Annotated in this window: 47 protein-coding genes (2 of these 47 only partly in view); 26 read left to right on the plus strand and 21 right to left on the minus strand. The window is 70.3% G+C overall.

The window, feature by feature from the left end; translation table 11 throughout:
* On the minus strand, positions 1–175 hold the 5' end (the start) of the coding sequence (locus tag AB0E90_RS37430; protein ID WP_360416493.1) for an NTP transferase domain-containing protein. 425 nt of this gene lie to the left of the window's left edge; the window shows 175 of its 600 coding nt (coding positions 1–175); the start codon lies at positions 173–175; the stop codon falls past the left edge of the window.
* Between the two features lie 124 nt (positions 176–299).
* Here AB0E90_RS37430 and fdhD point away from each other — a divergent pair, with 124 nt between their 5' ends.
* Together fdhD and AB0E90_RS37440 are read left to right on the plus strand one after the other, a co-directional pair.
* A complete protein-coding gene (gene fdhD / locus AB0E90_RS37435) occupies positions 300–1,127 on the plus strand; it encodes a formate dehydrogenase accessory sulfurtransferase FdhD (RefSeq protein WP_360416496.1) in 828 nt (275 codons plus the stop codon).
* Between the two features lie 70 nt (positions 1,128–1,197).
* Positions 1,198–2,859, plus strand: coding sequence for an alkaline phosphatase D family protein (locus AB0E90_RS37440; RefSeq protein ID WP_360416498.1), 1,662 nt, complete (start codon positions 1,198–1,200; stop codon positions 2,857–2,859).
* A 20-nt stretch (positions 2,860–2,879) separates the two neighbouring features.
* Here the strand turns inward: AB0E90_RS37440 and AB0E90_RS37445 are convergent, their stop codons facing one another.
* Entirely contained in the window at positions 2,880–3,920 is a 1,041-nt protein-coding gene (locus tag AB0E90_RS37445; protein WP_360416500.1) for a DUF4192 domain-containing protein, read from the minus strand.
* Between the two features lie 100 nt (positions 3,921–4,020).
* A complete protein-coding gene (locus AB0E90_RS37450) occupies positions 4,021–4,524 on the minus strand; it encodes a GNAT family N-acetyltransferase (protein WP_360416502.1) in 504 nt (167 codons plus the stop codon).
* Between the two features lie 56 nt (positions 4,525–4,580).
* Here AB0E90_RS37450 and AB0E90_RS37455 point away from each other — a divergent pair, with 56 nt between their 5' ends.
* Positions 4,581–5,462 carry a fructosamine kinase family protein gene (locus AB0E90_RS37455; RefSeq protein ID WP_360416504.1) on the plus strand — a complete coding sequence of 294 codons (882 nt, stop codon included), beginning with the start codon at positions 4,581–4,583 and terminating at the stop codon, positions 5,460–5,462.
* Between the two features lie 85 nt (positions 5,463–5,547).
* Here the strand turns inward: AB0E90_RS37455 and AB0E90_RS37460 are convergent, their stop codons facing one another.
* Positions 5,548–6,300 carry a class I SAM-dependent methyltransferase gene (locus AB0E90_RS37460; RefSeq protein WP_360416506.1) on the minus strand — a complete coding sequence of 251 codons (753 nt, stop codon included), beginning with the start codon at positions 6,298–6,300 and terminating at the stop codon, positions 5,548–5,550.
* Positions 6,301–6,456: 156 nt separating this feature from the next.
* Between AB0E90_RS37460 and moaA the strand changes: the two genes are divergently transcribed.
* The 4 genes from moaA (at position 6,457) to AB0E90_RS37480 (ending at position 13,374) form a co-directional block, all read left to right on the plus strand.
* Positions 6,457–7,464: a GTP 3',8-cyclase MoaA gene (gene moaA / locus AB0E90_RS37465; protein ID WP_360416508.1), complete on the plus strand. Its 1,008-nt coding sequence runs from the start codon at positions 6,457–6,459 to the stop codon at positions 7,462–7,464.
* Positions 7,465–7,466: 2 nt separating this feature from the next.
* On the plus strand, positions 7,467–7,718 hold the full coding sequence (locus AB0E90_RS37470) for a MoaD/ThiS family protein (protein WP_360416510.1): 252 nt from the start codon (positions 7,467–7,469) through the stop codon (positions 7,716–7,718).
* A gap of 1,130 nt (positions 7,719–8,848) precedes the next feature.
* Entirely contained in the window at positions 8,849–10,129 is a 1,281-nt protein-coding gene (locus AB0E90_RS37475; protein WP_360416615.1) for a metallophosphoesterase, read from the plus strand.
* A gap of 74 nt (positions 10,130–10,203) precedes the next feature.
* A complete protein-coding gene (locus AB0E90_RS37480; RefSeq protein WP_360416512.1) occupies positions 10,204–13,374 on the plus strand; it encodes a UvrD-helicase domain-containing protein in 3,171 nt (1,056 codons plus the stop codon).
* On the opposite strand, the gene AB0E90_RS37485 is transcribed toward AB0E90_RS37480, so the two are convergent.
* Complete coding sequence (locus AB0E90_RS37485) at positions 13,360–14,037, minus strand: A24 family peptidase (RefSeq protein ID WP_360416514.1); 678 nt, start codon at positions 14,035–14,037, stop codon at positions 13,360–13,362. The two genes, AB0E90_RS37480 and AB0E90_RS37485, sit on opposite strands and share 15 nt — an antisense overlap.
* 157 nt (positions 14,038–14,194) lie before the next feature.
* Between AB0E90_RS37485 and AB0E90_RS37490 the strand changes: the two genes are divergently transcribed.
* The 4 genes from AB0E90_RS37490 (at position 14,195) to AB0E90_RS37505 (ending at position 18,148) form a co-directional block, all read left to right on the plus strand.
* On the plus strand, positions 14,195–14,848 hold the full coding sequence (locus AB0E90_RS37490) for a hypothetical protein (RefSeq protein ID WP_360416516.1): 654 nt from the start codon (positions 14,195–14,197) through the stop codon (positions 14,846–14,848).
* A gap of 100 nt (positions 14,849–14,948) precedes the next feature.
* Positions 14,949–16,154 (plus strand): ATP-binding protein, encoded by a 1,206-nt coding sequence (locus tag AB0E90_RS37495; RefSeq protein WP_360416518.1) that lies wholly within the window; start codon positions 14,949–14,951, stop codon positions 16,152–16,154.
* 28 nt (positions 16,155–16,182) lie between these two features.
* The gene (locus AB0E90_RS37500; protein ID WP_360416520.1) at positions 16,183–16,728 is read left to right on the plus strand and encodes a DoxX family protein; all 546 of its coding nucleotides are present in this window, start codon (positions 16,183–16,185) and stop codon (positions 16,726–16,728) included.
* 133 nt (positions 16,729–16,861) lie between these two features.
* Positions 16,862–18,148, plus strand: a complete 1,287-nt coding sequence (locus AB0E90_RS37505; protein WP_360416522.1) for a glycosyltransferase 87 family protein — start codon at positions 16,862–16,864, stop codon at positions 18,146–18,148.
* Here AB0E90_RS37505 and AB0E90_RS37510 read toward each other — a convergent pair.
* Genes AB0E90_RS37510 through moaC form a run of 4 tightly spaced genes read right to left on the minus strand, consistent with a single transcriptional unit; the run spans position 18,135 to position 20,727 of the window.
* Positions 18,135–18,560, minus strand: a complete 426-nt coding sequence (locus AB0E90_RS37510) for a molybdenum cofactor biosynthesis protein MoaE (protein WP_360416524.1) — start codon at positions 18,558–18,560, stop codon at positions 18,135–18,137. The two genes, AB0E90_RS37505 and AB0E90_RS37510, sit on opposite strands and share 14 nt — an antisense overlap.
* The gene (locus AB0E90_RS37515; RefSeq protein ID WP_360416526.1) at positions 18,557–19,768 is read right to left on the minus strand and encodes a molybdopterin molybdotransferase MoeA; all 1,212 of its coding nucleotides are present in this window, start codon (positions 19,766–19,768) and stop codon (positions 18,557–18,559) included. Before AB0E90_RS37515 ends, AB0E90_RS37510 begins: the two co-directional genes overlap by 4 nt.
* A 9-nt stretch (positions 19,769–19,777) precedes the next feature.
* The gene (locus AB0E90_RS37520; protein WP_360416528.1) at positions 19,778–20,251 is read right to left on the minus strand and encodes a MogA/MoaB family molybdenum cofactor biosynthesis protein; all 474 of its coding nucleotides are present in this window, start codon (positions 20,249–20,251) and stop codon (positions 19,778–19,780) included.
* Positions 20,248–20,727: a cyclic pyranopterin monophosphate synthase MoaC gene (gene moaC, locus AB0E90_RS37525; protein ID WP_360416530.1), complete on the minus strand. Its 480-nt coding sequence runs from the start codon at positions 20,725–20,727 to the stop codon at positions 20,248–20,250. Before moaC ends, AB0E90_RS37520 begins: the two co-directional genes overlap by 4 nt.
* 504 nt (positions 20,728–21,231) lie before the next feature.
* Between moaC and AB0E90_RS37530 the strand changes: the two genes are divergently transcribed.
* Genes AB0E90_RS37530 through AB0E90_RS37540 form a run of 3 tightly spaced genes read left to right on the plus strand, consistent with a single transcriptional unit; the run spans position 21,232 to position 25,415 of the window.
* Positions 21,232–23,745, plus strand: a complete 2,514-nt coding sequence (locus AB0E90_RS37530; RefSeq protein WP_360416532.1) for a bifunctional diguanylate cyclase/phosphodiesterase — start codon at positions 21,232–21,234, stop codon at positions 23,743–23,745.
* A gap of 27 nt (positions 23,746–23,772) precedes the next feature.
* Positions 23,773–24,978: a glycosyltransferase 87 family protein gene (locus tag AB0E90_RS37535; RefSeq protein WP_360416534.1), complete on the plus strand. Its 1,206-nt coding sequence runs from the start codon at positions 23,773–23,775 to the stop codon at positions 24,976–24,978.
* Between the two features lie 29 nt (positions 24,979–25,007).
* A complete protein-coding gene (locus tag AB0E90_RS37540) occupies positions 25,008–25,415 on the plus strand; it encodes a zf-TFIIB domain-containing protein (RefSeq protein ID WP_360416617.1) in 408 nt (135 codons plus the stop codon).
* A gap of 60 nt (positions 25,416–25,475) precedes the next feature.
* On the opposite strand, the gene AB0E90_RS37545 is transcribed toward AB0E90_RS37540, so the two are convergent.
* The gene (locus AB0E90_RS37545) at positions 25,476–26,630 is read right to left on the minus strand and encodes an SUKH-3 domain-containing protein (protein ID WP_360416536.1); all 1,155 of its coding nucleotides are present in this window, start codon (positions 26,628–26,630) and stop codon (positions 25,476–25,478) included.
* Positions 26,631–26,902: 272 nt separating this feature from the next.
* On the opposite strand from AB0E90_RS37545, the gene AB0E90_RS37550 reads away from it, so the two are divergent.
* Together AB0E90_RS37550 and AB0E90_RS37555 are read left to right on the plus strand one after the other, a co-directional pair.
* A complete protein-coding gene (locus tag AB0E90_RS37550; RefSeq protein ID WP_360416538.1) occupies positions 26,903–27,205 on the plus strand; it encodes a hypothetical protein in 303 nt (100 codons plus the stop codon).
* A complete protein-coding gene (locus AB0E90_RS37555) occupies positions 27,202–29,397 on the plus strand; it encodes a toxin glutamine deamidase domain-containing protein (RefSeq protein WP_360416540.1) in 2,196 nt (731 codons plus the stop codon). The genes AB0E90_RS37550 and AB0E90_RS37555 overlap by 4 nt, the downstream gene beginning before the upstream one ends.
* Here AB0E90_RS37555 and dnaB read toward each other — a convergent pair.
* A complete protein-coding gene (gene dnaB / locus AB0E90_RS37560; protein WP_360416542.1) occupies positions 29,394–30,821 on the minus strand; it encodes a replicative DNA helicase in 1,428 nt (475 codons plus the stop codon). The two genes, AB0E90_RS37555 and dnaB, sit on opposite strands and share 4 nt — an antisense overlap.
* Positions 30,822–31,327: 506 nt before the next feature.
* On the opposite strand from dnaB, the gene AB0E90_RS37565 reads away from it, so the two are divergent.
* Positions 31,328–36,061 (plus strand): hypothetical protein, encoded by a 4,734-nt coding sequence (locus AB0E90_RS37565; protein WP_360416544.1) that lies wholly within the window; start codon positions 31,328–31,330, stop codon positions 36,059–36,061.
* Positions 36,062–36,145: 84 nt separating this feature from the next.
* Here the strand turns inward: AB0E90_RS37565 and rplI are convergent, their stop codons facing one another.
* The 5 genes from rplI to AB0E90_RS37590 form a co-directional block, all read right to left on the minus strand.
* Positions 36,146–36,595 carry a 50S ribosomal protein L9 gene (gene rplI, locus AB0E90_RS37570; protein ID WP_360416546.1) on the minus strand — a complete coding sequence of 150 codons (450 nt, stop codon included), beginning with the start codon at positions 36,593–36,595 and terminating at the stop codon, positions 36,146–36,148.
* Between the two features lie 14 nt (positions 36,596–36,609).
* Positions 36,610–36,849: a 30S ribosomal protein S18 gene (gene rpsR / locus AB0E90_RS37575; RefSeq protein WP_007073789.1), complete on the minus strand. Its 240-nt coding sequence runs from the start codon at positions 36,847–36,849 to the stop codon at positions 36,610–36,612.
* Between the two features lie 35 nt (positions 36,850–36,884).
* Positions 36,885–37,448, minus strand: coding sequence for a single-stranded DNA-binding protein (locus AB0E90_RS37580; RefSeq protein ID WP_360416548.1), 564 nt, complete (start codon positions 37,446–37,448; stop codon positions 36,885–36,887).
* A gap of 66 nt (positions 37,449–37,514) precedes the next feature.
* Complete coding sequence (gene rpsF / locus AB0E90_RS37585) at positions 37,515–37,805, minus strand: 30S ribosomal protein S6 (RefSeq protein ID WP_203732963.1); 291 nt, start codon at positions 37,803–37,805, stop codon at positions 37,515–37,517.
* Positions 37,806–38,110: 305 nt separating this feature from the next.
* Positions 38,111–39,088, minus strand: coding sequence for a hypothetical protein (locus tag AB0E90_RS37590; RefSeq protein ID WP_360416551.1), 978 nt, complete (start codon positions 39,086–39,088; stop codon positions 38,111–38,113).
* A gap of 105 nt (positions 39,089–39,193) precedes the next feature.
* Between AB0E90_RS37590 and AB0E90_RS37595 the strand changes: the two genes are divergently transcribed.
* Both AB0E90_RS37595 and AB0E90_RS37600 read left to right on the plus strand, forming a co-directional pair.
* Positions 39,194–39,970 (plus strand): deoxyribonuclease IV, encoded by a 777-nt coding sequence (locus AB0E90_RS37595; RefSeq protein ID WP_360416552.1) that lies wholly within the window; start codon positions 39,194–39,196, stop codon positions 39,968–39,970.
* A 763-nt stretch (positions 39,971–40,733) separates the two neighbouring features.
* Entirely contained in the window at positions 40,734–42,653 is a 1,920-nt protein-coding gene (locus AB0E90_RS37600) for a hypothetical protein (RefSeq protein WP_360416619.1), read from the plus strand.
* Here the strand turns inward: AB0E90_RS37600 and AB0E90_RS37605 are convergent.
* From AB0E90_RS37605 to AB0E90_RS37615, 3 genes are all read right to left on the minus strand, one after another.
* Positions 42,650–44,179 (minus strand): glycosyltransferase 87 family protein, encoded by a 1,530-nt coding sequence (locus AB0E90_RS37605; protein ID WP_360416554.1) that lies wholly within the window; start codon positions 44,177–44,179, stop codon positions 42,650–42,652. The two genes, AB0E90_RS37600 and AB0E90_RS37605, sit on opposite strands and share 4 nt — an antisense overlap.
* 132 nt (positions 44,180–44,311) lie before the next feature.
* The gene (locus AB0E90_RS37610; protein ID WP_360416556.1) at positions 44,312–46,783 is read right to left on the minus strand and encodes a transglycosylase domain-containing protein; all 2,472 of its coding nucleotides are present in this window, start codon (positions 46,781–46,783) and stop codon (positions 44,312–44,314) included.
* A gap of 429 nt (positions 46,784–47,212) precedes the next feature.
* On the minus strand, positions 47,213–47,659 hold the full coding sequence (locus tag AB0E90_RS37615) for a DUF5318 domain-containing protein (protein ID WP_360416558.1): 447 nt from the start codon (positions 47,657–47,659) through the stop codon (positions 47,213–47,215).
* A 169-nt stretch (positions 47,660–47,828) separates the two neighbouring features.
* On the opposite strand from AB0E90_RS37615, the gene AB0E90_RS37620 reads away from it, so the two are divergent.
* Both AB0E90_RS37620 and AB0E90_RS37625 read left to right on the plus strand, forming a co-directional pair.
* Positions 47,829–48,458 (plus strand): PadR family transcriptional regulator, encoded by a 630-nt coding sequence (locus tag AB0E90_RS37620; protein ID WP_360416560.1) that lies wholly within the window; start codon positions 47,829–47,831, stop codon positions 48,456–48,458.
* A gap of 20 nt (positions 48,459–48,478) precedes the next feature.
* Positions 48,479–49,558: an inositol-3-phosphate synthase gene (locus tag AB0E90_RS37625; RefSeq protein ID WP_360416562.1), complete on the plus strand. Its 1,080-nt coding sequence runs from the start codon at positions 48,479–48,481 to the stop codon at positions 49,556–49,558.
* An 87-nt stretch (positions 49,559–49,645) separates the two neighbouring features.
* Here AB0E90_RS37625 and AB0E90_RS37630 read toward each other — a convergent pair whose 3' ends face one another.
* Positions 49,646–50,101 (minus strand): methylated-DNA--[protein]-cysteine S-methyltransferase, encoded by a 456-nt coding sequence (locus AB0E90_RS37630; RefSeq protein ID WP_360416564.1) that lies wholly within the window; start codon positions 50,099–50,101, stop codon positions 49,646–49,648.
* 107 nt (positions 50,102–50,208) lie between these two features.
* Positions 50,209–51,639 (minus strand): CCA tRNA nucleotidyltransferase, encoded by a 1,431-nt coding sequence (locus AB0E90_RS37635; protein ID WP_360416566.1) that lies wholly within the window; start codon positions 51,637–51,639, stop codon positions 50,209–50,211.
* Positions 51,640–51,730: 91 nt separating this feature from the next.
* Here AB0E90_RS37635 and AB0E90_RS37640 point away from each other — a divergent pair, with 91 nt between their 5' ends.
* The 5 genes from AB0E90_RS37640 to AB0E90_RS37660 all read left to right on the plus strand — a co-directional run.
* The gene (locus tag AB0E90_RS37640; protein ID WP_360416568.1) at positions 51,731–52,603 is read left to right on the plus strand and encodes a hypothetical protein; all 873 of its coding nucleotides are present in this window, start codon (positions 51,731–51,733) and stop codon (positions 52,601–52,603) included.
* 49 nt (positions 52,604–52,652) lie between these two features.
* A complete protein-coding gene (murJ, locus tag AB0E90_RS37645) occupies positions 52,653–54,401 on the plus strand; it encodes a murein biosynthesis integral membrane protein MurJ (protein ID WP_360416570.1) in 1,749 nt (582 codons plus the stop codon).
* Between the two features lie 190 nt (positions 54,402–54,591).
* A complete protein-coding gene (locus tag AB0E90_RS37650; RefSeq protein ID WP_360416572.1) occupies positions 54,592–56,124 on the plus strand; it encodes a protein kinase family protein in 1,533 nt (510 codons plus the stop codon).
* A 23-nt stretch (positions 56,125–56,147) separates the two neighbouring features.
* Positions 56,148–56,801: an RNA polymerase sigma factor SigM gene (sigM, locus tag AB0E90_RS37655; protein WP_360416574.1), complete on the plus strand. Its 654-nt coding sequence runs from the start codon at positions 56,148–56,150 to the stop codon at positions 56,799–56,801.
* Positions 56,798–57,671 carry the 5' portion of a hypothetical protein gene (locus AB0E90_RS37660; RefSeq protein WP_360416576.1) on the plus strand. It continues 53 nt past the right edge of the window, so only the first 874 of its 927 coding nucleotides appear in the window; its start codon is at positions 56,798–56,800; the stop codon falls past the right edge of the window. The genes sigM and AB0E90_RS37660 overlap by 4 nt, the downstream gene beginning before the upstream one ends.

Genomic DNA, 57,671 nt, shown 5'->3' on the forward strand with positions numbered 1-57,671 from the left:
GAACGGGCAGGTTGGGCGGCACCGGGCCGACGACGATCCGCGGATCGGCGTCATGCACCGCGGCCAGGACACGGGTCAGCATGGACTGACCGCCGACAGGCACCATCGGCTTGTCCGCGCCGCCCATCCGCCGTGCCGCACCACCGGCCAGCACCACCGCCGCAAACCCTCCCACGTACGTACCGTATCCCGAGCGCGTGTCGAGCGTGACCGCGCGCTCACTTCGCGGTCGTGGATCACTATCGGTCGGTCGCATTCTCGCCCCTCTTATTCGGCCTTTCCGGGCATAGGCTCGGCGGATGGCGCGCACGTCGACCCGGCGACCGGTCCTCAAAATCAACCTCGACACCACCGGCGCACCCCGACGCGGTCCCGATGACCTCGCCGCCGAGGAGCCGCTCGAGATCCGCCTGCGCAAGCAGCCGCTCGCGGTGACGATGCGCACTCCCGGACAGGACATCGATCTCACCATCGGCTTTCTGCTCACCGAGGGGATCATCAGCTCCGCCGGCGATGTGGTGACCGCCCAGCTGTGCGCGGGAACTGACACCCCGAACACCTACAACGTGGTCGACGTGACGCTCGGCCCGGACGTGCCGCCGCCGGTCACCGACCCGAGCCGCAACTTCTACACGACCAGCTCCTGCGGGGTGTGCGGGAAGGCGAGCATCGACGCCGTACGCACCCGCTCGCAGTTCGACGTGGCCGGCGACCCGATGGCCGTGCCGGCCGGCACGCTGGCCATGCTGCCCGACCGGCTGCGCGCCGCGCAGCGCACTTTCGAGCGCACCGGTGGCCTGCACGCGGCCGGCCTGTTCACGGCGGCCGGGGAGATGCTGGTGCTGCGCGAGGACGTGGGCCGGCACAACGCGGTCGACAAGGTGATCGGCTGGGCCGTGCGCGACGGCCGGCTGCCGCTCGCCGGTCACCTGCTGCTGGTGTCCGGCCGGGCCAGTTTCGAGCTGACCCAGAAGGCGTGGATGGCCGGTGTTCCGCTGCTCGCGGCCGTGTCGGCGCCGAGCACCCTGGCGGCGGAGCTGGCCGATGAGGCCGGCATGACGCTGGTCGGCTTTCTGCGCGGCGCCACCATGAACGTCTACACCTCCGCACACCGCGTAACTCTCTGAACACCAGGGGTTCGGCGGCGTGTAAGGCAGCCCGCGATTTACGGCCATCTATGGCCGCGAGGCTGCCCGCATGCCTCTCTCGAGACGCACCCTGCTGCTCAGCTCCGCGGTCGTCGGCGCCGTGGGCGCGGCCACCACTCTGCCGCTGTCCGCCGCCGCGACGACCTATCGTGGGCCGTTGCGGTCCGATCCGTTCACGCTCGGCGTCGCCTCCGGCGATCCGGAGCCGGACGGCTTCGTGATCTGGACCCGGCTCGCGCCGACCCCGCTCGCCGAGGACGGGCTCGGTGGCATGCCGGCCCGCGATGTCCCGGTCGATTGGGAAATCGCGGTGGACGACCGCTTCCGGCGCGTGGTGCGCCGGGGTGTGGCGGTCGCCCGGGCCGCCTCCGCGCACACGGTCCACGTCGAACTCACCCACCTGCTCGCCGGGCGCGAATACTTCTACCGTTTCCGGGCTGAGCGCTATGTCTCCCGGACCGCTCGCACCCGCACGGCGCCGTCGCCCGGGACGCTGAGCGGCAACCTGGCCATGTCTTTCGTGTCCTGCTCGCAGTACGAGCACGGCTACTTCACCGCCTACCGTCGTCTCGCCGAGGACGAGCCGGATCTGATCCTGCACCTCGGCGATTACCAGTACGAATACAAGGCCGGGGAATACGTCATCCCCGGCGGCAACCCGCGCGACCACCTCGGCCCCGAGACCGTCACGCTCGCCAACTACCGCCAGCGGCACGCCCAGTACAAGGCGGACGCCGAGCTGCAAGCCGCCCACGCCGTCGCGCCGTGGGCCGTAATCTTCGACGACCACGAGGTCGAGAACAACTGGGCGGACGAGACGCCCGAACAGCCCGACCCGAACTTCCTGGCCCGGCGGGCCGCGGCCTTCCAGGCCTACTACGAGAACATGCCGTTGCGCCGCACTTCGATCCCGCGCGGCATCGACATGCAGCTCTACCGGCGGATCCGGTGGGGTCGGCTGGCCACCTTCCACCTGCTCGACACCCGCCAGTTCCGCGACGACCAGGCCTGCGGCGACGGCTACAAGGACTGTGCCGACGCCGATGACCCGGCGCGCTCGATCACCGGCGCCGAGCAGGAGCGGTGGCTGCTCGACGGTTTCCGCCGGTCGACCGCCCGCTGGGACGTGCTGGGCCAGCAGGTCTTCTTCGGCCAGCGGGACAACAACTCCGGCCCGGCCGTGGTGACCAGCATGGACTCCTGGGACGGCTATGCCGCCAGCCGCGAGCGGATCACCCGCGGCTGGGTGGACGCCGGCGTGCGGAACCCGGTCGTGCTGACCGGCGATGTGCACGCGCACTGGGCCGACGACCTGAAGCTCGATTACCAGGACCCGACCGGCCGCACGGTCGGCACCGAGTTGGTCTGCTCGTCGATCACCTCGGGCGGCAACGGCGCCGACAGCACGCCGGCGGTGCACCCGTGGACCGCCTGGAACCCGCACCTGCGCTTCTACAACAACCAGCGCGGTTACGTCCGCACCCGGATCACGGCGGACACGATGACCGCCGACTTCCGAGTGCTGCCATACGTGAGCACGCCGGGCGCCGCCGCGCACACCCGGGCGACCTTCGTCATCGAGGACCGCGTGCCCGGTCTGCACCAGACCACGGACGCCCCGACCCCGGCCCCGACCCCGGCCCCGGCCGCCCAGCGTTCGGCCGTCGGTAGCGGCACGGACACCGTGCGTCAGGAGACCGCGCGGCCCTGACCGCTGCCCTACCTCGGCTTTCACTGCGACCGGCGGCGGGGGCTGCGACGCTTCCGCCGCTCGCCGTCGGTCTCCCGCCGGTTTCGCGGCGCCCGCGCCGGTGGGCCGAGCGTCACCAGGGCGTGCGGTCCGATCCCTGCGCTCAGCACCCGGTCGAGCACCCCGGCCGTCCGGTGCCCCGGGTTTTCCTTGAGCGCCCGGTCGAGCGCCACCCGTGCCAGCGCTCCATCTCCCACCCGCCAAGCCGCGAACCCAAGCAGACAGGCCGGGCCCGTCGCGTAGGCCGGGTCGATCAGACGCACCACCTCATTCCACAGCCGGATGCGCCACTCGTCCGGCTGTGAGCGGTCCAGCGCGTAATCGAGGACCACCGGCTCCAGCAGCAGAACACCCAGCCAGGCGATGTCGTCGTGCGATGGCATCGCGCCCGCACGAGCGAGCCGCTCCGCCTCCCGGATCGCCTGCCGCCCGGCCTTGCGTATCCACCGCCCACCACGGGCGGCCGCGACATCCTGGGCGGACAGATCGGTGAACCGCGCCCGGGCCCGCGCGGTCGCGGCGGTCATCTCCCGCCGGGCCGCACCCTCGATCGGCGCCACCCGGGCGATCAGCGCTTTTCGATCGGGCAGGGCCACCAGCCCGCGGAAGACCGCCTCGGCCGCGAGGTCCGGCTGGCAGGGCGTGCCGTCGGGCGGGCAGCACAGCGGGTCGGAACACGAATAGCTCCACCAACGGCCGTCGGTGACGCGCAGCGCGTCTCTGACCCGCACGCCCGTGGGCGCAAGCGCGGTCGCCAGCTCGAGCACCGCCGGGGTGACCAGGCCCGGCGGCCCGTAGCCGAGCACCACGACGTCGGGTGCCTCCTGCTGGGCGATCACCTGCGCCACCTCGTCGAACATCCCGACCGGTGCGGGCAGGTCGTGTCGCACGCCCACGATCACAAGCTTGCCGACGAGACCCAGCACGACCAGGCTGTCGGTCGGGTGGAAACCGATGACGTAAGGCGCGAAGGCGACGGCCTCGGCCGGGGAACGAACGATGATCGAGCAATCCGGGGTCATGCCGGAGAGCTTGGCTCGCGGGGCCGATCCCGGGAGTGCCAAAACGTGAGCCTGTGGACAACGCGCGGTTGTCCACAGGCCCGAGAAAGACTTGCGCTCGCTACGAGCGGAACTGCATAGAGTGCAGCTCAAGCCCCTCCTGGTGCCGCGCTTCCGGATGCCGGCCCAGGTCGAGCGTCAACTCAATAGAGGAAAGAACGTCGTAACCGGCCGCATGCAGGCTGCGGATGGCGTCCACGTTCCGCGAGTCCGGCGAGATCGTCAGGGCGGTCATGTTCCGCCTCCGGGCCTCACTCGCGACGTGCCGCAGCAGCTTGCGCCCCACACCTTTGTGCCGGTGAGAGACCGTGACGACGATCGGCTCCACCACACCGGCCCGCCCTCGCATGATCAGCCCGACCAACCCGATCACCCCGTCATCCGCGTGATCGGCCACCCAGAGCCCGCTCAGATCGAGCCGGGTCAGATATTCCTCGAAACCGTCACCGCCGTCGTCGGTCGGCACGTCATACATCTGGTTGTGCTGGTTGGTCAGCTCCGACCACAGTTGCCGACCCGCGGAGTGGTCACCCGGACGGTACGAACGCACTGTGACAGGGCTCATGCCGACATTTTGACTCCGATTCCGGACGTCCGTAAGGCGAAGTGGAAGATAACCCCGTGGATCAGGCGTACTTACGCGCGCACCCCGAGCATCTCCCGACATTTCTCACCCACCAGCGGATCCGTGAGACGCCGGTCGGCGGCGGCAACGTCTCCACCGCGAGCCGCCTGACCTTGGACGACGGCAGCTCCCTGTTCGCCAAGACCTGGCCGGCGGGCGAGCCGCCGGAGGGCTTCTTCGAGGCCGAGGCGAACGGCTTGCGCTGGCTGGCCGACGCGGGCGCGCCCATCCCGGAGCTGCTGGTGGCGCTCCCCCAGATGATCGCCCTCGACTGGATCGACACCGCCCCGGCGACCCCCCGGGCCGCCGAGCGCCTGGGCCGCGCTCTCGCCGCCCTCCACGACACCCCGGCAGAGACATTCGGCGCGCCGTGGCCCGGCTTCATCGGCCCGCTGCCCCTGGACAACACGCCGCACCCGGGCCCGTGGCCGGCCTGGTTCGCCGAACACCGCCTACTGCCCTACCTGAAAGCGTCGGTCGACAACGGAGCGCTGACCCCGTCGGATGTCGACCGCGTCGACCGCGTCGTCGACAAGCTCGCCCATACGGCCGGCGATGAGCCGCCCAGCCGCACCCACGGCGATCTGTGGCCGGGCAACATTCTCTGGGCCGCCGACGACCAGCCCTACCTGATCGACCCCGCCGCCCAGGGTGCCCACCGGGAGACAGACCTGGCCAACCTTCACCTCTTCGGCGGCGCGCCCCATCTCGACCACATCCTGTCGGCCTACCAGGAGGTGCACCCCTTGGCCATGGGTTGGCCGGCCCGGGTCCCTCTGCACCAGCTCCACCTGCTGCTGGTCCACACGGCGGCCTTCGGCGCCGCCTACCGAACAGCGGTGGTCACGGCCGCGACGGGCGCCTTGCAAGCGTTCTGACCATCGAGTAGGCGCATCGCAGCGACCGGCTCCCCTGCCACGTAGGGCCATCGCGGTCCACCAGCTCGGCGATTGCGGCAGTTGGTCAGGCCGGCTTCTGGGCGTCGAACAGGAAGCGGTAGGAGTGCGCGATGAACGGCCCGTACCGGTTGATGTGGTCGTGCATGGCCCGCAGGCGGTCGTAGTAGGCCGGGACCGTGAATTGCGGGACGGTCCAAATGACCTTGCGAAGGAAGACGATGACGGCCGCCACGTCGAAGAACTCGATGCGCAAGGCCTCGGAACGCAGGTCTTGGACGATCAGGCCGGCTTCGGTGGCGGCGGTACGAGCTCGCTCGGGCGCCCGGACCTGACTGACCGGTTGCGGGCCCATCATGAAATCGGTCAGCTCGCGTAGTGAGCCCGCGCCTACCTGCTGGGAGAAATAGGTGCCGCCGGGCGCCAGCACCCGCGCCACCTCGGCCCAGCGGATCGTGACGGGGTGGCGGCTCACGACCAGGTCGAACGTGCCGTCGTCGAAGGGGAGGTCGTCGTTCTCGCCGGCCTCGACCACCCGGCCACCGAGAGGAGCAAGGTGCTTGCGGGCCAGCGCCGCGTTCGGCGCCCAGCCCTCCGTCGCCACCAGCACCGGAGGCGCCTTAGGAATGCTCGACAACACCTCGCCGCCGCCGGTCTGCAGATCAAGTGCCCGCTCGGCGCGTGCCATCCGCTCGCCCATCAGGCGTGCGTAACCCCACGACGGCCGTTGCTCGGTGGCTCGGCCGGCGAACCACGAGAAGTCCCAGCCCTCCACCGCGACGGACTCACCCTCGGCCACCAACTCCTCGAACGACGCCATCCGCCGACCCTCGCAGCCCACCCCGCTCCCGATCAACCCGGTTCGGGTCCATGGGCGTTTCCGAAAGCACCAAGCCGACAAGGTCGTAAAGCAGAAACAGCGGCTAGATTCGAACCATGGCTTACGCGAGGCGATCGGCGACGGTGGGTGCCGTCTGTGATTGAGCTCGCTGATCGGTTCGGGCGGGTGGCCACCGATCTCCGGGTGTCGCTGACCGACCGGTGCAATCTGCGGTGCACCTACTGCATGCCGGAGGAAGGGCTCGGCTGGCTTCCTCGGGAGGAGCAACTCACCGATGACGAGGTGGGGCGGCTCGTCCGGATCGGGGTCACGCTGCTGGGGGTCACCCAGGTGCGGTTCACCGGCGGCGAGCCGTTGCTGCGGCGGGGGCTGATCGGCATCGTTCGGGACGCGGCTTCGTTGTCGCCCCGGCCTCGCCTGATGGTGACCACCAACGGGATCGGGCTCGAGCGGCTGGCCGGCCCGCTCAGGGAGGCCGGGCTCGACCGGATCAATGTCTCGCTGGACACCCTCGACGCGAAGCGGTTCCGGGCGCTGACCCGGCGCGATCGGCTCTCCGACGTGCTGCGCGGGCTCGAGGCTGCCGCTGCGGCGGGGCTGACACCGCTGAAGATCAACACGGTGCTGATGCGGGGCATCAACGAGGACGAGGCGCCGGAACTGCTGCGTTTTGCGTTGGCACATGGCTATCAGTTGCGGTTCATCGAGCAGATGCCCCTTGACGCCCAGCACCAGTGGGATCGGCACACGATGGTGACCGCCGACGAGATCGTGGCCGCCCTGGAGCCGTTCGCACTGCAGCCCGATCCTGTTTCACGTGGAACAGCGCCGGCCGAGACCTGGCTGGTGCCGGGCTTTGTCGATGCGGCCGGCCAGCCCGCCCGGGTCGGGGTGATCGGCAGCGTGACCAGGCCGTTCTGCGGCGACTGCGACCGCACTCGGCTGACCGCGGACGGCCAGATTCGCAACTGCCTGTTCGCCACCGAGGAAAGCGATCTGCGCACGCTGCTCCGCACCGGGGCGTCCGACGACGAGATCGCCACGGCTTGGCAGATCGCCATGCGCGGCAAGCGGGCCGGGCACGGCATCGACGATCCCAGCTTCCTGCAGCCCGCCCGCCCGATGTCCGCGATCGGAGGGTGACCGTGCCCGCGAGCCTGACGGTCCGCTACTTCGCCGGCGCGCGAGCCGCCGCCAACGGGGTCTCGACCGAGCGGGCCGAGGCCAGCTCGCTGTTCGAGCTGACCCAGCTCCTGACCGACCGCCACGGCGAACGCCTCGGCCTGGTCCTCAAGTCAGCCAGCTTCCTGGTCGACGGCCTCGCCTGCCACGACCGCCGCGCCCCACTGCCCACCGGCGCAACGATCGACGTGCTCCCCCCGTTCGCCGGCGGCTGACCGCGAGCCGCCCAACCAGTCGCGGCCACGGGGCCGCAGGGGCTGGTGCCGTGGCCTCCAACGTTCCCCTGGTCTCGGTTGGCGCCCTTCGGCATCGGGTGGAACTCGGCGGCAAGGAGCTCCGCAGGCCATGCAACTCGGGTGGGCCTCGTCCGGCCTGCCGACCGTCGTCGCCCGTGCAGTCGTTCGGTCGCGCGCCGGTCGCGCGCATGAGCGCGGCCAGGGCACGCCGTGCGGTCCGGCAGCGGAAGGCCGCGCGCTCCAGGGTGAGTGCCGCTCCAGGGCGAGACGAGGTTGTGGCGGCGTGTCCGGCACGCAGGTAGCGGGCGGCGATGGGGTGGCTAGATCTTCGCTCGCGCCGAGGCGGATGACCGCTAGGCAGCGGAGACGTGCCCCAGCCGGACACCGTCGTGAGCCTGACGGCAGACGGCATTCAGGGCGCGGCAACCAATCACCGACGTCCAGCCGGCGGCCACCCTGCGAGCACGGCGGCCCGACGGCGTCTAGAGATCTTTCGCGACTGGGGTAACACCGGTTTCCTTGAAATCAGGGCTTCGGATGCCGCGGAGACCCCGATCTCAACGATTTTGGGGAGTCAAACTCGCATGCCCCTCGGACCTGGACGCCGAAGGGCCTCTGCAGGGCGGCTACCGACTGCCGGTGCCAAGCCAACAGCCACCCGCGAGCACGGCCACCCGCGAGCACGGCCACCTCCGCGAACGACGACAGCCTCGTCTGCCAGAGGGTGCGGGCTCCGGAACGTTCTGGGCACCGGCGGCTGGTCGGCGGTTCTTAGTCGGCGGCCCTGCCTGACGTGGTTCGCATATCGGGCTGACCCCGGGCAACCAGCGACGTGCCTCTCGCTGGCCGCCCGAGCGCGGTTGTCGCCGAGTAGGGCTGACGCAGGGGGCTGACGCATGGTGGGGCTGACGCAGGGTGGGGCTGACGCAGGGTGGCGGACGGCGTGATCGGGGCTGCGGCAACGCGTTGCGGTTGTCGCGCACGGCGAACCGGGTCGCCAGTGACGGCTGGGCTGGGGCCGTGATTACCCGCGGCGGGGGCCGGGTGGTGAGGGCTGGAGGGGCGGCGGGGAGACTTGGCTTCTCGGTGGGTGGGGCTAAGGAGCGGGTCTGTTGGCTTTTGTCTGGTTAGTCTTTGTCGCCGTTGGGCTAATCCACTTCTATCTGTGGAAGCGGCTGATCAAAGATCCACTTCGGTCTCGGCGGGGGCGACGGGTCGGCGCGGGCGTGACGGTGGCGTTGGCTCTGCTCGTGCCGGCGACTCTCATCGGGACTCGAACCGGTCACGCTGAGTGGTTGGGGTGGCCCGGGTATCTGTGGCTGGCGTTGATGTTCTATCTGCTGGTCGCGCTCATTTCGCTCGAGATTCCGCGCGCCGCCGTTTTGCTTTTGTGGAAGATGCAATCCCGTACGAAAGAAAGTGCTCGGAAAGAGACCGACGGTAGCGGTTCAATTACGCAAAGCGATATCGGCGGCTTGGCCGCTCGGGAATCCAGTGCCGAAGGCGCTGGGGAAGACACCACGGACGGTGTTGATATTGCGGCGGTGACAACCGAGCCGGAGAGCGAGGGGATCGAGCGCCGGCTGGTTCTGGCTCGCGGGATGGCGATCTTTGCGGGGCTCACCGCCGCGGGGATTACGGGGTATGGCGTCAAGACCGCGATGGGGCCGCCTCGGCTGGATCGGTTCTCGATGCCTCTCGCGAAGCTGCCGCGGGCGATGGACGGCACGCGGTTGGCCGTTGTGTCCGATATCCACCTTGGGCCGCTCACCGGAACCCGGCATCTCGGGCGCATCGTTGACCTGATCAATTCGGTGCAGGCGGACGTGGTGTGCGTCGTCGGTGATCTGGTTGACGGCAGCGTTGCGGAGCTGGGGCGGTTCGCGACACCGCTTTCCGAGATCGAGTCGCGGTACGGGGCGTTCTTTGTGACCGGGAATCACGAGTACTACTCCGGGTTCGGGCCATGGGTGGAGGAGGTGGCGCGACTTGGCGTGCGGCCACTGCGCAACGAGCGCGTCGAGATCAACGGGCTGGATCTGGCGGGGGTCAACGACCTCGGTGGCGTGACGTACGGGGACGGGCCGGACTTCGCGAAGGCGCTCGGCGACCGGGATCCGGCGCGGCCGGTGGTGCTGATGGCGCACCAGCCTGTCGCCGCTCACCAGGCCGCCCCGTTCGGGGTTGATCTTCAGGTTTCCGGGCACACGCACGGCGGCCAGATGGCACCGTTCAACCTGCTGGTTGGGCTGCAACAGCCCGTTGTGTCCGGCTTCGGCAAGGTCGACGGCGTGCCGGTGTATGTGACCAACGGTGCGGGGTTCTGGGGACCGCCCGTCCGAGTCGGCGCACCGCCACAGGTCACCGTGGTCGAATTGCGGGCTGAGTAGGGAAAACCAAGTATCAAGATCCGTAAGTTTGTCAGCGCGTGGCGATTGGTAACGGAACCGGAGGGCGTGACAGGATGCAGCGCGTGCCCTCGGACAACGCAGGGTCCTCGGTCGCCGCGGACGCATATGTCGCGGATCTGCACATCCACTCCCGGTTTTCGCGCGCCTGCTCGCGCGATCTGACGCTGCCCAACCTGGCCTGGTGGGCGCGGCGCAAGGGAATCGCCCTGCTCGGCACCGGCGACTTCACCCACCCGGCGTGGTTCGATCATCTGAAAGAAAGCCTGGTCGACGACGTCAGCGGGCTCTTCCGGCTGGCCGACGAGCAGAACGCCGAGGTCACCAAGCGACTGCCGGGCTCGCTGCAGGCCAGCCGGAACGCCAAGTTCATGCTGAGCGTCGAGATCTCGACGATCTACAAGCGGGATGACCGGACCCGCAAGGTGCACCACCTGATCTACATGCCGGATTTCGCGGCCGCGACACGGTTCAACACGGCGCTCGGCCGGATCGGCAACCTCACCGCCGACGGCCGGCCGATCCTCGGCCTCGACTCCCGCGACCTGCTCGAGATCACCCTCGAGGCGGGCGGCTACCTGATCCCGGCACACATCTGGACGCCGTGGTTCTCGGCGCTCGGTTCCAAGTCCGGTTTCGACGCGATCGCCGACTGCTACGCGGATCTGGCCGATCACGTCACCGCCGTGGAGACCGGCCTCTCCTCGGATCCGGCGATGAACTGGCGAGTGTCCAGTCTGGACCGGTACCGTCTGGTGTCGAACTCGGACGCCCACTCGCCGGCCGCCCTGGCCCGCGAGGCCACACTCTTCCACGGCGAGCCGGACTACGAAGCGGTCAGACAGGGACGCGGCCTCGCCGGCACCCTGGAATTCTTCCCCGAAGAGGGCAAATACCACGCCGACGGGCACCGGGCGTGCGGGGTGAATTGGGAGCCACAGAAGACCCGCGACGCTGGCGGCCGCTGCCCGGAGTGCGGCAAGCCACTGACCGTGGGAGTGCTCAGCCGGGTCGAGGATCTCGCCGACCGGCCGACGGATTTCTCCCCGGATAAGGCCCAGCGCGTCGAGCACCTGATCCAGTTGCACGAGGTGGTCGGCGAGATCAACGGCGTCGGCCCGAAGTCGAAGACGGTCGAGGCTCAGCTCAACCACCTGGTCGCCACGCTCGGCGCCGAGCTCGACATCCTCCGCAACGTGCCGCTCGACGAGATCGGGCAGGCCGGCGGCGACGATCTACGCGAGGCCATCACCCGCCTGCGGCAGGGGAAGGTCCGCCGGATCCCCGGCTACGACGGCGAGTACGGGGTGATCACCCTGTTCGAGCCGGGCGAGTTGCGGCACAAATCGGCGGCGCCGCAGGTCGAGACGCTGTTCGACATCCCGGCGTTCGACGTGCCCCAGCAGCGCAAGCCGGAGAAGGCCGCGAAGCCCAAGCCCGCGAAGTCGGCAAAAGAGCCGAAGAGCCCGCCGCCGCTCGCCACCCCGGTCAGCCCGCACGAGCCGTTCGAGCCGATGCTCGCCGGGATGGAAGAGGTGGGCACCGGCCTCCTCGACCGCCTCGATGCCATGCAGCGGGTGGCCGCGTCCGCCCCCGGCGGACCGCTCCTGATCGTGGCCGGACCGGGCACCGGCAAGACCCGCACCCTGACCCACCGCATCGCCTACCTCTGCGCCGAGCTGGGCGTCTTCGCGCACCGCTGCCTGGCGATCACCTTCACCCGACGGGCCGCCGCCGAGCTGCGCGAACGCCTTGATGCCCTGCTAGGTGACATCGCCGAGGACATCACGGTCGGCACCTTCCACTCGGTCGGCCTGGCGATCCTGAAGGACAACGCCAAAGCGGCCGGTCTCGGCGCCAACTGGCGGATCGCCGACGACCGCGAGGTGGCCGAGGCCCGCGACCAGGCCGGGGACGACGAGCAGGCGTACAAGAAGCTGCTCCGTCAGCAGGACCTGGTCGATCTGGACGATCTGATCGAGTTGCCGGTCAAGACGCTCCGCGACGAGCCGGCCCTGGTCGAGAAGTACCGCCGGCAGTGGCAATGGATCTTCGTGGACGAGTACCAGGACGTCGACGAGGTCCAGTACGAACTGCTCCGGCTGCTCAGCCCGGCCGACGGCAACCTGTGCGCGATCGGCGACCCCGACCAGGCGATCTACTCGTTCCGTGGCGCCGACGTGAAGTACTTCCTGCGCTTCAACGAGGACTTCGTCGACGCCCGCCTGGTGCGCCTGACCCGCAACTACCGCTCCAGCGCCCCGATCCTGGCCACGGCCGTCCAGGCGATCGCGCCGAGCACGCTGGTCAGCGGCCGCCGCCTCGACCCGGCCCGGCTCGACCCGGAAGCCCCGCTGGTGGGCCGTTATCCGGCGGGGAGCGTCGCCGACGAGGCCGATTTCGTGGTTCGCACCGTCGACGAGCTGGTCGGCGGCCTGTCCCACCGCTCGCTCGACTCCGGCCGGGTCGACTCCCGCTCGGCCGTCGCCGGCAACCTGTCCTTCTCCGACATCGCGGTCCTCTACCGCACCGATGCCCAGTCCGGCCCGATCATGGAGGCGCTGTCCCGGGCCGGCGTGCCGGTGCAGAAGCGCTCGCACAACCGGCTGCGCGACCGGGCCGGGGTGCAGGTCATCGCACGCGAGCTGCGGCACGCCAGCGGTCCCGGCGGTCCCGGCGGTTCGCTTCCGGCCCGGGTGAAGCTGGCCGCGCAGGTGCTGGCCCAGCGATACGCGGCCCCGACGCTGGACGCCGAGCAGCTGGCTCCCGACGACATCTGGACGTCCGCCGACCTGCTGATGCCGCTGGCCCAACGCATCGGTGAGGATTTGCCGCAGCTGCTGCAGGAGATCGAGACCGGCGCCGAGGTGGACGCGCTGGACCCGCGGGCCGAGGCGGTCAACCTGCTGACCCTGCACGCGGCCAAGGGCCTCGAGTTCTCGGTGGTCTTCCTGGTCGGCTGCGAGGACGGCCTGCTGCCGCTGCGCTGGCCCGGGTCGACGCCGAGCGACGACGAGATCGCCGAGGAGCGCCGCCTGTTCTTCGTCGGCCTGACCCGCGCCCAGGACCGCCTCTTCGTGAGCTACTCGGCGCGCCGGTTCCGGCACGGCAGCGAGCGCGAGCAGAACCCGACGCCGTTCCTCGACGTGGTCGACTCCGGCCTGTTCGAGCGGCTCGGCGACACGGTGCCGTCGCGCCCCAAGGACCGCCAGCTACGGCTGCTGTAACGCCAGCCCGACCAGCGCTCCGGCCAGCAGAGCCGGACCGAAAGCGATCGGCCGCCGCCGGCTGGCCCTGCCGGTCACCAGCAGAAACAGGGCAACCGGTCCATTGATCACGTGCGGCATGAGCACGCCGATCACCACGGCCGGCCAGCCGGCAAAACCCAGGATCAGGGCGAGCACGGCGGCCAGCTTCACGTCACCGAGGCCGAGGCCACCGAAAAAGGCCAGGATTGCGTACGCCGTGAGCACCGCGACCGCCGCCCCAGCCGCGAGGCCGATCCGGGACGGCCACAGGATCGCCAGTGGCGCCGCGGCCGTGATCGCGAGCGCACCGACCAGCGGATCGGGCAACCGCAGGCAGCGCCGATCGATCATGGCGAGCAGCACGCCCGGCCCGGCCACGAGCAGGTAGACCGGCAGTTCCGGCGCCGGCCCCACGGTTACCGCCAGGACGGCCGCCACCACCGCGCCGGTGAGCACCGGGAACGCGTACCCGCCGGAACAAGGGCACGCCGCCCCCACCCGTACCCAGCCGGGAAAGCCCGCGGAGAACGGCCGTAGGCAATCGGCGCAGTGCGGCCGAGGCGGTTCGGCGAAGCCGACCGCGAGCCGATGGGCGAGGCGCGGCAGAAAGGCCGCGGAGGCCGCCCCGAAAGCGGCCGCCATGATCACAAATGGTGGTGGCACGACCGTGGACCGTAGCGGCACCCAGTGTGCGACGGCGGTCGTGTTGCTGACAGCCGCGGCGATTCCGTGCGGGTTTGTGTCACCCCCGCACGCTACGGTGGCAGGCAGCGCTGGACCGCATCCGGAGGAAAACCCCATGTCGCAGAACGGCCCGCACTCCGGCCCGCCGTGGTCGCACGGGAGCTCAGACGAGCCGTATGCGGAGCCCGCCGACCCGTGGGGCGAACAAAGCGCCCCCGATCAGTCCTGGGGCGGCCACCCGCCGTCGATCCCGCAGCAGCCGGTCTCGTCCTCCTATCAGCACTCGTCGCCCCCGTTCAGCAGTGGCGCCCCGGCGTGGGGGCCGACGCCACCGCCACCGTCCAAGCGGAACACTCCGATCATCGCGCTGGTGGTGACCCTGGGCGTGCTGATCTGCATCGGCCTGGGCACGACCGCGTGGCTGCTCAAGGAGCGCAACAACAACAAGCCCGACGCCGCGGCGAGCCCGTCGGATGCCGCCGCCAACCCGGGCCCGGCGCCGCGCGGCAGTGAGGACGCCCGCTTCAACGTCAAGAAGGGCGACTGCGTCGTCAACGAGGGCACCGACGACGTGCCGGAGATGAAGGCGACGGCCTGCGTGTCGGGCACCTACCTGGTGATGGAGCGGATCGACGGCAAGACCACGGGGGAGAAGGACGCCGAGTCGAAGTGCGCGAAGGTCACCGGCTACACGAAGTGGTACTTCTACGACAGCCCGCTGGACGACCTCGACTTCGTGCTCTGCCTCCGGGAACATAAGTCGTTCTAGCCTGGTCTAGAAATAATGCTAGAAACCGCTAGAACAAACACGACAGCTTTCCATACCCATGTCTAGCGTTTTAGCTAGATGACCCGATACGGTGCTATCCGTGGATCCGGTGAGGAACCCGTACGCACCCGGCGCCGGTCAGCGACCGCCCGAGTTGGCTGGTCGCGGCCGTGAGCTCGACGCGTTCGACGTCGTGCTCGAGCGGGTCGCCCGCGCCCGACCGGAGCGCAGCCTGGTTCTCACCGGCCTGCGCGGTGTCGGCAAGACCGTCCTGCTCAACACCCTGCGCTCGGCCGCGATCGGCCGCCTCTGGGGCACCGGCAAGATCGAGGCGCGCCCCGACCAGTCGCTGCGCCGCCCGGTCTCGGCCGCCCTGCACATGGCCATCCGCGAGCTGGCCCCGCACCACCGCAACCCCGACCGGGTCGACGAGGTGCTCGGCGTGCTCAAGGCGTTCGCGCTGCGCGCCAACGACCCCAACGGCAAGCTCCGCGACCGCTGGGCGCCCGGCATCGACGTGCCACCGGCCCGCGGCCGGGCCGACTCCGGCGACATCGAGATCGACCTGGTCGAGCTGTTCACCGACGCCGCCTCGCTCGCCACCGACGTGGGCACCGGCATCGCCCTGTTCATCGACGAGATGCAAGACCTGGGCCCGGCCGACGTCTCCGCGCTGTGCGCCGCCTGCCACGAGTTGTCCCAGCTCGGCGCCCCGTTGATCGTGGTCGGCGCGGGCCTGCCGCACCTGCCGGCCGTGCTGTCCGCCGCCAAGTCCTACTCCGAGCGTCTGTTCCGCTACCAGCGGATCGACCGGCTCGACCGGGTCGCCGCCGATCTCGCGCTCTGCGCCCCGGCCGCCCGCGAGGAGGTCGAATACGAGGCGAAGGCCCTGGACCTGCTGTATGAGAAGTCCGGCGGTTATCCGTACTTCGTGCAGGCCTATGGAAAGGCCACCTGGGACCACGCGCCGCAGTCCCCGGTGACCGACGCCGACGTGCGGGTCGCCGCCCCCGAGGCCGAGGCGGAACTGGCCGTCGGCTTCTTCGGCTCCCGCTTCGAGCGGGCCACGCCGGCCGAGCGGGAATACATGAGGGCGATGGCCACCCTCTCCGGCGATCCGCGCAACGACATGGACGCGGCCGTGCCGACCTCGGACATCGCTGTCGCGCTCGGCCGCAAGCCCGCCAGCCTCTCCCCGGCCCGGGACGCCCTGATCAAGAAGGGCCTGATTTACTCGGGCGAACGGGGCACTGTCGCCTTTACGGTGCCGCACTTCGGCCGGTACCTGCGCACCCAGCCTGTGTAAGGCCCCTCCGAGGGGTATAACCAGATTCATGAAGCCGGTACGCACCGCCGCTCGCGCCATGCTCGCCTCAGTCTTCGTGATCAGCGGGATCCGCATCTTGATCAACCCGGGTGACAACCGGGTGGAAGTTGCCCGCCGGGTCACCGACCATGTCGGCCCGCTGTTGGAAAAGATCGATCCGCGCATACCCAGCGACGCCCGAAGCCTCGTCCGGATCAAGGCGGCCTCCGACGTGGTGGCCGGCCTGGCGCTGGCCACCGGGCACCTGACCCGCCCGTCCGCCGCCGTGCTCGCGGCCGGCCTGGTGCCGACCACGATCGCCGGCCACCCGTTCTGGAGCGCCGCCAAGGAGGAGCGCCCCGGGCACGAGACCCACTTCCTCAAGAACCTCGCCCTGCTCGGCGGCCTGCTGCTCGCCGCGGCCGACACCGAGGGGCGGCCCGGCCTGCGTTACCGCACCAGCCACGCGGCGTCCCGCTCCAAGCGTGAGGTGAAGCGCGCGGTCAGGACGGCCAAGCGCGAGGCCAAGATCGCCGCGATGTCGGCCGCCGCCGCACGCAGACTGCCTGGATGACAACCTTTGCCGCGATCCCTGCGTTAAAGCGGAGAGGGCCGCTTCCCGGGCCTGTCCGTCCGATCACGTAGGAGCGAGGACAGGCCCTAAGCTCGCGTGCCTTGCCGGGGACGAGAGCGACGGGGGTCGCGGCATGCGCAGGTCCGCTGTGGTCACGCTGGGGTGCTTCGGCGCCACCTTGCTGGTGGCTTGGCTTTTCCAGCAGTACGCGTTGGGCGCCGCCGCCGTTGATCATTCGGCGGTGCACGACTGGGTGGCCGGAAATGATCTGTACGCGGGACGCACCGGCACGGTTCTGACCCCGCCCGGGGCGATCCTGTTCGCGCCGGCCGCGGTCCTCCCGCTGCCGGCGGTCGGCTGGATGCTCGCTCTGGCCGGCGTGGTGGCCCTGCTCCTCGGGCTGATCGCGCTGGTCGGCCCGGTTGCCCGGCGCTACGGCCGGCGCCGCGGTCCGGCCGTGGCGACCGCCGCCGCGCTGGCCCTGCTGACCGAGCCAGTGCGCGCGACGCTCGGCCTCGGCTGCTTAGACCTGATCGTGTTCGGCCTGGTCACCGCGGATGTGGTGGCGCTGCGCCGGTCGGCGTGGGCCCGCAGCCGGGCGGCCTGGTGGCCGGGGCTTCCCGCCTCCCACCCACCCCGCGGACGCTCCGGCGTGCTGCGCCGGTTCTGGGAGACCGGCGCCTGGGCCGGGATCGGTGTCGGGGTGGCGACCGCGCTGACCGTCAGCCCGGTGCTGTTCCTCGCCTATCTGGTGGTGAGCCGGCAGTGGCGGGCGGCTATCACGGCGGCGGCCACCACCGCGTCGATGCTGGTGGCGGCATTCCTGATCGCGCCGCGCACGACCAGCACCTGGTTCGGCTCGGTGCTGCCGAAGCTGGACCGCTCCGGCTCGCTGGACGCGCTCGACAACCAGTCGCTGGCCGGGGTGCTGGCCCGCCTCTACGACTCGGCCACCACGCCCGTGCTGATCTGGTTGTCGTTCGCCGGGCTGCTGGTCGCGGTCGGCATGATTCGGGCCCGGTCGGCGCACGCGGAGGGGGACGAGATCACGGCGTTCACCCTGGTCGGGCTCACCGGCGCGGCGATCGGGCCGGTCAGCCGGATCCACGAGCTGGTGTGGGTGTTGCCGGCGATCCTGATCCTGGTGGACGCGGCGGCCCGGCGACGGGTGGCGGTGCGGCGGTTCCGTCCGGAGCGGTTCCCGGGGGCGCGCTTCGCGATCTCGGCGGCCGTCGTCTACGCGTTGCTCGTGGTGGATCCACGGTGGACGGCCGGCTGGGACGCGTACGCCATCGTCTTGATTGCCCTGCTCAATGCCTTGCCGTGGCGTCCCGGCGTGGCCCCGGCGGTGCCGGCTCGCCGGCGTCCCGAGCCGGCGGCCCGTCGCGCGCCCGCCATCCCGGGGCCTAGGGGCAGTTGACCCATTCCTCGGTGCCGTCGGTGAAGACCTGCCGCTTCCAGATCGGCAGCCGGTCCTTGACCTCGTCGACGGCTCGCGCGCAGGCGGCGAACGCGGCCTTGCGGTGGGCTGTGCTGACCGCCACCACCAGGGCGACGTCGCCGATCTTCAGGGTCCCGACGCGGTGCGAGACCGCCACCGCGTAGACGTCCGGATCGGCGGCGATCTCGGCCGCGACCTCCTTGATGATCGCCGCGGCGCTGGGGTGCCCCTCGTATTCGAGCAGGGTCACGCCCCGCCCGTGATCGTGATCGCGCACGACGCCCTGGAAGGTGACCACCGCGCCGGCCCGCGCCTCGCTCACCGCCTGCTCATGTGCGGCGAGGTCGAGCGTCTCGTCGACCACCTCGGCGATGACCACGACGCCGGTCACGGTCGCTCCCCGGCGATCAGCGGCAACGGCAGGAACGGCACCAGGTCACCGGCGGCCGCCTGAGTGCCCGGGCGGATCACCAGGAAGCCCTGGGCGTTGGACAGGCCACGCAGCATCGCCGACCCGACGTGGCCGACCGGCGTGGCCGAGCGTCCACTTCGGTCGAGCCGGGCCAGAACCAGATGGCTGAAATCGCCGCGACCGGGCACGTCGGTGGCCGCCTCGACCTGCGGCAGCACCGGTGCCGGGCGGCCCTGCAGACCGGCCAGCAGGGGCGCGACCAGGGTGACCAGCGCGATGATCGCGGACTGCGGGTTGCCGGGCAGACCGGCCAGGAAGCGCGGGCGGCCGTCCGCGCCCGGGAGGCGGGCCAGCAGCATCGGGAAGCCGGGACGGACCGCCACGGTGTTCACGATGTATTCCGCGCCCAGCTCGGCGAGCGCGGGATGCAGGTAGTCGACCGGGCCGTGCATGGTGCCGCCGGTGGTGCAGACCAGATCGTTGTCTTCCAGGGCGCCGCGCACCGCGGCCAGGTGCGCCTCGAGGGTGTCCTGCACCGGGCCGGTCGCCGCGGCCGGGTCGATGACCGCGCCGCAGCGGCGCAGCCAGCCCGGCACCTGCGGGCCGAGCGAGTCGCGCACCCGGCCGGCGCCCGGCGTGCCCGCCGTGAGCAGCTCGTCGCCGAAGACCAGCAGGCCGGCTCGCGGTTGCCGGTGCACGGTCAGCACCTCGTAACCGCAGGTGGCGGCGACGCCGATCACCGCCGGGTCGACGGCGGTGCCAGCCGGCAGCAGCTCCTCGTCCTTGTGCGCCTCCTCGCCGGGCAGCCGCCACTCCGGCGCGGAGCGGGGCCGGCCGGAGACCAGGCCGGAGGCGTCCCGAGTGGACTCCTCGATGCGGATCAGCGCTTCGGCGCCGACCGGGACCATCGCGCCGGTGGCGATCTCGACGCAGCTGCCGTCCTCGTCGATCGGCGCCGCGATGCCGCCGGCCAGCACCCGGCCGACCGGGCGCCACGGCTGCGGGCCACGCACCGCCCAGCCGTCGATGCTCGAGGTGGCAAAGGCGGGCAGGTCGGTGAGCGCCCGCAGCGGCTCGGCGAGGGTGCGGCCGTCGGCGTCGGGCAACGCGACCACTTCGGACGGGCGTGCGGCCTGGCGACCCGCCTCGTAGGCGAGGGCGCGGGCCTGCTCCCAGTCTTTGCTCACCGCTAGAGCCTATCCGTGGTCCCCACCGTTGATCTGGTCGACGGTGTGTTTCAGCAGGGGGCCGAGCACGGCCAGGCCGTCCTTGGCGCCGCCGGTCGAACCGGGCAGGTTGACGATCAGCGTGCGGCCGGCCACCCCGGCCAGGCCACGGGAGAGAGCGGCGGCCGGCACCCGGTCGCGGCTGTGGGCCCGGATGGCCTCGGCGATGCCCGGAATCTCAAAGTCGAGCACCCCGCGGGTGGCCTCCGGCGTGCGGTCGGTCGGGGTGACACCGGTGCCGCCGCTGGTCAGGACCACGTCGACGCCGTCGGCGACGGCCGCGCGCAGCGCCTGCGCGACAGGCTCGCCGTCCGGCACCACGACCGGATCGGGTTCCACCTCGCAGCCGAGCTCGCGCAGGCCGGCCACCAGCCGGGGACCGCTGGTGTCGGCGTAGACGCCGGCCGCGGCCCGGTTGCTCGCGACGATCACCCGCGCTCTCATGGGCGCACCCACTCGCCGGTCTTGCCGCCTTCCTTACGCATCACCCGGACGCCCTCGATGCTCGCCGCCGGGTCCACCGCCTTGATCATGTCGATCAGCGCGAGGCCGGCGACGGCGACCGCGGTGAGCGCCTCCATCTCGACGCCGGTGCGATCGGCGGTCTTGGTGGTCGCGGTGATCTCGATCGCGGTGTCGGTGACCGTGAGGTCGACCTTGACGCCGTGCAGCCCGATGGGGTGGCAGAGCGGAATGAGATCGGGGGTGCGCTTGGCCCCCATGATTCCGGCGAGCCGGGCGACGGCCAGCGCGTCACCCTTCGGCACACCTTCTCCGCGCAGCAATCCGATCACTTCTGCGGTGGTGACCACGCGGCCGGCGGCGATCGCGCGGCGGGCAGTGATCGTCTTCTCGGAAACGTCAACCATGCGCGCTGCGCCCGTATGGTCGACGTGAGTAAGCAGGGATTCCTCGGGCATACCGGGAGTTTATAGAAGGTTCCCCGAATCTCGGGTTAGGTTATTCGTCGAAGGGGAACCACAATTCGTTCAAGTACTACAAATGTTCATGATCTATACCCTGCTCAGGGATCGCCGCTGACCAGCGGATAAGACAATCGATTAACGAATCCGGAGGGTTATCGAAACTGTACGGAGTGCTACGCACGGAGTCCTAGCCTCGGACCATTTCAAAGTTGCGGAGAGTTCTGTTTCGGGGACGCCCTGTAACGGACTTCCGGACGATTCTCGCTTTCTGCGCATAACGACATAAAACGGTTCCCAATGCCCGCAAGCATGCATAACGTCTCTCCTGTCGCGACGAACGGTAAAGATCCGCGAGGCCCCGAAATCGACGGGCCTCAAAACGCGAGGAGAGAACAATGCGGCAGAACAACTGGGAGTGAGGTAGTGCGCGAACTGGCGCGCATGAATACGCTTGAGCCCGGGAACGATCCCGTAGAGCTCGGCGACAGGACCCCTCCGTTGCACACAAGAAGCTCCAACGACGACGTGACCGATCGGCGGCTCAAGCTGCTAATCGGTCTCGTCGTCGTTCTGGCGGTCTGTGCTGCGGCGCTACACGTCCTGTATGCGGTCGCCACCCGAGCGGCATTACCCCATCCGCAGGCCTTGGTCCTGATCTACGCGCTCACGATCATCTCGTTCCGCCTCAAGGTCATGATTCGGGTCCGCTCCAACCAGAGCGGCTACACCTGGGCCGGCGTCCCGATGATCACGGGCCTGGTGCTGATGCCGGTGCCGTGGGTCGTGCTCGGCGTCGCGGCCGGCCTCGCCACCGTCCGCATTCTCAACCGGGCCGATCCGCTCCGCGCCATTTTCATGGTCGCCAAGGAAGTCCTGGGGATCAGCGCGGCCGGGGCCACCCTCCTGTTGCTGGGCGCCCGGCCCGACGTAGATCACCCGCAGGCTTCCATCGCCGCGGTGGTCGTTGCTTTCCTGGTCCTGTGGTTCGTTGACGACCTTGTGTTCTATCCCGTCATTGCGGTCGCCTCCCGGTCCACCATCAGCAAGCTCTACCGCAATGAACTCGGCGAAAAGGTCATCGTCCGCGCCGCCACCCTGGCCACCATCATCTACATCACCGAGGTGCTGGTCCGGGGCGCCAACCTCGCCCTGCTCGCCTTCGTGCCGGCCATCGTCGGCTGTCTGCATCTGTGGCGTTTGCGCCGGATGCGCACACATCAGGAACGTGAGGCGTGGCGACAACTCGCCGACACCACCGACGAGCTCAGCTCCGTCGACCTCAACCAGGTGCTCCACATCGCCGCCACCCAGGGCGCGAAACTCTTCTCCGCCGGCGAGGTCGAGATCGACCTGACCGCGTCCGGCGTCGACCGGGTGGTGCGGGCCGGCACCGACGGGGTCATCTACGACGGGCCCGGGCCACGCAAGTTCGACGGTGAGCTGTCGATCACGACGGAGCTGGAAACCCGCGACCGCAGCTACTCGGCCGGCGTGCTCGTGATCGACTTCGACGGCAAGGTCAAGCTCACCGAGTTCGAGCAATACAAGCTGAAGACCTTCGCATCGGCGCTGTGCACCGCCATCCGCAACGCCGCGGCCTACGCGGAACTGCAAAGGATCAACGAACAGAACGCGTACGACGCCGCACACGACCCGCTGACCGGCCTGGCCAACCGCCGCGAGCTGTACGAGCGGGCCGACGAGTACTTCGCCGGCCGCACCGAGGACGGCGTCGTCGCTCTGCTGCTGATCGACCTCAACCACTTCAAAGAGGTCAACGACACGCTCGGGCACGCGGCCGGTGACGCGGTGCTGCGCGAGGTGGCCCGCCGGCTGGACGACGCCGCCGCCCCCGGCGACCTGGTCGCCCGGCTCGGTGGTGACGAGTTCGCGGTGCTGCTGGTCAATCTGCTCACCCCGGCGCTGGCCACGCACCGCGCCGAGCAGATGCTCAGTGCGCTCGAGGCCACCCTCGAGGTGGAGGGCATGCAGATCACCGTCGAGGCGGCCGGTGGCATCGCGCTCGCCCCCGGCAGCGGCGGCATCAACGAGCTGATGCGGCGCGCCGACGTGGCGATGTACCAGGCGAAGCGGGCCGGCCAGCCGACCGCGACCTACGCCCACGCGCAGGACACCGCCAACGTCGAGCGGCTCATGCTCGGCGGCGAGCTGCAGCGGGCGGTCGCCGAGTCCGAGTTCGTGGTCGACTTCCAGCCGATCGTCGACCTCGGCAGCGGCGAGGTGATCGCGGCCGAGGCGCTGGCCCGGTGGCAGAACCCCGACCACGGCTATCTGACTCCCATGCAGTTCCTCGAGACGGTGGAACGCTCCGGCCAACTGCCCGCGTTCGCCGACGCCGTGCTCGACCAGGCCCTCGCCGCGTCCGGCGTCTGGCGGGAGGCCGGCTTCGATCTGCCGGTGGCGGTGAACGTCTCGCCGCGCAGCCTGCTCGATCCGCGTTTCCCGGCCACCGTGCTGACCCGGCTGGCTCGCCACGACGTGCCGCCCGAGCGGCTCGTCCTCGAGCTGGCCGAGACCTTGACGATCAGCCAGCTCGACACCGTCGGCCGCACCCTCGACGAGCTGCGGGCGGCCGGCGTGCGGCTCGCCCTCGACGACTTCGGCACCGGCGTCTCCCCGCTCTCGGTGCTGTCGCACATCCCGGTCAACCAGCTGAAGATCGACCGGGGCTTCGTCAGCGCGGTGGAGACCTCCTCCGAGGCCGCCGCGGTGATCCGTTCCACCGTCGACCTGGCCCGCAGCCTGCACCTCACGGTGATCGCCGAGGGCGTGGAGAGCGAGCCGCAACGGCACGCCCTGTGGGAGCTCGGCTGCGTCGCCGGTCAGGGGCACCTCTTCGCCCGCCCGATGGCGTCGGCCCGACTGCTCGGCACCCTGCAGCGCGGCTCCGGCGGCCGGCCGGGCGCGCTCGCCGCGGCGCTGCACGACGTGGGCTCGGTGGTGCGCCTGCCGCGCCGGCGGACTTCCGGGCACGGCCGCTCGACCGGCTGATCGCCCGGCTCTGACAGACTTGCCGGCGTGAACAACCTGCTCACGCGCCTCGATCAGGCGCGTGGCGGCCGCTTGGCCGACCTCTTTCTCTACGCGTTGTCGGCCGCCTTCGCCTTGGTCACGGCCCTCACCTCGACCCTCCTGCCACACCGGGCGTGGGGCGCGATCGCCTTCTGGGGGTACGCCGCGGCCGCCGTCGCCGTGTTCCTGGTGCGCCGGTCTCTCCTGGTCTGGATCACGTGGGCCGCCGTGGCCCTGCTGCCCCTGGTCGTCGAGGCGGTACAGCGAGCCGGCGGGCGCACCGACCGCGCGCAGGAGGAGGTGCTGGTCGCCGAGCGGATGGGGTGGCGGCTGCTGCACGACGGCACGCCCTACCTGAGCCGGGGCGCGATCAGTTCGTTGCCCGCCGACGAGCGGCTGATGGGTTACAGCCCCTATCAGCCCGGCATGTCGATCTTCGGGCTGCCCCGGGCCGTCTTCGGGGACTTCTGGTGGACCGACGCCCGGGTCTGGTTCGCCGCGGTGACGGTGGCGGCGCTCGCGCTCGCGGTACGGATGGCCTTTTCGGTGCGCGCGGTGCAGGCCGCGACCGTCTTTCCGATCTGTGCGCTGACCCTGGCCACCGGCGGCGACGACATCCCGGTGATGGCGCTCTGCCTGCTGGCGCTGGCCCTGGCCGCCGCCGATCGGTACGGCTGGGCCGGCGTGGTCGTCGGCGCGGCCGCCGCCTGCAAGTTGTTCGCCTTCCCGGTCGTGGCCGTCCTCATCGTGCTCGCCATCACGAACCGGCGGTGGCGGTCGTTGCTGCCCGGCGCACTCGGGCTCCCGATCCTGGTGCTGATCCCGCCGTTCCTGATCGACCCGGACTCGTTCGTGGAGAACGTGCTGCGCTTCCCGCTCGGCCACGGCGTCGTGACCAGCCCCGCGCAGTCACCGTTCCCCGGCTACCTGATCGCGCAGAACCTGCCGGCCGGCCATGTCGTGGCCGCCGTTCTGCTTGCCGCGGTGGCGCTGATCATCGGCTACCGGCTGCTACGCCGACCGCCTCGAACCGCCTCGGCCGCCTCGCTGATCAGTGGGTGGGGGCTGCTCGCGGCGATCCTGCTGATGCCGACGACCCGCTTCGGCTACCTGCTTTATCCGGTCGCGTTCCTGGTGTGGGCACCCGCTCTGGCTGTTTCGACACCGGTCAACCCACAGGAAGCACACAGCCGGACGTCGCCCGGACGGTGACACGGCCTTGTACCGTCAGTGAGATGCAGATGACCTGTCCGAAGTGTCACGGCGAGATGCGGGTTTACGAGCGCAGCGGCGTCACGGTGGATCAATGCACCGAGTGCCGCGGCATCTTCCTCGACCGCGGCGAGCTTGAAAAACTCTTCGAAGCCGAGGCCAATTTCAACAGTCGGCAGGCCGCACCCCCGGCCACGGCCCCGCAGCCCGGCGCCTATGCACCGCCGCCGCCCCCGCCGGCCCACGGTGGTGGCTATGCGGCCCCGCAGCCCGGTTACGGCCAGCCCGGTTACGGCCAGCCTGCCTACGGCCAGCCGGCCGCGCACGGCTATCCGGCCGCCCCGCCGGCTTATGGGCATCACGGCCACTACCGGCAGCAGCACCACGGCCACTACCGGAAGCGGCGCAAGGGCTTCATGAGCGACCTCTTCGACTGACCTTTCCTCGGCTCGGCTTTCTCTCGGGCCGGCTTTCTCCCGGCCCGGCTTTCGGCTGACCTAGCGCCACGATCCGTCGTCGCGCAGGCGGTCGGCTGGGCCGTCGCCGGTGAGCAGGCCGGTGACGGTCGCATCCAGGTTCTCGCCGACGAACCAGTCGCCGCCCTGGTCGAGGGCGAAGACCCGGGCCCGCTCGTCGATCACCAACAGGGCGTCGCCACCCTCGGTTCCCAGCGGGAAGACCGGGGTGGCGATCACCTCGGCGAACTCGGTCAGGGCGCGGTGCTGCCGGGCCGCCGGCAGCGGGTCGAAGGTGAGCAGGCGGATCGCGCGGCGGCGGCCCGGGCCACGGCGGCCGCAGCGCACGCCGGCGAACTCAGCGAGCGCCCGCATCGCGGCCGGAAACGCCGGTATGCCGCTGACCAGCTCGGCCTCCTCGACCGCGGTCTCGAGCGGCAACTCGACGCCCAGCCAGCCGCCGCCGGCGAGCACCCGGGACACCTCGGGCGGGAAACGGCCGGCCGGGCCGTCCAGACCGTGGTGCCACTGGGCCGCGTAGGCCAGCTCCGACGGCGGCAGCACACCCAGGTCGACGAGCACGGTCAGACAGGTCTCGCAGGGGCGGGCGGCCGCACCCGCATCGGGATCGCCCGGATCCCGGACGAGGAAGCTGACCAGCCGGCCGCCGGGCAGGCCCGGGCCGCCCATCTCGTGCAGCGCGTCGGAGACCGCGATCAGCTCGGCATGACGCTCGGCGCCGCGCACCCGCGCCGCCGCCGGCAATGCACCCAATCTGGCCGCCACCAGCGGGTGGTGGTTGATCTTCTGATCGCCCTTGGCGCCCTGGGCTCGGAACAGCCGGCCACCGACGGTCAGCTCGGCGACCGTGGTCGGACTGGGCCGTCGGCGGGACACACGCCGCAGCGTGGCCCACGGGTCGACCGTCGTGGACGGCTTGGGGCGGCGCCGGCGGTAGAGCTCGGCGATCTCCTCGGGCGGGATCGCCGGCCACGTCGACAGCACGCCGGTCTCCCGGTCGATCACCGTGCGGGCGCCGTCGCCGGGCAACGGCAGCACGTCGGGGGCCGACCGTGTCCAGATCACCCAGCCGAGATCGAACTCGGCGAGTGCGGGCTCACACCCGTACCCCCGCTGTTCGGCCTCGCCACGCGCCCAGCGCGCAGCTATCTCCTCGGCCTCACCCCGAGTGATCATCGTGAATGTCCTTCCTTGTGCGGAATGAAGTTACCGGAGCGCACAACGTGACATTGGACCGGTAGAGTCACGACGTTCGATGGGCGGCGAACGGGAGTGGCGACCGTGGCAGAACCTGCGGACCGTGACGTTGACCAGGCAATATGCGACCACTTTGACGAGCGGCGGTTACCGCTCGGGTCCGATCAGGACGATCTTCGGCGACCCCTCGTTTCGGTGCGAGCGGCTCCCGGTCGGTTGATCTATCGGGAAGCCGACAGGACCGATTGGTGATGACCGACGACGACATCGAGATCGAGTTCGACGCGACGTGGCAGGGCGCGCGGTTACTCAGCGCCGCCGGGCGCGAACTGGCTGCACAACGTGACGGCGTCGGGGAGGCCGCGTCCCCCTGGGGCGCTGACGAGGCCGGTCGCATGTTCGAACGTCGATACCGCCCGGTCGAGGCTCAGGTCCTGACCGCATGGGAGCAGCTCGCGGCGTACGTGGAGAGTCTCGGTGCCGCCGCCGCCCGCGCGGCTCAAAACAATCTGGACGCTGACGTCGCCGCGCACCCTCGCCAGGGGCAAGCGTGACCATCCCGCACCCGCTCGAGCGCGGCCCGTTCGACGTTCCGCGGTGGGCCCGCGACGCGCTCGAACGAGCGGTCGACGCCGACTGGCCGGCCGGCGACGAGGCTGCCACCTGGGCGGTCGCCGACCGTTGGTACGCGGTTGCGGCCTCCCTCGACGCGCCGCACGAGGCCGCCTTCGCCGCCGCGGCCCAGATCATGAGTGGGCCCGCCAAAGCCGGCTTCCAGGACTCCTGGCAACGGCTCGCCGGCGATGCCGAGGCGCCGCTCAACTCGCTGATCGAGATAGCTGGTGAGCTCGGCGGCCTGGTCGAGGAGTGCGGGCGGGCGCTGGAGGCCGCCAAGCTGGCGGTCTGGATCGAGGTCGGGCAGTTCCTGATCGACCTCATCGGCATGGCGGTTGCCGCCTCGCTCACGCTGGGCGCGGCCGCCCCGGTGACCGTTGGATTGATCGCGGCTACCCGGCTGACCATTCAGCAGATCTTCGAGCGGCTCACCGAACAGCTGGAGGCCGGCATGAGCTCCCCCATCGCCGGCTCCGCCGACGAGGCCGCGGCACTCTCCAATGTTGACCTTGCGCAACTGCCGGGTTCGGCTGGAGCACCCCTTGCGCGTACGTCCGGAGCACCCGTCCCCGGCGAAGCGGCCACCCGGCGCCTGTTCGCGCCCTCGCCCCCAGCTCACGCGCTCCCGGTGCCCGCTGCCGCCTCTTCGCCGGATTCGCCAGGTTCACCCGACTCGCCGCGGCAGAGCGGCCTCGCCGACTCGGAAGGCGGGCGGGTCACCCGGCGGATGCCGCGGTCCGAATGGGGGCGCCTCGCTGACGCTCTCGGTGTCGGGCGGGAGCGCCGCGCACCGGCCGAGCCAGGCGTGCGGACCGTCACCCTTCGTCCGCCCGGCGGCCTGCCGCCCACGGCCGGGCCGTCCACGCCTGACTCGTCCTCAGCTGGGCCGGCCACGTCTCGGGCGTCCTCGTCCGGGGGATCCGCCGACTCCGAGGTGCCGGAATCGGCTGCCGAAGCGCCGACCATCGCCTTTCCGGCCGTGCCGGGCCCCTCGCTCGATCGCGCGCCGGAGGACTCCGGATATGCCAGTGAGGTGCTGCGCCACGAATACGGCGATTACCTGACCGCCGTCGCGGACGAGACCAGGGCCCGGATCCGCGCCCTGGGCCGCCTGGCCGACCAGGAGATTCTCACCGGCTCGACCCTGCGTGGCGAGGAACTGCGGACCCGGACGACCGAGCTGCACGCTTTCCTCGGCCGGATCGAGTCGACCGCGGCCCAGGTCGCGGGCGGTGAACTCCGGCCACCCATCGTGCTGAGCCCGGCGGCCTCAGCCGATCCGGCGGCGCACCGGAAGCCGCCCGCAGACGAGCTCGCGCCGGGCGGCGTCAGCACCGATCACCTGTCGGCGCTGACCGGGAAGGGCGGATCACTGCCGATCGACAGCACCCGGCGGTACGACACGTACGGGGGTCTGCGCGCGCCCCTCGCCGTACACCAGAAGGCGCTGGAGGAGGCCGTGCCGCGAGGCGGCGACGGCCGGGCGTTGCGACTGCCTGATCCGCGGTCGGGGCGATGGTTCCATCTGGCGAACGACGGTGGGCCGCAGGCCGACCCCACCCGCGCACTGAACTGTGTGGACGGAGTTCTGGCGCTCTTCGACACCTATCTGCACGGCCGGCCGCGGGTGGCAGCGCCGCGCACGTTCGACGCCTACGCCGCCGGTGACCCGGATCGCCCGGTCGGCGGCGAGTGGCACGGCCTGCGGCGGATCGAGCTGGCGACCGGGGCGACGTTCCAGAACCTCTGCCCCTTCCAGGGCACGGCCGCCCCCGAGGTGGCCCGGTCGGCGATCGACGCCGCGATGCGGAATCTCGCCAACCACCTGCACAATTCCGGTCCGGGCGCGTTCGCCTTCATCCTGACCGACCTGGAGGGCGGCGGCTGCCACGCGTGGGCCGCCGTCAATCACGAGGGCGTGATCCTCTTCCTGGACCCGCAGCTGAGCCGCATCAGCGAGGAGATGCCTCTCTATCGCCACCGGGGCGTGCCGGCCATCGCCAACGTCGTCTCGGTCGACGCCCTGGTCGTCGACGGCAAGGCCCGCCCGAAGCCGCTCCCCTACCACGGCGCGGGCCAGTGGAGCACCGCCTCGGTCCTGCCCACCGGTAAGGCATTTGAGTTGATCTAGACGATTGCCATGTCGACGAATCGGGACAGGTGCAGCTGCGCCGCCACCGTGATGGTGTCGGTCGGGCCGTTTCGGTGCTTGGCCACGATGAAGTCGGCCTCGCCCGCCCGCGGTGACTCCTTGTCGTAGTAGTCGTCGCGGTGCAGCAGGATCACCACGTCGGCGTCCTGCTCGATCGAGCCGGACTCACGCAGGTCGGACAGCTGCGGCCGCTTGTCGGTGCGCTGCTCGGGTCCACGGTTGAGCTGCGAGACGCCGATCACCGGGCACTCGATCTCCTTGGCGAGCAGCTTTAGGCCACGGGACAGCTCGGAGACTTCCTGCTGACGGCTCTCGGTCTTCTTCGGCGAGCTCATCAACTGGAGATAGTCGATCACCAGCAGCTTGAGGTTGTGCCGCTGCTTGAGTCGCCGCGCCTTCGCCCGGATTTCCATCAGGTTCATGTTCGGGGTGTCGTCGACGAAGATCGGCGCCTCGCTGATCTCGCCCATGCGCCGCGCAAGCTTGGCCCAGTCGTCGTCGGTGAGCTGACCGGACCGCAACACGTGCAGCGGCACCCGCGCCTCGGCCGAGAGCAGACGCATGACCATCTCGATCTTGCTCATTTCGAGCGAGAAGATGGCGCTGGCACAGTTAGCGCGAATAGCGGCATTACGGGCAAAGTCCATACTGGCCGTCGACTTACCGAGACCGGGTCGCCCAGCCACAATGATCAGCTGGCCGGGGTGCAGACCGTTGAGCAGCCGGTCGAGATCGGCAAAGCCGGTCGGGATGCCGGCCATCCCGCCGCCGGAAGCGCCGATCGCCTCGATCTCGTCGACCGTGGGCTGCAGCATGTCGCCGATGGACGCGAAATCCTCGCTGACCCGTTTCTCGGTGACGTCGTAGATCGCCTGCTGGGCAAGGTCGACGATGTCGTCGACGTCGCGGCCGCCGTTGCCGTTCGCGCCGTAGCCCAGCTGGACGATCTTCGTGCCCGCCTCGACCAGGCGGCGCAGGATCGCCCGCTCGGAGACGATGCGCGCGTAATAGGAGGCGTTGGCCGCGGTGGGCACGCTCTCGATCAGCGTGTGCAGATAAGGCACGCCGCCGATCCGCCCCAGGTCACCGGAGTCGGAGAGGGCCGCGGCCACGGTCAGCGCGTCGGCCGGCTCGCCCCGCCCGTAAAGGTCCAGGACCACGTCGAAGATCGTGGCGTGCACCGGGCGGTAGAAGTCGCTGTGCTTGAGGATCTCGACGACGTCGGCGATCGCGTCCTTGGACAGCAGCATGCCGCCGAGCACACCCTGCTCGGCCGCGACGTCCTGCGGTGGTGACTTGTCGAAGCCACCGCCACTCGGAGCGTCACCTTTACGCGGCGTCCCACCACCCCCGGGTTGGCCCGGTGGCCGTGACTCCGGCCGTGCGTCGTCGGTGATCGACACCGGACCCCCTCCGTCGGCAGTGCTGTTCTGGTGATCCAACCGCCTGGGTATGACACTTTCGGCTGAACCCCGGCCACGATTCAGGAAATTGTCCCGATCAAGGCGGCCCCACTCTACGAACCCGGATGCCACCTGCCCAACCTCACCGGTGGACGAGCCTTGGGAGAACCTGTGGACATCCCGCCCCAGCCTGTGGGCAGGGTTGTGCACATCCTGTGCACAACGGTGCGGGTCGGCACGGCACCTGCCTTATCCAGCAGCAATAACGTTGTCCCCACCTGTGGAGGGCGAAAAAGCTGCCCCGCGTGAGCAAGCCGTCGCCCGGAGGCGTTGCGGTTCGGTCTCGCGCACGTCACGCTTTCTGGGTGGACCAACGGGAGTGGGACTACGGCGCTCGCATGCCGCGAGACCGTCGTGCGGCGCAGCCGTGGCCCGCTCCGAGTCCGGAAAATGCCGATAACGTCGAGCCTGAGCCGAAATGGTCGTCTCTGACCGACACCGGCAGCATGCAGCCCAGCGCCGAGGCCCTCACCTGGCAGCGCCGCGCCGACGCGTGGGCCCAGCAGGCCGAGTCCGACCAGGGCCAGGCCGTCGAGCAGGCCGGGCGATACTCCGATGTCGCCAAGGGCCGCCCCACCTTCCCGGCCGACGGCGTTGGCTGGCGCACCGAGACCGCCGAGTGGCGAGCCGCCGGAGCGCGCTGGCGGCAGACGACCGAGTGGCGTTCCACCACCGGTTCACACGGCTGGCGCTCGACCACCGAGGCGTGGCAGACCGGCGGCGAGAGCACCTACCAGCCGCCCGTCGAGACCCCCAACGCCCAACCGGCCATCTCCAACACGGCCTGGTCGGCCCCGGACGAAGCCGAGTCCCGGCCGGCCTGGCAGCAGTTCACGTCGCCGAGCTCGGGCAACACGTGGCAGGAACCGCAGACGCCGTCCTGGCAACAGCCCGCACCGCGCCCGCCGGCCGAGAGTTCTCCGTCCTGGCAGCAACTCGTCGACCCCACTCCCGAGCAGCCCAGCCGGCGAAGCAGCAGCCGCCAGCCCTGGCAGCGCGACGCCATCGAGGGCACCGCGACCTGGAACGATCTCGCCGACAACCGCTCCGCGCCGGCCGCGCCCGCGTCAGATCCGGAGTCCATCTCCGGCTGGCTGCGCATGGACGATCCGGCCGAGAGCCCGAGCTGGCGGACACCCCGCGACGACAGCCGCCATCTGGTGCGCGAGGACGACCGCGCGGCCTGGCGCCGCGACGCGGATCCGGCTGGTGGGTCGCCCTCGGTCGGGCGCCGCCGGGCTCCGGAGGGTGGTTCCGCACCTTCCGGGGGTACGGGTTGGGCCACGCGCTCCGACTCCGACAACTGGGCGGGTCACACCGACACCGGCAGCATCCCGCGGTTCACCGACCCGGCCACGCCCCCCTGGTCGACCGGCACCGGGCGGCACGACGGCTCGACCGGCCGCCGCTCCCTCCCGTCGACGCCGCCGGAGGAGGCCGGCCACCGCGCCAGCCCCTACGACGAGCCGGGCCGCCGCTCCCGCCGTGACGACACCGGCCACGGTTCCCGCTCCGTGTCGGTGCCGCTGCCGATCAACTACGACGATCGTCCCGGTGGGCACGCCGCCGAGGCCCCGCGCCGCAATCGCTACGCCGACGAGACGCCGGTCGCCGAGACGCCACGCGGTTACCCCGCCGACCCGTCCACCACCGGAGTCGGTCGCGGCGGCTACCCGGCCGACGCTCCGTCGAGCAGCCCCGGCCGGGGCGGATACCCGGGCGACCCGCCGCCCGCCGCGCCGACCACCGGCTTCGGCCGCGGCGCCTACCAGGCCGACCCGCAGACCACCGGCCCGGACCGGGGCGGATACCCGAGCGACTCGACGTCGACCGGTCTCGGCCGTGGCGGATACCCGGGCGAGCCCCCGGCCGGCGGTTCCGGCCGGCGTGGATACCCGGGCGAGCCCCCGACCACCAGTCCGGACCGGGGCGGATACCCGGGGGACGCGCCATCGACCAGTCCCGGCCGGGGCGGATACCCGGGGGACGCGCCGTCGACCAGTCCCGGCCGTGGCGGATACCCGGCCGAGGCGCCGACCGGGTTCGATCGCGGCGCCTACCAGGCTGGCCAGCCCGCCATCGGCTCCGGCCGAGGCGGTTACCCCGCTGATCCTCCCGCGGCCGCACCCACCACCGGCTTCGGCCGCGGCGCGTATCCGGCCGACCCCCCGGCCGCCGCACCCACCACCGGCTTCGGCCGCGGCGCGTATCCAGCCGACCCACCAACGACCGGCCCCGGACGAGGCGGATATCCATCGGACCCGCCGGCCGCCGCACCGACCACCGGTTATGGGCGCGGTTCATACCAGACCGACCCGCCGCCCGCTTCCGCGCCGCCCACCGCCTTCGGCCGCGGCGCGGGCTATCCCGCCGAGTCACCGGCCGACGACTTCGGTCGGCGTGCCGCCCCTGGCTACCCGGTCGAGCCGCCCGCCGCAGCACCGACCACTGGCTTCGGCCGCGGCGCCGGCGCTGCCGACCAGCCCGGCTACGGCCGCGGTCCCGCCCCGGCAGACCAGCCCGGCCTCGGCCGCAGGTCCGGCCCGGCAGACGAGCCCGGCTACGGCCGCGGCCCAGCTGACGAGCCCGGCTACGGCCGCGTTCCCGGCCCGGCAGACCAGCCCGGCCTCGGCCGCAGGTCCGGCCCAGCGGACGAGCCCGGCTACGGCCGTGGCCCGGCAGACCAGCCTGGCCTCGGCCGCAGGTCCGGCCCAGCGGACGAACCCGGTTACGGCCGCGGCTCCGGCCCGGCGGACCAGCCCGGCTACGGCCGTGGCCCCACTCCGGCGGACCAGCCCGGCTACGGCCGTGGCCCCACTCCGGCGGACCAGCCCGGCTACGGCCGTGGCCCCGGCCCGGGGGCGGATCAGCCCGGCTACGGCCGTGGCCCCGGCCCGGGGGCGGATCAGCCCGGCTACGGCCGTGGCGCAGGCCCGGCCGAGCAGCCCGGTGGCGGCTTCGGTCGCGGCGCGGCGGGCTATCCGGCCGACGCCGCGGTGTCCTCCACCGGCATCGGCCGCCGGCGCAGCCGGGCCGAGAGCGAGCCCACCGAGCCCCCACGCTTCGGCGAGGACGGCCGCGGCATCTCCGCCACCGGAAGCGGCCCTGCCGCTCCGGCCGGTCGCCGCGCCCGTCCGGACGGCCCGCCCCGCCCGGACGGCCCGCCCCGCCCGGACGGCCCGCCCCGTTCGGCGCCGCGCGGCAAGGCGCGTTACAACGAGGTCCGCGACGACTGGCGCGAGCACACCGGCTCCTGGGCCGCCGAACCGGACACCAGCAGCTGGACCCGCGACCCCGACACCGGCCAATGGAGCCGCTCCGAGGACGACCCGCGCGTCACGGCATGGCGCGAGGAAGCCTCCCGTCGCGAGGCCACCAACCACACCCCGCCGGCGCGCCGCGCGCTCCCGGCCGGACCGTCCGCCGACAACGACGGCAACCGCGACGCCCGCCGCCAGGACGATGACGACAACGACTGGCGCACTCCGCCCGGCCCGGGCGGTGGCCCGTCCAGCGCGCCGCGCAGCGCCATGCCCTCGAGTTCCCCGCGCAGCGCGATGCCATACGGCGGTGGGCAGACCGGCGACGATCGCGGTTACCCGGGTCCGGGCCGTGATCGCGGCTACGACGGCCCCTCGAACGCACCGCGCAGCGGCCCGGCCTACGACCCGAGGTCCGGCGGGCAGGCCTACGACTCTCCCGCCAATGCACCCCGCAGCGGCCCCGCCTTCGACCCGAGGTCCGGCGGCCAGGACTACGACGACCCCGCCAGCGCGCCGCGCAGCGGTCCGACCTATGGTTCGCCGCGTCGCGCGCTGCCGAGCGGAAGCACCCCGGCCAGCGGCCCTGCCTACGGCGGCGGAGGCGGCGCGACCTACGGCAGCAGCGCGGCGGGCGGCCCGACCTACGGCAGCGCCGCTCCTACCAGCGGCACCGCCTACGGCACCCCGCGCCGCGAGCTTCCGAGCGGCCGCGCCCGCTCCGACGACACCACCGCCTTCGGTGCGGCCCCCGCCAGCGGTCCCGCGTACGGCAGCCCTCGCCGCGAACTGCCCAGCGGCCGCTCCCAGGTCGACGAGCCCGGCACCGCCCCGAGCAGCGCCGTTCCGTACGGCGCTCCTGGCAACTCACCACGTAGCGGCGTGCCCTACGGCAGCCGCCGGCGGCCGGACGAGGCCCCGCCCGCCGATGACTGGCGACGCGACCTCGACCCGAACGGCGGCCGGCGAGCCGCGGAAGCGCCCGGCGCCGACTGGCGACGCGACCTGGATCCGAGCGGCGGCCAGCAAGCCGACGGGCCGCCTGCTGCCGACGACTGGCGCCGTGACCTCGACCCGAGCGGTGGTGGCCGGCGGCGAGCCGACGAGCCGACGGGCGCGGACGACTGGCGCCGCGATCTCGACCCCGCCGGCGGTGGTCGCCAGGCACGAGGAGTCGACGCGGCGACGGAAGCGCCGTCGTGGACTCTCGGCGAGCCCGCCAACAAGGACCTCAGCTCCTGGCAGCTGACCGACGCCCCCGATTCCGGTCGCGGATCGGCCGGCTATCGCGACACCGGCGGAGACGACTGGCGCCGCGATCTCGCCGACAGCAGCGACCTCGCCGAGGGTGAGTCCCGGCGCTTCGGCACCTCGGATTATTTGCCCTTTCGGCCGAGCGGCTCAGCCGCCGTCCGGAGCTCCTCGAACTTATCCTCCACATCGACTTCGCTGATCTCGCCGGTTCCGCGCGAGCAACTGGACCCGATGTCCCGCCCGCAGCGGTCCGGCGGCTACCAGAGCGGCATGACCGGTTCGTACGAACGCCGCCCGGTGACCGGCAGCTTCCCGACGATCCGGAAGAGCGACCTGCTCGACCCGGACGAGGAGGATGACCAGGAGGCCGGAGGTCCGCTGGCCGCGGTCGGCTACACGGTGATCTGGTACGGCGTACCCATCGTCCTGTTCATCATCTACATGCTGGTGGTCGACACCGGGTCGAAGTCGCACGCGCTGGACACCCTGGCCGGCGCGGCCCCGCAGTTCCTGATCTCGCTGGTGCTCAGCGTGCTGGTGGCGGTCGGCCTGCGTAAGTTCAGCACCTCGTGGAAGGCAATCAGCGTCGGCCTCGCGGCCGCGGTCGTCGGCGGCGGGCTGGCCACGGTGCTGGCCTCCGCCGTCACCGGCAACAGCCTCAGCTGACCGGCCACAGAGGAACCAGCAACAGAGGACCGGGAAAGCAATCGGCGCGCCGGGCCGAGGCCCGACGCGCCGAAGGAAAGCGACCTACTTAGCTGCCACCACGTTCACCGGGAACGTCGCGGTCACCTCGGGGTGCAGCTTGACCTGCACGTTGTACGCGCCGGTCGTCTTGATGTGACCCGGCAGCTCGAGGCGGCGACGGTCGAGGGCCGGGCCGCCGGCGGCCTTGACCGCGTCGACGATCTCGGCCGGGGTGATCGAGCCGAACAGACGCCCGCCGTTGCCGGAACGCGCGTTCAGCGTGACCTTGAGGCCGCTCAGCTGCTGCTTGACCTCGTTGGCCTGGCCCAGGTCGCGGATCTCACGAGCCTCGCGGGCCCGCTTGATGACGACGACCTGCTTCTCCGCACCCTTGGTCCACTGGATCGCGAAACCCTGGGGCAGCAGGTAGTTACGGCCGTAGCCGTTCTTGACCTCGACGATGTCGCCGGGCGTGCCGAGACCCGACACTTCCTGAGTGAGGATGATCTTCATATCGCAGACCTTCCTCAGCGCGCCGTGGCGGTGTAGGGCAGGAGCGCCATCTCGCGAGCGTTCTTGACCGCGCGGGCGATCTGACGCTGCTGCTGAGAGGTCACCCCGGTGACGCGGCGGGCACGGATCTTGCCCCGGTCGGAGATGAACTTCCGCAGCAGGGCGGTGTCCTTGTAGTCGATGTAGGTGATCCCGTCCTTGTCGAGCGGGTTCACCTTCTTCTTCGGCTTGCGCAGTGCCGCAGCCTTAGCCATTGCTTACTCCTGAACTCATTGCAGCCCGTGACGGGCTAGAAGGGAGGCTCGTCGTCGAACGAGGAGGAGGCCGCAGCGCCGCCGGAGCGGGCACCGCCCTGGGCCGGAGCGGCAGTCGCCCACGGGTCGTCGAAGTTGCCTCCGCCGGCACCGCTGGTCGTGCTGGGCTGCTGCCGGTTGCCGCCACCACCGCCGTTGGAAGCGCCGAAGCCGCCGCCCCCAGCGCCGCCTGAACGGTTCATCCGCTGCACCTTCGCCGTGGCGTAACGCAGGGACGGGCCGATCTCGTCGACCTCGAGTTCGTAGACGGTGCGCTTCTCTCCCTCGCGGGTCTCGTAAGACCGCTGGCGCAGCCGGCCCTGCACGATCACCCGAGAGCCACGTTGCAGCGACTCGGCGACGTGCTCGGCGGCGTCACGCCAGATGTTGCACGCAAGGAACAGTGGCTCGCCGTCTTTCCACTCGCCTGACTGACGGTCCAGGGTCCGCGGCGTGGACGCGATGCGGAACTTGGCAACCGCCGCACCCGACGGGGTGAAGCGCAGCTCGGGATCGTCGGTGAGGTTACCGACGATCGTGATAACGGTTTCTCCTGCCATGATCTTCTCCTCGCCGCTGTTTCTCGTTCGTAGGAGGTTCTCAGAACCCCCTGACAAAAACGAGGATCAGCGGGTCTCGGGCCGGATGACCTTGGTACGCAGGATGTTCTCGTTGAGCCGCAGCTGACGGTCCAGCTCGGCCACCGCCTCGGGGGTCGCCTGAAGGTCGACGACGGCGTAGATGCCCTCGGCCTTCTTGTTGATCTCGAAGGAGAGCCGGCGACGGCCCCACACATCGAGCTTCTCCACCGAGCCACCCGCGTTCGTGATCACCTTCAGGTACTGATCGAGCGACGGGGCGATGGTGCGCTCCTCGAGCGAAGGATCGAGGATCACCATGAGTTCGTAATGACGCAAGACATTCACCTCCTGTGGGCTATGCGGCCACGGTCTCTCCGTGGCAGGAGGTCTTGTGTCGCTCGCAAGAAAAAGCCGCGGGGACGGGATCGTGCCCACGGTTGAGACTGCGAACCGAGCAAGCATACCCAGGTGGGCCGACCTGCCCAAATTGACCATCACATGAAAGGACCCCGTCGGCGGACGGGGTCCTTCATTTCAGCCGCGGGGCGCCCGATCCGCTTTCGCTGGGTGGGACCTGGGGAGGAACGACCACACCGATGAGGTTGGACGCGGCCGCCCCGCGGAGCCTGTTGTCAGGAACGCTACGCCATATTTGCCCGATTTGCACGTTGCGACACGATTGACCGAATTGCCGCCGCACCGACTCCCATCACGCACACCGACGCGATCAACCCGAGTAATCCGATCGGTCCGGACTCACGCATCGGCGTCATCGCCGCCACCGGCTCCGCCGCGGCGACCTCGGTGTGTGGCGGGCTTGCTGCCGCCGGCTCGGCTTCCTGCGTGACCGGCGGCAGATCATCCGGCGGTACGTCGGTGACCAGCGTCTTCTTGTCGCCGGGCGGCATTCCCGCGAACGCCGGGTTCGGGCTCCCCGGCGTACCGGCCGCGATCTTGGTCTTGATCTTTGCGGTGTCACTGCCCGGCACCAGGCCGGGCGTCGCGGCCTGGGGGAGCGTCGAGTTGCGCAGCGCCGGACCGTGCGCCGCGCCGTGCCGCTTCACCGAGGCCCGCGAGGGCCGCTCCGCCGTCGTTGCCGAGTCCGGCAGCGTGGCGCCGGCCGCCGCCCCGGCCGGAGTGCCCGAGGACCCGGCCGACGTGGTGGCCGACGCGCTCGAATCGCCGCTGGCCGGAATCGGGATCGGATCGGGCAGCATGGCCGTGGCCGACGGCGAGGCCGTGACCATGAGCGGCTCGACGTCCTCACCGAGCGGGCAGTTCGGCTTGAGCGTGACCGCCGTGGTTCCCCGGCGGAACACCACCTCGGTGCCGGCGTCGTCCGGCAGCGTGCCCTTGGTCTCGCCGCCCAGTCGCAGCTGCGCGCTGTACCCGGTCCGGTTGACTACCCAGATCGTGCTCTCGGCTGGCACCACCATCGACTCCACCTCGGGGTGCGACTCGCAGGAGAGAGTGAGACCCCCGCCGCCGCCGAAGGCCACCTGGCGGCCGCCCTCGCCGAGCTGCTCGGCGCTCGCTGTCCCGTTGATCAGCAGCGGTGCTCCGAAGATCAGACCTCCCAGCGCCAGCGCCGTGATTCGGTATCGGAACAGCCGCGACATGAACATCTCCCCGCTCGGTTGAAGTCTCGAACGGGATAAACGAGGTCCGCGGCCGGGCGGTGACGCGGGCAGTAAGCGTCGCACCCCCGTCGTAGGCTCATCCCCATGCGCATCGGAGCCCATGTCGATCCCACCGATCCCCTGGAGGCGGCCGCCGCTCGCGGTGCCGACGCCATCCAGTTCTTCCTGACCGACCCGCAGGGTTACAAATCACCCAAACCGCGTGAGGATGCCGCGGCCCTGCGCGAGTCCGAGGTGGACATCTACATCCATGCGCCCTACATCGTGAATGTCGCGTCGCCCAACAACCGGATCCGCATCCCGAGCCGCAAGCTGCTCATGGCGCACGCCCGGGCCGCCGCCGAGCTGGGCGCGAAAGGCCTGATCGTGCACGGCGGCCACGTCGGCAAGGACGCCGACCTGGCGGCCGGCTTCGACAACTGGCGCAAGGCCTTCGAGTACGCGGAGAAGGACGGCGGTCTCCCCCTGCCGATTCTGATCGAAAACACCGCCGGCGGCGACAACGCGTGCGCCCGCCGCTTCGACGACCTGGCCCGCCTGTGGGACGCGGTGGCCGGCTTCGGCGCGGGCTTCTGCCTCGACACCTGTCACGCGTTCGCCGGCGGCGAAGACCTGGTCGGCGTCGTCGATCGGGTCAAGGCGATCACCGGCCGGATCGATCTGATCCACGCCAACGACTCGAAGGGCGGTTTCGACTCCGGCCAGGACCGGCACGACAACCTCGGCAATGGCAAGATCGACCCGGAGTTGGTGGTGGCCGCGATCCGGGCCTCCGGCGCGCCGGCCGTCGTCGAGACGCCCGGAGGCGTCGAGGGCCAGACCGCCGACATCGCTCTCCTGCGGGAGCGGGCGGGCCGCTGATCGCGCCTGGTTACTGGGGAGGACCATGACCACCGACCAGCCGAAGCAGCCCACGGCCCCGGCCCCACCGGCGCAACGCGCCCCGGAGGCAGAGGCGCTACGCCCGGCTGCGCCGACGAGGCCGGGCGACCCGCCGCCGGCCGCGGGCTCAGCGCGCGACCGCCCGGCGAAGCAGGCACCCAGGGGCTCCGCTCCTGCCGACTCGACTCCGGCCGGCCCAACGCCAGCCGACCCAACGCCGGCCAGCCCGACCCCGGCCAGCCCAACTCCGGCCAGCCCAACTCCAGCCAGCCCAACTCCAGCCAGCCCAACTCCAGCCAGCCCAACTCCAGCCAGCCCAACTCCAGCCAGCCCAACTCCAGCCAGCCCGACCCCGGCCGGCCCGACTGGGCCGGCCGCCAGTCTGCCGCCGATGTCCGAGGCGGCTCGCGCGGCTCTGATCGACAAGGCTGCCGAGGTCCCGACACCGACGCTGACCCAGCCGGCCGTGACCGTTCCGGCCAAGCCCGGCCGGCGCCGTTTCTTCTCCGGCAAGCTGAAGGCGCCCGCTCCGCTGATCCCCGCGCAGGTGGCGAAACCACCGGTCGGCGCGATGGCCGCGGCCGCCGGCGTCGTGCCGTCCGATGTGGATGTGCCCGCGAGCACTCCCGCGGTCAAGCTCAAGGAACCCCTGCCCAGCGACCGTCCGGCCAACGTGCCGCCGGACCCGTGGCGAGCCTTCGCCACGGCCAGCGAGCGCGGCCCCGGCCGATTCCGTCGCGGCATGCGGGCCATCGGCCGCGGCCTGATCCATGAGTACGCGGTGGTCACCTACCTCGCTCTGGCCGTTGCCGTGGCGCTGACCTGGCCCACCCTGCAATACCCGCTGCACACCCTGCCGCAGGACCTCGGCGACCCGGCCCGGCAGGCCTGGCAGATCGCCTGGAGCGGGCACATCCTGCTCACCGATCCGGTCAAGCTCTGGCAGTCCAACGCGTTCTTCGCCGAGCCCAACAGCTTCGCGTTCGGGGACAGTCTGCTCGGCTACGCCCCGGCCGGCATGATCGGCGAGGGTCCGCTCGCGGCCGCCCTGCGTTACAACATCATCTTCGTGCTGGCCCACGCGCTGCTGCTGATCGGCGCGTACGCGCTGGTCCGGCAACTGGGCGCGGGCCGCACCGGCGCCGCGGTGGCCGCGATCGCCTCCACCTACGTGCCGTGGCGCCTCGCCCAGGAGGGTCACCTCGACATCATCTCGGCCGGTGGCATCCCGCTCGCCCTGGCGATGCTGGCCCGCGGGCACGGCTGGTCGATGCGACGCGGATTCCGGCGCACGCACCGGCACCCGGGCTGGGCGGCAGCCGGCTGGCTGGTCGCGGCGTGGCAGGTCAGTCTCGGCTTCTCGCTGGGTCTGCCGTTCCTCGGCGTACTCGGGATCATTCTGCTGGTGCTGCTGGTGCGGGTGCCGATCCGCCGGTGGCGGCGGCCCGCCGAGCGCCCGCTGCTGGGCTGGCGGCTGCTGGTCACCGACGTGATCGGCCCCCTGATCGTCGTCGGCGTCGCCGCGCTGATCGCCTTGCCGTACCTCAAGAATTCCGGCACGGCCACGGCAACCGCCGAGATCAAATTCTTCTCGCCGCCGCTGCGGAGCCTGCTGATCGGCCCGGCCGAGTCACGCATCTGGGGCGGCGCGCACGCCGTGCCGAGGTCGTCGCTGACCTGGCCCGCCGAGATGTCGCTGCTGCCGGGGTTCGTGCTCTACGCCCTGGCGCTGGCCGGTCTGGCCTTCTCCATCTGGACGCTCTGGCAGCGGCTGTTCCTGCTGGCCGGCCTGGCTGTCACGATCATCCTGACGCTGGGCACCAACTTTTTCGGCGGCCGCTGGACCTATCTGCCACTCTTCGGCCACCTGCCCGCGTCGGCCGGCACCCGGGTTCCCGGCCGCCTCATGCTCTGGGTGACCCTGCTGCTGGCGGTCCTGGCGGCCGGCGCGGTCGCCGAGTTCGTCCGCCGCGCCGATCACTGGGCCGAGCTGCGCATCCCGCCGTGGCCGGGGCCGTGGCTGCGCACGGCCACCCTGATCCCGCTCGCGTTGGTGCTGGTCGAGGGCTGGAACTCCACCGCTCACCCGATCATCCCGGACCAGCCGACCGCGATGCGCACGATCACCGGCCCGGTGCTGGTCCTGCCGACGGCCGAGCTGACCGACCAGATGGTGATGCTCTGGTCCACGAGCCGGTTCCAGCAGATCGCCAACGGCTCGGGCGGCTTCGCCGCGGGGCGCCAGGCCGATCTGCGCCGCAACGCCGCGACGTTCCCCGATCAGGCGAGCGTGGAATACCTGCGCGGCCAGGGCATCACCACGGTCCTGCTGCTGCGCGGCTACGTCGCCGGAACCCCCTGGGAGCGAGCGGGCGACGTCCCGGTCGATTCGCTCGGCATCACCCGCGAAGACCTGGACGACGCCGTCGTGTTCCGGCTGAGTCAGCCGACGACCGGCCAAAACCAGCCCCAGCCCGGTGCCAACCAGCCGGGCACCAGCCCGTCCGGCTTCCCCACCCAGCCGGGCCAGGGCATCTTCCCCACCCAGCCCGGCCAGGGCACCTTCCCCACCCAGCCGGGCCAGGACACTTTCCCGTCCCAGCCGGCCCAGGGGACCCTGCCCGGCCAGCTGGATCCGTCGATGCCCCAGCGAACCCTCTAGGCGGGCGCTCCGGCCGGCGGGGCCGGCTCCAGGGCATCCTCCGCGTCGGGCTTCTGCTTCGGGACGACACCGACGGCACGCCGCAGTTTGTCGATCCACCCGGCGTCCGGCTCGTTGAGCGGGCCGCCGTCGGGGTCGTCGGAGTACGACTGCCGCACCACGTCCAGCTCGGGCCGCCAGATCTCGCGGACCACCAGGCCACAGAGGACCGCGACGGTGATGATGCGCAGGGTCGCGGCCAGCACGAACGTGCCCTCCGGGATCACCGGCTTGCCACCGGCGCCGAGGAGCTCGGCGTAGAACGCGGTGAAGTAGCCGAATTCGGCGACCGTCCAGGCGATGATCGCGCCCCAGCGGGGCCGGGCCAGCACGATCAGGGGGAGCAGCCACAGGACGTACTGCTGCGACCAGACCTTGCTGAAGATAAGGAAGGCGGCGACGACCAGGAAGGAGAGCTGGGCCAGGCGCGGGCGGCGGGGGGCGGTGAGGGCCAGGATCGCGATCGCCACGCAGGCCAGGCCGAACAGCCCGTACGTCAGGATGTTGAGCGTCGGCACGTGGTTGCTGAGCCATTGGAACGGGCCTTGATCACCCTGGCTGCCGTTGTGCCATTTGCCGTCGAGGTACCGGCCGACGTACCAGAACGTGCCCCAGTCGATCGGCCGCTCGCTGTTGAGCTGGAAGAATCTCAGCCAACTGTCGTGCCACAGGAGCCAGACCGGGAAGTTGACCGCGAGCCAGGTGACGACCGTAGCCCCGAACGCCCACGCCCATTTCTGGATGGTCTTCGATCGAAGCGCCAGGATCAGGATCGGTCCGAGGATGAACAGGGGCCACAACTTGGCGGCCGCACCGAGCCCCAGGAAAACACCGGCCCAGACCGGCCGGCGTTTGGCCCACAGATAGAGGCCGATCGCGGCGAGGCCGATCGCGAGGAAGTCCCAGTTGACCGTCGCGGTGAAGAAGATGATCGGCGATAACGCGAAGATCGCCGCGTCCCAGGGCCGGCGCCGTCGCAACGCGAGAAGGGCGGCCGCGGTCGCCACCGCCAGCGCGGAGAGCACCAGCGCGTTCGCGTTGTAGAACCACTGACCCTGGTTGATCTCCGGGTGCTTCACGCCGTACGCATGCACCGGCAGCCCGAGCGCGCCCATGAAGTAACCGGTGACCACCGGGTATTCCACGGCATGATCCTTGTACGGGACCTTGCCGTCGTTGAGGCCCTCCGCGTAGTACAACGCGAGCACGTCGGTGTAGCAGAACCGGGTGTACTGGACGTTCTTCTGCCAGTCGCCGGTCTGGCAGGGCGACTTCTGCACCCAGGAGAGCGCCAGTGTGATGCAGGTCAGAGCCAGGATGATCCGAGCTGCCGTCCAGAACCGGCCGCGCCGCGCATCGGGTCGCACCGCATGCGAGCCGAGCGGCCCACCGATCGCCTCGGAGAGCCCGCGGACGAATCCATCCCCGGTCGCCGACGCGCTCGGGGCATCGGGGCGGTCAATGTCCTCGGACGGTTGCGTGCTCATGACAACGCATCATGCCTTAAGAACCTCGACGGACGTGCGCCTGATCACCAGTGGGTCGCCCATGACGACAAAAACCGGCGCACACCCTAGGAAAGGGTGCACGCCGGTCCGCGTTGGAGCAGCAGAGAGTAGCTAACCGCCGTCGGTTTGTGTACCAGTGGTTGGGAGTGTGGTCGTCCCGTCCGTATTGGTCCCGGTGCCGTTCCCGTTACCGTTGCCGTTCCCATTGCCGTTCCCGTTACCGTTGCCGGTTCCGTTCCCGGTGTTGTTGCCGCCGTTGTTGTCACAACCGAGGCCGATCACGGCGAAGGCACAGTCGTTGACCGGCGCTTCGACCGGCTTCTCACCGTTGCCGAACTTGTCCGCCTCACCGGTCTTGATGCGGTCCGGGAAGTCCTTCTTCTCCATGTCCAGCGCGCTGGTCACCGAGTCGATGAACATCTTCCAGATCCGCGACGGTGTGCCGGCGCCGAACATGTCCTTGCCGCTGGTCTCCTTCAGCTGGACCTTGTTCTCCTTGCCACCGACCCACACGGTCGCGGCCAGCTGCGGAATACCGCCGACGAACCAGCAGTCACCGCTGCCCTCCTGGTACTCCCAGGTGCCGGACTTGGCGATGCCCTCGCGACCGTTCTTCAGGTCGCGCTTGTCGACGTCGACGATCTCCTTCATGACGGCGGAGAGGTTCGACATCTCGTTGGCGCCGAAGACCCGGTTGCCCGCGGTGTTCTCCCGGCCGACGACCGTCGACTTGCCGGTCTCCGGGTCGGTCCGCTTCACCGTCTGCACGAAGTGGGCGTTGTGGTGGACACCCTGGTTGACGATGGTAGCCACGCCCTCGGCGTGCTCGAGCGGAACGACACGGTACTGGCCGAAGCCGACCTCGTTATCGAAGTAGCCGGTCTTGTTCCAGGTGCTCTTGTCGGTCTTGGTCAGGTCGACGATCTCGCCGTTCTTGAAGCCGGCTTTCTCGTCGGTGATCATGTGCTTCAGACCGGCGGCCTTGGCGGCCGAGATGACCTTGTCCCGCCCGATCGTGTCAGTGATCCAGTAGAACGGGAAGTTGTACGACTTGATCGTCGCGGTTTCGAGATCGCAGTACTTGATCTTGCCGCCACAGACCTTGCCGGGATCGGCGCCCGCGTTGCTGATCGCCGTGCCGTTGCGCCGCTTCAGATCACCGTTCCAGATGCTGTCGAAGGAGACGCCCTCCTGGAGGCCGGCCGCCAGCGTGTAAATCTTCATGGTCGAGCCGGGCGACTGTCCACCAGTGATTTCCGTGCCGTCGGAGTTCATGTAGCCGCCGTAGTCCAGGCCGGCCGGAGTGTCACCGCCGTAGTAGCCGAGCACCCGCCCGTTGGTCGGGTCGATGCCGATGACCGCCGCCTGATACTTCTTGGAGAGATCGTGCATCGGCGAGTCGGCGCTCTTCTGCGAGCCCGCCTCCTCGGCCGCCTTCTGCACGGCGGGGTTGATCGTGGTGGTGATCGTCAAGCCGCCCTTTTCGAACTGCTGCTCGGAGATCCCCATCGTGGCCAGCTCGGCCATGACGTGCCGAGTGATCATGCCGACCGGCTTATCACCCTGACAGGTCGCACAGCTCGACTTGGAGCTGCGCGGCTTGACCTTCGGGTAGACCCGCTTGTTGTACACGTCCTGGGAGATCCAGTTCATGTCCAACATGTTCTTCATGGTGTATTCCCACCGCTCGAGGGCGGGACCGCCAACCTTGCCGTTGGTGAGGTTGTCGTTCGGGTCGTAACCCGGGTGCGAGTCGGTCTTGTAAGGCTGCTTGATGATCGAGGCGAGCACCGCGGCCTCGTACGGCGTGAGGGCGTTCTTCTGTCCGGCCGGCGTGGTCACCGACTTGCCGAAGTAGCCCTGCGCCGCGGCCTCGATGCCGTACCGGCCCTCGCCGAAGTCGACGTAGTTCAGGTACATACCCATGATCTGCTGCTTGTTGTACTGCGACTCGAGCTTGCGGGCGATCACCGCCTCGCGCAGCTTCCGGTTGATGCTGATCGCCTTCAGATCAGCCGCGTGCCGCGCGTACTGCTGGGTGATCGTCGACGCGCCCTGGGTGGCGCCACCGGTGAAGTTGTTCCACGCGGCACGGACGATGCCCTTCATGTCGATGCCGTGGTGGTTGTAGAAGTTCTTGTCCTCGGCTCCGGCGACCGCGAACTCGACGACGTCGTTGATCTTTTCTTCCGGCACGACGACCCGGTTCTGATCGCCGACCTTGTCGATCACCGTGCCCTTGCTGTCCAGAATCACGTTCTGCTGGGTCTCGGTGACCGGCGGCGGCAGTGCCACGTCGTCGAAGAAGTAGGTGCCACCCACGACTCCGGCGCCGAGCATGATGACCACCACAGCCGCGGCGGCCGTGAGGATGTTGGTGCGGCGGCGGCGCTTGGCGGCCTTGGACTTGTCCTTGCCGGTGGGCGGAGTGGGCGCGCCCGGCCCACCCGCGGCCGGGGTCGGCCGGACCGCGGCGCGAGCCACCGAGGCGCGGCCGCCGACGGAGCCGGTGCCGGCGCCCACCGAGGCGCGCGCGCCGACTCGCGCGGAGCCGGTGACGCCACCGACGGAGGCACTGCCCACCGAGGCGCTACCGGTGACACCGCCGACGGAAGCACGTCCGGCTGGCGCCCCGGCCGAAGCCGAGGCGACCGAGGCGGCGCCGACGGAAGCGCGTCCGCCGGCCCCACGGCGGTACGCGTCAGGAGCTGGACGGTCCCCGCCCGGACTGCGGCCGGCGGGCTGGTCGTCAGGCGCGGACGCACCGGACCCGGGCACGCTGGCCCGGGCACGCGGAGACTGCGAATCGCCGTACGGATTCATGCGGTCACACCTCGGTCGCGGTGGCGCGCGCCGACAGAGCCCTGGAGGGGCCCCCGCCGACAACGCCACGTGCGGACGATTTGGGCTGCATCCCGGCAGCCGCCCTGTCGAATGTGATGAGTGACCGAATACGGCGCTGGATGCCCGAGTCGGTCGGGGTGGTCTCCACGTCAACGAGATCGAGCCACGTCATCCGCGGCCCTCCCGGCGTTGTGACGACGACCCAGTTTCGCGGTGGCGGCCCGCGGCGGACGAAAACTCGTCGGCGTTCAGCGTGTCCTGGCCCAGCACGAACTGCTGGATCAGGTGATTCCACGCGCAGGAGCGGCACACCTCTACGACGAAGACCTGAAACTCACGCAGAGTCATCGCCAGGACTGGCAGCTCGGCAAGTTTCCGAGCCTGCCCGGCGGACTGCTTGAGCTCATCGCCATAGATGTAATGCACAAGGGTGAGATTGTCTCGGCGGCAGATGGGACAGCGCTCGTCCGTCGGCTCGCCATGGAACCGAGCAGCGTTTTTCAAGTACGGCGAGGCATCGCAGACCTCGAGGGTCCCGACCCGCCCGTTGAGCACGTCACGCAGCACTGCTCGCTTCTGTAGCGAGTAGTCGACGACCTGCCGCTGCGTGCGCATGGCGAAGAGAGTACGCGGTCCTCGCCGCACGGGCGACAGCCATCACTCAGCGTGCCGCGGCCGTTGCGTAACCAGCAACACTTTCCGTTTTCCTTGCGTCCATCCGATCGTGGATCTACGGTAGCGATGTATCGGGCCGATACATCAGAACAGAAAGAGGGGCAGCCAGATGTTGGACATGGCAATCCTCGGTCTGCTCCAGGAAAACCCGATGCACGGATACGAGCTTCGTAAAGAACTCGCCACCAAGCTGGGCACCATCCGAGCGGCGATCAGTTACGGCACCCTCTACCCGACGCTCAAGCGTCTGCAGACGGCCGGCTGGATCACCGAATCCGAGTCAGATCCATCGATGATCCCCCCGATGACCAGCAAACGGGGACGGGTTGTCTACAAGATCACTGCCGAGGGCAAAGAGCGCTTTGCCGACCTGCTCGCCCAGGCCGGACCGGAGACGTATGACGACGCCGGCTTCGGAGTGCACTTCGCCTTCTTCGCCCGCACCGACCAGGACACCCGCTTGCGGATCCTCGAGGGCCGCCGCCGGCGGATCGAGGAACGCCGGGAGGGCCTGCGCGATGTGCTCTCCCGAGCCGGCGAGCGGCTCGACGCGTACACGCTGGAATTGCAACGCCATGGCCTCGACGCTTGCGAGCGCGAGGTTCGCTGGCTGGAGGAGCTCATCACCAACGAGCGGTCCGGCCGTGCACCGGCAACCCCCGGCACATTTGACACCCCCAGCGGTCCTGCTGGGGACGCATCCCCCGAAATCCCGCGTCCGCACCAGGACCGGCCGTGATGAACAAGGAGGCAAACGCGATGGGTTCCGTCCGCGTCGCCATCGTCGGTGTGGGTAACTGCGCCTCGTCCCTCGTACAGGGCGTGGAGTACTACAAGGACGCTGACCCGAACGACCGCGTTCCGGGTCTCATGCACGTCAAGTTCGGCGACTACCACGTTTCCGACGTGCAGTTCGTCGCGGCGTTCGATGTGGACGCCAAAAAGGTCGGCATGGACCTGGCCGAGGCGATCGTTGCCAGCGAGAACAACACGATCAAGCTGACCGACGTGGCGCCGACCGGCATCACGGTCCAGCGTGGACCGACCTTCGACGGTCTCGGCACGTACTACCGCGAGATCATCGAGGAGTCGTCGGCCGAGGCGGTCGACGTGGTGCAGGCACTGCGCGACGCGCAGGTCGACGTGGTCGTCTCCTACCTTCCGGTGGGCTCCGAGCAGGCCGATAAGTTCTACGCCCAGGCCGCGATCGACGCGGGCTGCGCCTTCGTCAACGCCCTGCCGGTCTTCATCGCCTCGAACCCGGAGTGGGCGCAGAAGTTCGTCGACGCCGGTCTCCCGATCGTCGGCGACGACATCAAGAGCCAGGTCGGTGCGACGATCGTGCACCGCGCGCTCGCCAAGCTGTTCGAGGACCGCGGTGTCGAGCTGCTGCGCACGTACCAGCTCAACTTCGGCGGCAACATGGACTTCATGAACATGCTGGAGCGCAACCGCCTGGTCTCCAAGAAGATCTCGAAGACCCAGTCGGTCACCAGCCAGATCCCGCACGAGATGGTCAAGTCTGACGTGCACATCGGCCCGTCGGACCACGTGCCGTGGCTCGACGACCGCAAGTGGGCCTACATCCGCCTCGAGGGCCGCTCGTTCGGTGACACCCCGCTGAACGCCGAGCTCAAGCTCGAGGTGTGGGACTCCCCGAACTCGGCCGGCGTCATCATCGACGCGGTCCGCGCCGCGAAGATCGCCAAGGACCGCGGCATCGGCGGCCCGATCCTCTCGGCGTCGTCCTACTTCATGAAGTCCCCGCCGGTCCAGTACAACGACCACGACGCGAAGGAGGCCGTCGAGGCCTTCATCCGCGGCGAGATCGAAAGCTAAGACCGCAGGCAAGAGAAAAGGCCGGGCCGCCGAGGCGACCCGGCCTTTTCTCGCTTCTTATCGGGCACACACCGCTATAGGCATTGGTCAGCCCCAGGCGCGTGCCAGGGCGACACTCGCCTCCAGCTCCAGCAGCTTTCGTTTGCGATCGAGGCCACCGCCGAAGCCGACCATCTTTCCGCCGGCGCCGACCACCCGGTGGCACGGCACGATCACCGGGATCGGGTTGTGGTTGCATGCCGTGCCGACCGCCCGCGCCGCGCCCGGATCACCCAGCGCCGTGGCGATCGCCCCGTAGGTAATCATCTCGCCGTAGGGGATCTTGGCGATCTCGGACCAGACCGCACGCTCGAACTCGGAGCCGCCACGCATCTCCACCGGCACGGTGAAGCCGGTGAGCTCACCGGCGAAATAGGCCGCCAGCTGATCGGCGGCCGGATGCGAGCCGGGCGGACCCGGTCGCGCCCCGAATTGCACTCCGACCACGGTCTCCTCGACCACGGAGACGCCGAGCGGGCCGATCGGTGAGTCGACGACGAACATGCGCCCGATTCTGCCCCGGAGGTACGACAACTTCTGTCCCACCCGCATGCAAACCTTTTCGATCGGCCGGCGTCTTTCCCGACGGAGGTAGCGGGTGGATCAGTCGGCTAGGAGATGTGGCCCTGGTCGCGCGCCCACTTGTACAGCTCGGCCTCGGCCTCGTCCCGGTTGAGCGGGCCCCGGTCGAGCCGCAGCTCTTTCAGGTAGCGCCACGCCTGGCCGACGACCGGGCCCGGCGGCACGCCGAGCAGCTCCATGATCGCGTTGCCGTCGAGGTCGGGACGCACCCGTGCCAGGTCTTCCTCGGCCTCCAGCCGGGCGATCCGTTCCTCGAGCGCGTCGTAGTCGGCGGCGAGGTTGGCGGCCTTGCGCCGATTGCGGGTGGTGACGTCGGAGCGGGTCAGTTTGTGCAGCCGGGGGAGAAGTGGTCCGGCGTCGGTGACGTAGCGCCGCACCGCCGAATCCGTCCACTCGCCCCGCCCGTACCCATAAAAGCGCAGGTGAAGAGCGACCAGCTCGACCACCTCGGACGTGATGTCCTTGGGGTATTTCATGGCCTTCATCCGCTGCTTGGTGAGCCGGGCGCCGACGACCTCGTGGTGGTGGAAGCTGACCCGGCCGTCGCGGCCGACCGCCTTGGTGGCCGGCTTGCCGACGTCGTGCATGAGCGCGGCCATCCGCAGCACGAAGTCGGGGCCCTCGTCGCCCTCGAGCCGGATGGCGTTGGCGACGACGATCAGGGTGTGCTCGTAGACGTCCTTGTGCTGGGCGTGCTCGTCGATCTCGAGCTTGAGTCCGGAGATCTCGGGCAGGAAGCGGTCGGCCAGGCCGGTCTCGACGAGGAGCCGCAGGCCGGTGATCGGGTCGGCGCCGGACATCAGTTTGGTGAACTCGTCCCGAACCCGCTCCGCGGTGATTCGGTCGAGATCGGCGCACATCTCGGTCATCGCCACAATGACCGGCTCGTCCACTGTGAACTGCAGCTTCGACGCGAACCGGGCCGCCCGCAGCATCCGAAGTGGATCATCGCCGAATGACTGCGACGGCGCCGCCGGGGTGCGGATCACCTGCGCCGCGAGGTCGGCCAGACCGCCGAATGGATCGGTGAAGTCGTGCCCGGGCAGCGACACGGCCATCGCGTTGATGGTGAAATCGCGCCGTTCGAGGTCTTCGAGCAGACTCTTGCCGTATCGCACGACTGGATTGCGAGTGACCCCGTCGTACGCCTCCGCCCGGAATGTGGTGATCTCGATCCGGAGGCCATTTTTCTGGATGCCGATCGTGCCGAACTCGCGGCCGGTCTCCCAGATCGCGTCGGCCCAACTCTGCACGATCGCGAGCGTCTGCTCGGGCGTGGCGTCGGTGCAGAAGTCGAGATCGTCGCCGAGCCGGCCGAGCAGCGCATCCCGCACCGAACCCCCGACCAGGTGCAGCTCGTGACCGGCGACGGCGAAACGGCCCCCCAGTTCGTCGGCGACGGGGGACACGCGGAGCAGCTCGGCGACCGCCGTTTGCTGGGCGGCATTCAGAACAGACATGGGATGACCAGCCTAACTGCCGCGAGTCTGATCTTGGGTGGCGGGCGGGGCCGTCGTGGCTGGGCCGGGCGCCAGCGGGCAGGATGGACACGTGCCCGTTTCCGAGGCGCTGCGCCGCCTGACCGAGAACCCGGGGTTCTGGACCGGCGCCGCCGCCGACCCCGACTCCCGTGAGCTGCGCACCTCTTTCCCGGTGACCGGCGGTTATGCGCTGGTTCTCGACATCGATCCGGCCACCGGCGAGCGCACGCTCGGCCTGCGCGGTCCGGCCCACTCGGAGCCGATGCAGCTGGGCTGGGCGCCGGCCGAGGGCCCGTACCCCGCGTCCCTGCGCTGGTGGGAGCTCGACGTCTGCGCCCGGGTGATCGCCCTCGAAGACCCGACGTTGCCGCATCCGGGCCTGGTGATGGCGCTGCTGTCGCCGTTCGCGCCGCCGACGCCGGACGACGACGAGTCGTCGATCGCGGCGATCCGCACGGCCGCGTACCGCTCGCTGCGCCGGGACGTTCCGCCGCCCGAGCCCTCCGGGCCCGAGCAGGCTCCGCTGCCGCTCTTCACCGACGACGCCTGGTGGCCGTCTCCCCCCGCGGCTTCGCCGCAGGTGCTCGACGAGGCCGCGATTGCCGAGCTCACCCGATCCCCGGACCGCTTTTCAGAGGTACGGTCGGGATCGCGCTTCCCCCGCGAGGAGCTTGACGATCTCGTACGCAAGGCGTCCGCCGCCCTGCATGAGCTGCCGCACACCTCTTGGTACAAGCGGACCCGCCCGCTGGCCCGGCGCATCCTGGACGCCGGTGACCTCGCACCCATTCCCGCGCTGCTTGGTGCGCTCACCGAGGCCGGCTGCGATCATCCGACCGTGCTGGACGCGCTGAGTGAGCCGCTGGTGCCGGCCGAGGCGTACTGGATGGTCGAGACGCTGGCCGGCGCCGAGCCGGGCACCCTCCTGCGTCGCCGGGTGTGACGTACCCCTTTATGGTGACTGCATTGTCGGGACAAGTCGGGAGGCACGGGTGAGCGGCGGCCTGTACCGCAGCGCGAGCGCATCGCCGGACGGTTTGCCACCGCAGACCGAGGACGGCGTCACCCTGATCTCGGTGGACGCCGCGATCGCCGGCGGTGAGCAGGTTCTCTCGCCGGAACCGCAGCCGGACAACGACGGCGGCACGGCCGGCAACAGCGCGGTCATGGCGATCGGCAGCCTGGTCAGCCGGATCATCGGGTTCGCCCGCAACGCGCTGATCGGCATGGCCCTCGGCTCCGGCATCGGCGACGCCTACACCAGCGCCCAGTTCCTGCCCGGCCAGATCTACGAGCTGCTGCTCGGCGGCATTCTCTCCAGCGTGCTGGTGCCGCTGCTGGTGCGCCGGCGCAAGGCGGACCCCGACGGGGGCCAGGAGTTCACCCAGAAGCTGCTGACCTTCGCGGTCGTGTCGCTCGGCATCGCGACCGCGCTGGTCGTGGTCCTGGCTCCGGTGATCACCTGGATCCAGTCGAGCAGCGACAACACTCCGGCCTACCGCGGCCTGGTCACCCATTTCGCGTACCTGATCCTGCCGATCATCTTCTTCACCGGCCTGTCCGCGCTGATCGGCGCGGTGCTGAACGTCCGCGGGCACTTCGCCGCGCCGATGTGGGCGCCGATCCTGAACAACCTCGTGGTCATCGCGACCTGCGGGGTGTTCATCCTGTTCTTCTCCAGCGACGACCTGTCGGTGGAGACCATGAGCGGCGGCGCGATCGCGCTGATGGGGCTCGGCACCCTGCTCGGCATGGTGGTGCAGGCGCTCGGCCTGCTGCCCGCGCTGCGCAAGGTCGGCTTCAGCTGGAATTGGCGCTGGGACCCGCGCTCGCTCGGCCTCGGCGAGATCGGCCGGCTGGCCGGCTGGATGCTCTGCTACGTCGCGGCCAACCAGCTCGCGGTCTTCATGGTCGTCCGCATCCTCAACTCGGTGACCGGCAACGGCAGCGCCAGCGTGCTGGCCTTCAACAACGTCTTCCTGCTGACGATGATGGCGCACGGCATCGTCGGCGTGTCGGTGATGACGGCGCTGCTGCCGAAGATGAGCGCGGCCGCCGCTGAGGGCCGGTTCGCCGAGGTCAGCGCCGATCTGAGTCGCGGCATCCGGCTGGTCTCCGCCGCATTGGCACCGATCGCGGTGATCTATGGAGTGCTGGCCGCCCCGATCGCGGTAATGCTGTTCCAGGGCGGCAACTACAAAAACTCCGACGCGCTGGCTACCGGCGACGTGCTGGTGGTGGCCGCGTTCGCGGTCCTGCCGCTGTCGATCAGCTACCTGTGCACGTACGCCTTCTATTCTCTGCAGGGCAACAAGACGGCCGCGCTGATCAACCTGCCGGTCGTCGCCGTGCGCATCAGCGCCTACTTCGCACTGGCCGCGATCTTGGACAAATCACTGTCGGCCGCGGGCATGACCGCCGGCAACGCGATCTCGTACGTGGTCTCGGCGCTGATCTCGCTCGCCGTCCTCCGCCGCAAGATCGGCCGGCTCAATCTCGGTTCGGTCGCCGTGTCGCTGGTCAAGGTTCTGGTGGCGGCCGCGATCGCGGCGGTGCTCGGCGTGATCGTCGTGCGCCTGATGCCCGGCGCCGGCTCGCCGGACGGCCGCGGCCAGGCTTTCGTGCAGTTGCTGGCGGGCGGCGCGGTCATCCTGGTGGCGTACCTCGTGGTGGCCACCGTGCTGCGGGTTCGCGAAGTGAGCGACGTGGTGGGCATGGTCCGCCGCAAGGTTGGCCGCTGAGCAGGGGATTTTCACCCTTTCCGACATTTCGGACCGCCGTACGGCCGGTCGGGTCGAGGTGCCGCGCCGGGGGGACGACCTGCCATACGGTGGCCCCGGGCGGGTATGGTCGGTGTCGACATGTGCTCTTCGCACGTCGTCAGATGCACCCAGCGCGAGAGATCGCGCGTGGAGCACCGAGGGAGGACTGGTGACCCAGGTCGGCGAAGGCCACGAGACCGCGGCCGATGCGGACGGGCCAGTCATGACCTTCGGTGCGCCCACCGCAGGTGAGATCCTGGCCGAGCGCTACCAGCTCGAGGAACACGTCAACGACGACAGCGCGGGCCGCCAGGTCTGGCGCGGCATCGATGTCATCCTGCGTCGCCCGGTCGCGGTGGTTCTGCGCTACCCCGGCGGCGATTCGGCCACCGAGATGCTGCAGGCCGCGGTCGACGCGAGCCGGGTGATCCACCCCAACCTGGTCGGCGTCTACGACGCGATCGACGAGGGCACCCGCTCCTACGTCGTGCGTGAGTGGGTCGACGGCGTGTCGCTGCGCGAGCTGGTCGCCCAGGAGGGTCCGCTCGATCCGGGCCGGGCCACCGCGATCGCCCACGCCATCGCCGACGCGCTGGCCGCCGTGCACGCGACCGGCATGGTGCACGGCAACATCCACCCCGGCACCACCCTGATCGGTGACGACGGGCGAGTCGTGCTCGCCGACGCGCGCGCCGACTCCGCCGACAGCACCGAGGCCGACATCCGCCGGGTCGGTGGCCTTCTCTACTTCGCGCTGACTGCCCACTGGCCGCAAGCCGAGGTGGGTCGCTCCGCGCTGACCGACGCCAACCGCGACGCCTCCGGCAACCCGGCCGCGCCCCGGCAGATCCGCGCCGGTGTTCCGGCCTACCTCGACGACCTCACGATGGACCTGCTCGACAAGCGGGTCCAGGCTCCCGGGGCCGACGCGCTCGCCGCCGAGCTGGCCCGGCTGGACGCCGCCGACGAGGACTACGACGACGTCGGCCCCCTGCGGTTCACCCAGGGCGCCGCGACCGCCGAGCCGGCCCGCAACAACTCGAAGATCATCATCGGCGTCGCCGCGCTGGCCGTCATCGCGCTCATCGGCCTGGTCTTCGGCATTCGCGCGATCACCGCCTCGAGCAACCCGAAGACGACCTCGACCACCCAGGCGAACGCCGGCGACAACCAGTCCGGCGGTGGCACCGAAGCTCCGGCCCCCAAGCCGGAGAAGATCAAGCTGACCGCCGACATGGTTCGGATCGTCGACCCGCCGAAGGGCGACCGCAGCGACGCGCCCGAGGCGAAAAATGTCGTCGACGGCGATCCCGACACCGCGTGGGAGACGCACCGCTTCAACACGGCGAAGTTCGGCAACCTGAAGACCGGCATGGGCGTGCTGATCAACCTGGGCACCCCACGCAACCTGGCCGACGTGCGGGTCGAGACCTCGTCGCCCGGAGTGGGCATGGAGATCCGCACCGGCGCGTCCGACCCGGGCGACTCGAGCGCCGGTGACGACAAGGTCTCCACCACGTTCAAGAAGCTCGGCGAGGCCGACGCGGAGAGCAAGACCGACGGCACCAACCGGATCTTCAACGTCTTCGACGCCAGCACGAAGTACCAATACGTCCTGGTGTGGATCACCGAGCTGCCCCGGGCCGACGACGGCGATCGGTACCAGGTCAGCGTCAACGAGATCTCGGTGTACGGCTACTAGGCCGGCACAGTTAGATTTCTCCCGTGACTTCTGCGGACGCCGCGCCGAGCGACGCCGACCTCCTGCGTGCCCACCTCGACGGTGACACGGAGGCGTTCGGCGAGATCGTGCGCCGGCATCGTGACCGGCTGTGGGCGGTCGCGCTCCGCACCGTCGGCGACCGCGAAGAGGCCGCCGACGCCGTGCAGGACGCGCTGCTCAACGCGCACCGCAACGCCGCCAAGTTCCGGGGCGACGCCGCCGTCACCACGTGGCTGCACCGCATCGTGGTCAACGCCTGCCTCGACCGGATTCGCCGCCGGCAGGCCCATCCGACGGTTCCGCTGCCCGACGGCACCCGTGGTGACGACGACCGGCCGTCCGGTCCCGAGCCCGCCGCCCCCGTCGAAGACCACGACACCGCCCTGGTGGTGCGGCAGGCCCTCGCCGATCTGCCGGTCGAGCAGCGCGCCGCTCTCGTGCTGGTCGACGTGCAGGGCTACCCGGTCGCCGAGGCCGCCGAGATCCTCGGTGTGGCCGAAGGCACGATCAAGAGTCGCTGCGCACGCGGCCGGGCCCGGATGGCGATCGCCCTCGGCCATCTGCGGACCGGGGGAGACGAGGGTCACGGGAACCAAAAACCCGCCCAGACCGTCCCATCCGGACCAGCTGCGAACGAGCGGAGGGAGCAGAGGTGACCGGGGCCGAGTTCCGCGAGGTCGACATCGACCTGTTGGCGGACTATGTCGGCGGCGCCCTGACCGGCACTCCGGACGAGTCCGTGGTGGCCGCCCTGATCGCCGACGACCCCGCTTGGCGGTCCGCCTACGAGTCGCTGAGCGGTGCGATGGCGGCGGTCGGCGCCGAGTTGGGCCGGTTCGAGGCCGAGCCGATGCCGGCGGAGGTGATCGCCCGGGTGGACGCGGCTCTGGCCTCCGCGATCGCCGAACCCGCCCCGATCCCGGCCGCGCGTCTTTCCCTGGTCCCCAGCGACGTTGCTCACGACGTACCGCAAGCGGATCAAGCCAAGCGTGAGCGCGGCAGCAAGCCCGGCACCGCACGCAGGTTGCGCTGGGCCACCCCGATCGCCATCGCCGCCGGTGTGATCGCCTTCGTCGGCTTCGGCCTCGATTACCTCGCCGGCCGCGACTCGGCCTCCGACTCGGCGACGAGCACCGCCGCCGGTGGCTACGCGGAGAAGGACGCCGCCGCGATGCCCGCGCCGCAACTGCTCGATTCCGGCACCGACTACACCGCGGCGACGCTGTCCACCACCTCGCTGTCCGGCGTCTCGGTGGAGCCGTTCGCGGCCTCCCGATCGGCGACTTCCGAGGCTGCCCCGTTGTCCGCGCCCGACAAGGGCAATGCCGCCGCCGCTGGCTCCGACCCGCTGAGCCGTCTGCGCGATGCGACCGCCCTGCAGGAGTGCCTCGACGCGATCGGCACCGAACATACGGGTGGTCTGATTTCCACCCAGACGGTGGACTTCGCCCGGTTCGACGGCACCCCGGCGATCGTGGTCCGTTTCAGTGCGGCGGACGGTCAATGGGCGTGGGCGGCCGGAGCGG

Origin of the sequence: Actinoplanes sp. NPDC026619, assembly GCF_040638295.1 — a bacterium.
Classification (GTDB): Bacteria; Actinomycetota; Actinomycetes; order Mycobacteriales; family Micromonosporaceae; genus Actinoplanes.

Excerpts from the sequence above, each read along its gene's own strand:
- fdhD (WP_360416496.1), top strand. The coding sequence starts at position 300 with ATGGCGCGCACGTCGACCCGGCGACCGGTCCTCAAAATCAACCTCGAC.
- AB0E90_RS37440 (WP_360416498.1), top strand. The coding sequence starts at position 1,198 with ATGCCTCTCTCGAGACGCACCCTGCTGCTCAGCTCCGCGGTCGTCGGC.
- AB0E90_RS37445 (WP_360416500.1), bottom strand. The coding sequence starts at position 3,920 with ATGACCCCGGATTGCTCGATCATCGTTCGTTCCCCGGCCGAGGCCGTC.
- AB0E90_RS37450 (WP_360416502.1), bottom strand. The coding sequence starts at position 4,524 with ATGAGCCCTGTCACAGTGCGTTCGTACCGTCCGGGTGACCACTCCGCG.
- AB0E90_RS37460 (WP_360416506.1), bottom strand. The coding sequence starts at position 6,300 with ATGGCGTCGTTCGAGGAGTTGGTGGCCGAGGGTGAGTCCGTCGCGGTG.
- AB0E90_RS37480 (WP_360416512.1), top strand. The coding sequence starts at position 10,204 with ATGCAGCGCGTGCCCTCGGACAACGCAGGGTCCTCGGTCGCCGCGGAC.
- AB0E90_RS37485 (WP_360416514.1), bottom strand. The coding sequence starts at position 14,037 with ATGGCGGCCGCTTTCGGGGCGGCCTCCGCGGCCTTTCTGCCGCGCCTC.
- AB0E90_RS37490 (WP_360416516.1), top strand. The coding sequence starts at position 14,195 with ATGTCGCAGAACGGCCCGCACTCCGGCCCGCCGTGGTCGCACGGGAGC.
- AB0E90_RS37500 (WP_360416520.1), top strand. The coding sequence starts at position 16,183 with ATGAAGCCGGTACGCACCGCCGCTCGCGCCATGCTCGCCTCAGTCTTC.
- AB0E90_RS37505 (WP_360416522.1), top strand. The coding sequence starts at position 16,862 with ATGCGCAGGTCCGCTGTGGTCACGCTGGGGTGCTTCGGCGCCACCTTG.
- AB0E90_RS37520 (WP_360416528.1), bottom strand. The coding sequence starts at position 20,251 with ATGAGAGCGCGGGTGATCGTCGCGAGCAACCGGGCCGCGGCCGGCGTC.
- moaC (WP_360416530.1), bottom strand. The coding sequence starts at position 20,727 with ATGCCCGAGGAATCCCTGCTTACTCACGTCGACCATACGGGCGCAGCG.
- AB0E90_RS37540 (WP_360416617.1), top strand. The coding sequence starts at position 25,008 with ATGACCTGTCCGAAGTGTCACGGCGAGATGCGGGTTTACGAGCGCAGC.
- AB0E90_RS37545 (WP_360416536.1), bottom strand. The coding sequence starts at position 26,630 with ATGATCACTCGGGGTGAGGCCGAGGAGATAGCTGCGCGCTGGGCGCGT.
- AB0E90_RS37550 (WP_360416538.1), top strand. The coding sequence starts at position 26,903 with ATGACCGACGACGACATCGAGATCGAGTTCGACGCGACGTGGCAGGGC.
- AB0E90_RS37565 (WP_360416544.1), top strand. The coding sequence starts at position 31,328 with ATGCAGCCCAGCGCCGAGGCCCTCACCTGGCAGCGCCGCGCCGACGCG.
- rplI (WP_360416546.1), bottom strand. The coding sequence starts at position 36,595 with ATGAAGATCATCCTCACTCAGGAAGTGTCGGGTCTCGGCACGCCCGGC.
- rpsR (WP_007073789.1), bottom strand. The coding sequence starts at position 36,849 with ATGGCTAAGGCTGCGGCACTGCGCAAGCCGAAGAAGAAGGTGAACCCG.
- AB0E90_RS37580 (WP_360416548.1), bottom strand. The coding sequence starts at position 37,448 with ATGGCAGGAGAAACCGTTATCACGATCGTCGGTAACCTCACCGACGAT.
- AB0E90_RS37590 (WP_360416551.1), bottom strand. The coding sequence starts at position 39,088 with ATGTCGCGGCTGTTCCGATACCGAATCACGGCGCTGGCGCTGGGAGGT.
- AB0E90_RS37595 (WP_360416552.1), top strand. The coding sequence starts at position 39,194 with ATGCGCATCGGAGCCCATGTCGATCCCACCGATCCCCTGGAGGCGGCC.
- AB0E90_RS37600 (WP_360416619.1), top strand. The coding sequence starts at position 40,734 with ATGCGGGCCATCGGCCGCGGCCTGATCCATGAGTACGCGGTGGTCACC.
- AB0E90_RS37605 (WP_360416554.1), bottom strand. The coding sequence starts at position 44,179 with ATGAGCACGCAACCGTCCGAGGACATTGACCGCCCCGATGCCCCGAGC.
- AB0E90_RS37615 (WP_360416558.1), bottom strand. The coding sequence starts at position 47,659 with ATGCGCACGCAGCGGCAGGTCGTCGACTACTCGCTACAGAAGCGAGCA.
- AB0E90_RS37620 (WP_360416560.1), top strand. The coding sequence starts at position 47,829 with ATGTTGGACATGGCAATCCTCGGTCTGCTCCAGGAAAACCCGATGCAC.
- AB0E90_RS37625 (WP_360416562.1), top strand. The coding sequence starts at position 48,479 with ATGGGTTCCGTCCGCGTCGCCATCGTCGGTGTGGGTAACTGCGCCTCG.
- AB0E90_RS37630 (WP_360416564.1), bottom strand. The coding sequence starts at position 50,101 with ATGTTCGTCGTCGACTCACCGATCGGCCCGCTCGGCGTCTCCGTGGTC.
- AB0E90_RS37635 (WP_360416566.1), bottom strand. The coding sequence starts at position 51,639 with ATGTCTGTTCTGAATGCCGCCCAGCAAACGGCGGTCGCCGAGCTGCTC.